Source organism: Paenibacillus sp. FSL R7-0210 (assembly GCF_038009085.1).
GTDB classification, from domain to species: Bacteria; Bacillota; Bacilli; order Paenibacillales; family Paenibacillaceae; genus Paenibacillus_AQ; species Paenibacillus_AQ silagei.
Genome location: NZ_JBBPAR010000001.1, coordinates 2,421,963 through 2,479,633 on the forward strand (window position 1 = coordinate 2,421,963; position 57,671 = coordinate 2,479,633).

General features: G+C 52.7%; 44 protein-coding genes (2 of these 44 cut by a window edge). 1 reads left to right on the plus strand and 43 read right to left on the minus strand.

All coding sequences use genetic code 11. The annotated features are described in order from the left end of the window. From MKY64_RS10595 to MKY64_RS10705, 23 genes are all read right to left on the minus strand, one after another. Positions 1 to 265 carry the 5' portion of a GNAT family N-acetyltransferase gene (locus MKY64_RS10595; RefSeq protein ID WP_340952791.1) on the minus strand. It extends 128 nt beyond the left edge of the window, so the window shows 265 of its 393 coding nt (coding positions 1-265); it begins with the start codon at positions 263 to 265; its stop codon lies beyond the left edge, outside the window. Next, complete coding sequence (locus MKY64_RS10600) at positions 252 to 1,538, minus strand: ABC transporter ATP-binding protein (RefSeq protein ID WP_340952794.1); 1,287 nt, start codon at positions 1,536 to 1,538, stop codon at positions 252 to 254. The genes MKY64_RS10595 and MKY64_RS10600 overlap by 14 nt, the downstream gene beginning before the upstream one ends. Positions 1,539 to 1,549: 11 nt before the next feature. Beyond that, positions 1,550 to 3,274: an ABC transporter permease gene (locus MKY64_RS10605; RefSeq protein WP_340952796.1), complete on the minus strand. Its 1,725-nt coding sequence runs from the start codon at positions 3,272 to 3,274 to the stop codon at positions 1,550 to 1,552. A gap of 112 nt (positions 3,275 to 3,386) precedes the next feature. Then, entirely contained in the window at positions 3,387 to 5,633 is a 2,247-nt protein-coding gene (locus MKY64_RS10610) for a hypothetical protein (RefSeq protein ID WP_340952798.1), read from the minus strand. Between the two features lie 249 nt (positions 5,634 to 5,882). Beyond that, positions 5,883 to 6,632: an ABC transporter permease gene (locus MKY64_RS10615; RefSeq protein WP_340952800.1), complete on the minus strand. Its 750-nt coding sequence runs from the start codon at positions 6,630 to 6,632 to the stop codon at positions 5,883 to 5,885. Beyond that, positions 6,629 to 7,414 carry an ABC transporter permease gene (locus MKY64_RS10620; protein ID WP_340952802.1) on the minus strand — a complete coding sequence of 262 codons (786 nt, stop codon included), beginning with the start codon at positions 7,412 to 7,414 and terminating at the stop codon, positions 6,629 to 6,631. Before MKY64_RS10620 ends, MKY64_RS10615 begins: the two co-directional genes overlap by 4 nt. Further along, positions 7,411 to 8,124, minus strand: coding sequence for an ABC transporter ATP-binding protein (locus tag MKY64_RS10625; protein ID WP_340952804.1), 714 nt, complete (start codon positions 8,122 to 8,124; stop codon positions 7,411 to 7,413). Before MKY64_RS10625 ends, MKY64_RS10620 begins: the two co-directional genes overlap by 4 nt. Positions 8,125 to 8,215: 91 nt before the next feature. Next, a complete protein-coding gene (locus tag MKY64_RS10630; protein ID WP_340952805.1) occupies positions 8,216 to 9,226 on the minus strand; it encodes a sensor histidine kinase in 1,011 nt (336 codons plus the stop codon). Further along, on the minus strand, positions 9,223 to 9,900 hold the full coding sequence (locus MKY64_RS10635) for a response regulator transcription factor (RefSeq protein ID WP_036726867.1): 678 nt from the start codon (positions 9,898 to 9,900) through the stop codon (positions 9,223 to 9,225). The genes MKY64_RS10630 and MKY64_RS10635 overlap by 4 nt, the downstream gene beginning before the upstream one ends. Then, positions 9,875 to 10,090 (minus strand): aspartyl-phosphate phosphatase Spo0E family protein, encoded by a 216-nt coding sequence (locus tag MKY64_RS10640; RefSeq protein ID WP_340952806.1) that lies wholly within the window; start codon positions 10,088 to 10,090, stop codon positions 9,875 to 9,877. Before MKY64_RS10640 ends, MKY64_RS10635 begins: the two co-directional genes overlap by 26 nt. A gap of 180 nt (positions 10,091 to 10,270) precedes the next feature. Next, positions 10,271 to 11,674 (minus strand): helix-turn-helix transcriptional regulator, encoded by a 1,404-nt coding sequence (locus MKY64_RS10645; RefSeq protein WP_340952808.1) that lies wholly within the window; start codon positions 11,672 to 11,674, stop codon positions 10,271 to 10,273. Positions 11,675 to 12,268: 594 nt separating this feature from the next. Further along, positions 12,269 to 13,063, minus strand: coding sequence for a hypothetical protein (locus tag MKY64_RS10650; RefSeq protein ID WP_340952811.1), 795 nt, complete (start codon positions 13,061 to 13,063; stop codon positions 12,269 to 12,271). A gap of 208 nt (positions 13,064 to 13,271) precedes the next feature. Then, positions 13,272 to 14,024: a (S)-benzoin forming benzil reductase gene (locus MKY64_RS10655; RefSeq protein WP_340952812.1), complete on the minus strand. Its 753-nt coding sequence runs from the start codon at positions 14,022 to 14,024 to the stop codon at positions 13,272 to 13,274. A gap of 20 nt (positions 14,025 to 14,044) precedes the next feature. Beyond that, positions 14,045 to 14,668 (minus strand): TetR/AcrR family transcriptional regulator, encoded by a 624-nt coding sequence (locus MKY64_RS10660; protein ID WP_340958056.1) that lies wholly within the window; start codon positions 14,666 to 14,668, stop codon positions 14,045 to 14,047. A gap of 193 nt (positions 14,669 to 14,861) precedes the next feature. Next, positions 14,862 to 16,739, minus strand: coding sequence for a beta-L-arabinofuranosidase domain-containing protein (locus MKY64_RS10665; protein WP_340952814.1), 1,878 nt, complete (start codon positions 16,737 to 16,739; stop codon positions 14,862 to 14,864). Positions 16,740 to 17,017: 278 nt separating this feature from the next. Then, a complete protein-coding gene (locus MKY64_RS10670) occupies positions 17,018 to 18,577 on the minus strand; it encodes a glycoside hydrolase family 3 protein (protein ID WP_340952818.1) in 1,560 nt (519 codons plus the stop codon). A 34-nt stretch (positions 18,578 to 18,611) separates the two neighbouring features. After that, on the minus strand, positions 18,612 to 20,498 hold the full coding sequence (locus MKY64_RS10675; protein ID WP_340952820.1) for a DUF4838 domain-containing protein: 1,887 nt from the start codon (positions 20,496 to 20,498) through the stop codon (positions 18,612 to 18,614). Between the two features lie 736 nt (positions 20,499 to 21,234). Next, a complete protein-coding gene (locus tag MKY64_RS10680) occupies positions 21,235 to 22,398 on the minus strand; it encodes an N-acetylglucosamine-6-phosphate deacetylase (RefSeq protein WP_340952821.1) in 1,164 nt (387 codons plus the stop codon). Then, a complete protein-coding gene (locus MKY64_RS10685; RefSeq protein ID WP_340952823.1) occupies positions 22,395 to 23,171 on the minus strand; it encodes a glucosamine-6-phosphate deaminase in 777 nt (258 codons plus the stop codon). Before MKY64_RS10685 ends, MKY64_RS10680 begins: the two co-directional genes overlap by 4 nt. A gap of 49 nt (positions 23,172 to 23,220) precedes the next feature. Further along, the gene (locus tag MKY64_RS10690; RefSeq protein WP_340952825.1) at positions 23,221 to 26,277 is read right to left on the minus strand and encodes a CBM96 family carbohydrate-binding protein; all 3,057 of its coding nucleotides are present in this window, start codon (positions 26,275 to 26,277) and stop codon (positions 23,221 to 23,223) included. A gap of 85 nt (positions 26,278 to 26,362) precedes the next feature. Then, on the minus strand, positions 26,363 to 27,931 hold the full coding sequence (locus MKY64_RS10695; protein WP_340952827.1) for an extracellular solute-binding protein: 1,569 nt from the start codon (positions 27,929 to 27,931) through the stop codon (positions 26,363 to 26,365). A 42-nt stretch (positions 27,932 to 27,973) separates the two neighbouring features. Further along, a complete protein-coding gene (locus MKY64_RS10700; protein WP_209870928.1) occupies positions 27,974 to 28,843 on the minus strand; it encodes a carbohydrate ABC transporter permease in 870 nt (289 codons plus the stop codon). A gap of 15 nt (positions 28,844 to 28,858) precedes the next feature. Further along, positions 28,859 to 29,785, minus strand: coding sequence for an ABC transporter permease (locus MKY64_RS10705; RefSeq protein ID WP_051478139.1), 927 nt, complete (start codon positions 29,783 to 29,785; stop codon positions 28,859 to 28,861). 303 nt (positions 29,786 to 30,088) lie between these two features. Between MKY64_RS10705 and MKY64_RS10710 the strand changes: the two genes are divergently transcribed. After that, positions 30,089 to 32,380 (plus strand): helix-turn-helix transcriptional regulator, encoded by a 2,292-nt coding sequence (locus MKY64_RS10710; protein ID WP_340952830.1) that lies wholly within the window; start codon positions 30,089 to 30,091, stop codon positions 32,378 to 32,380. Positions 32,381 to 32,392: 12 nt separating this feature from the next. On the opposite strand, the gene MKY64_RS10715 is transcribed toward MKY64_RS10710, so the two are convergent. The 20 genes from MKY64_RS10715 to MKY64_RS10810 all read right to left on the minus strand — a co-directional run. Then, complete coding sequence (locus MKY64_RS10715) at positions 32,393 to 34,063, minus strand: hypothetical protein (RefSeq protein WP_339314326.1); 1,671 nt, start codon at positions 34,061 to 34,063, stop codon at positions 32,393 to 32,395. Positions 34,064 to 34,373: 310 nt separating this feature from the next. Next, the gene (locus MKY64_RS10720) at positions 34,374 to 37,037 is read right to left on the minus strand and encodes an ABC transporter permease (protein WP_339314324.1); all 2,664 of its coding nucleotides are present in this window, start codon (positions 37,035 to 37,037) and stop codon (positions 34,374 to 34,376) included. Continuing rightward, on the minus strand, positions 37,034 to 37,717 hold the full coding sequence (locus tag MKY64_RS10725) for an ABC transporter ATP-binding protein (protein ID WP_036726914.1): 684 nt from the start codon (positions 37,715 to 37,717) through the stop codon (positions 37,034 to 37,036). The genes MKY64_RS10720 and MKY64_RS10725 overlap by 4 nt, the downstream gene beginning before the upstream one ends. An 82-nt stretch (positions 37,718 to 37,799) precedes the next feature. After that, the gene (locus tag MKY64_RS10730) at positions 37,800 to 38,789 is read right to left on the minus strand and encodes a sensor histidine kinase (protein ID WP_340952834.1); all 990 of its coding nucleotides are present in this window, start codon (positions 38,787 to 38,789) and stop codon (positions 37,800 to 37,802) included. Then, positions 38,776 to 39,462, minus strand: a complete 687-nt coding sequence (locus MKY64_RS10735) for a response regulator transcription factor (RefSeq protein WP_339314320.1) — start codon at positions 39,460 to 39,462, stop codon at positions 38,776 to 38,778. The genes MKY64_RS10730 and MKY64_RS10735 overlap by 14 nt, the downstream gene beginning before the upstream one ends. A gap of 77 nt (positions 39,463 to 39,539) precedes the next feature. After that, complete coding sequence (locus tag MKY64_RS10740) at positions 39,540 to 40,787, minus strand: MFS transporter (protein WP_340952836.1); 1,248 nt, start codon at positions 40,785 to 40,787, stop codon at positions 39,540 to 39,542. A gap of 124 nt (positions 40,788 to 40,911) precedes the next feature. Further along, positions 40,912 to 42,381, minus strand: a complete 1,470-nt coding sequence (locus MKY64_RS10745; RefSeq protein ID WP_340952839.1) for an N-acetylmuramoyl-L-alanine amidase — start codon at positions 42,379 to 42,381, stop codon at positions 40,912 to 40,914. Between the two features lie 256 nt (positions 42,382 to 42,637). Continuing rightward, on the minus strand, positions 42,638 to 43,627 hold the full coding sequence (locus MKY64_RS10750) for an alpha/beta fold hydrolase (RefSeq protein ID WP_340952841.1): 990 nt from the start codon (positions 43,625 to 43,627) through the stop codon (positions 42,638 to 42,640). 136 nt (positions 43,628 to 43,763) lie between these two features. Further along, a complete protein-coding gene (locus tag MKY64_RS10755) occupies positions 43,764 to 45,371 on the minus strand; it encodes a bifunctional metallophosphatase/5'-nucleotidase (RefSeq protein ID WP_340952842.1) in 1,608 nt (535 codons plus the stop codon). Positions 45,372 to 45,394: 23 nt separating this feature from the next. Further along, complete coding sequence (locus MKY64_RS10760) at positions 45,395 to 46,222, minus strand: carbohydrate ABC transporter permease (RefSeq protein ID WP_339256865.1); 828 nt, start codon at positions 46,220 to 46,222, stop codon at positions 45,395 to 45,397. A 12-nt stretch (positions 46,223 to 46,234) separates the two neighbouring features. Then, positions 46,235 to 47,119 carry a carbohydrate ABC transporter permease gene (locus MKY64_RS10765; RefSeq protein WP_036690801.1) on the minus strand — a complete coding sequence of 295 codons (885 nt, stop codon included), beginning with the start codon at positions 47,117 to 47,119 and terminating at the stop codon, positions 46,235 to 46,237. A gap of 85 nt (positions 47,120 to 47,204) precedes the next feature. Then, on the minus strand, positions 47,205 to 48,500 hold the full coding sequence (locus MKY64_RS10770) for an ABC transporter substrate-binding protein (protein WP_340952845.1): 1,296 nt from the start codon (positions 48,498 to 48,500) through the stop codon (positions 47,205 to 47,207). Positions 48,501 to 48,755: 255 nt separating this feature from the next. Then, the gene (locus tag MKY64_RS10775) at positions 48,756 to 49,601 is read right to left on the minus strand and encodes a response regulator transcription factor (protein WP_340952848.1); all 846 of its coding nucleotides are present in this window, start codon (positions 49,599 to 49,601) and stop codon (positions 48,756 to 48,758) included. Next, positions 49,598 to 51,397 (minus strand): sensor histidine kinase, encoded by a 1,800-nt coding sequence (locus tag MKY64_RS10780; protein WP_340952850.1) that lies wholly within the window; start codon positions 51,395 to 51,397, stop codon positions 49,598 to 49,600. The genes MKY64_RS10775 and MKY64_RS10780 overlap by 4 nt, the downstream gene beginning before the upstream one ends. Before the next feature lie 165 nt (positions 51,398 to 51,562). Further along, positions 51,563 to 52,528 (minus strand): acyltransferase domain-containing protein, encoded by a 966-nt coding sequence (locus MKY64_RS10785; RefSeq protein ID WP_340952851.1) that lies wholly within the window; start codon positions 52,526 to 52,528, stop codon positions 51,563 to 51,565. Between the two features lie 27 nt (positions 52,529 to 52,555). Beyond that, a complete protein-coding gene (locus tag MKY64_RS10790; protein WP_036726939.1) occupies positions 52,556 to 53,233 on the minus strand; it encodes an MBL fold metallo-hydrolase in 678 nt (225 codons plus the stop codon). A 200-nt stretch (positions 53,234 to 53,433) separates the two neighbouring features. Further along, on the minus strand, positions 53,434 to 54,849 hold the full coding sequence (locus MKY64_RS10795; RefSeq protein WP_340952854.1) for a 6-phospho-beta-glucosidase: 1,416 nt from the start codon (positions 54,847 to 54,849) through the stop codon (positions 53,434 to 53,436). A 12-nt stretch (positions 54,850 to 54,861) separates the two neighbouring features. Next, positions 54,862 to 56,742 carry a glucose PTS transporter subunit IIA gene (locus MKY64_RS10800; RefSeq protein ID WP_340952857.1) on the minus strand — a complete coding sequence of 627 codons (1,881 nt, stop codon included), beginning with the start codon at positions 56,740 to 56,742 and terminating at the stop codon, positions 54,862 to 54,864. A gap of 26 nt (positions 56,743 to 56,768) precedes the next feature. Continuing rightward, positions 56,769 to 57,320 carry a DJ-1 family glyoxalase III gene (locus tag MKY64_RS10805; RefSeq protein ID WP_340952859.1) on the minus strand — a complete coding sequence of 184 codons (552 nt, stop codon included), beginning with the start codon at positions 57,318 to 57,320 and terminating at the stop codon, positions 56,769 to 56,771. Between the two features lie 14 nt (positions 57,321 to 57,334). Next, positions 57,335 to 57,671: the 3' portion of a DJ-1 family glyoxalase III gene (locus MKY64_RS10810; RefSeq protein WP_340952862.1), read on the minus strand. Its footprint extends 221 nt past the window's final position; 337 of the gene's 558 nt are visible here — the last part of the coding sequence; its start codon lies off the right edge, out of view; its stop codon occupies positions 57,335 to 57,337.

Here is a 57,671-nt window from a genome sequence, read left to right on the forward strand (position 1 = left end):
TCAAAAGCTCCTTAACAAGCTGCTGTCCTACTCCGCGCCTCTGATAATCTGGATGGATGATAATGTCCTCCATATACCCGTGCTCCAGACCCGTTCCGGCAACATAGCCAAAAGCGATGAGTCTCCCTCCGGGATCTCTAGCTCCGGCCCAGAAATTGCACCGCTGAAACAGGGCAGGATAGTCAGAGTCTCTTCTTGACCAGCCCACGGCTTCTCTTAAACCGGGAACCTCCTCCGCGCGAATGTCCAAGTTAATCTGAATCATTTTCCAGATACAACACCTTTGCTTTTTTGTCGTAGGCAATCAGTTCCGCGTACCGGCCCCAGTCGATCAGGATATCCAGTTGAAGTGCGGCTTCCTCTGCCTCAAAATGCTTTTCGAAAATCTCCACGAAAAAGGCTCCTTCCATTTTATTATTTGATTTCGATTGCAGAATCCAGATGATTTTCTCCATGATGGGAACATGCTCCAGCACCTGGTCTTTAAAAATTTCCTTCCGGAAGAGAACACTTGCATTGGCAAACTGGCGTCCTGGCTCTGTCAACTCGATATCTCCATGCAGAACCGTAGCAAATTGCAGCATTTCCACCGCCTCGACGATCGGCAGGAAATCTTCCAGTTTCAGACTTAATTGATCGGCCAGCTTGTACAAGTCCACTTGTTGACCCAGATCGTCAATCAGTTCAATGAAGCCTGTGAGGGCGCCTGCCGGAACCGGTGGTATTTTCTCGATGGTATTTTGCTTTTCTTCGGCCGGACCGGCAGGCTTCACTTCCCTTTGGGTCAGTATGGAATAGATTTGGTCCACAAGCGATGTGAACTGCGGATCTTGCTTATCCCGCCAGTGCGGCAGCGCAATGGGAATATCGGAGATCACACGGGCAGGATCTCTGGATAAGACGATCGCCCGGTCTGACATATAGACAGCTTCCTCTATACTGTGGGTGACCATAATAATGCATTTGGTAGGGATTTGCCGCTCCGTCCACAGCTCCAGCAAGTCGCGCTTCAGATTCTCTGCGGTCAATACGTCAAGAGCCGAGAACGGTTCATCCATCAGAAGAATATCCGGCTCCATGACGAGCGCCCGGCCGATGCCCACACGCTGGCGCATCCCTCCTGATAATTCTTTGGGGTATGCCCCTTCAAAGCCGTCCAGACCAACCATATCGATGACAGCGAGTGCTTTACGCATTTTGTCGGCTTCGCGCAGCGGTTTGTTCGCAAGTCCCAGCTTCACATTCTCAAGGACCGTAAGCCAAGGGAATAATGCAAACGATTGGAACACCATCCCGACGCCCGGATTCGTACCGGCAATCTCTTGTCCATTATAGAGCACCGAGCCTTGAGAAGGCGGCACAAGACCTGCGATGATGCGCAGAAGCGTCGATTTCCCCGAGCCTGAAGGTCCCAGGATCGAGACTAACTCACCTTCTTTAATCTGAAGGTTGATATCTTCCAGAATACTCACATTTGCCTGCTTCGGCTGATCATAACGTTTGGTGATTTGCTTTAATTCAATCAATGCTTTGGTCATGTTCTACACCTCTAATCCAAGTGATATTTGTTTTCGGCTAATGCATACAACTTGCGCCACACCAGGCGGTTCACGATGACAACAAGCAGGCACATGACGAGAATGCCCCAGATGATCTCCGGCCAGTTCCCGTTCGTGGTGGCTTGCGCAATGAATGTACCTAACCCGGCTGCCTGCAGATCCTGATCCTTCCACGATACAATTTCGGATACAATACTGGCGTTCCAGGCGCCTCCGCTTGCCGTAATACAGCCGGTTACAAGAAATGGAAAGACGGCGGGGAGAATTAGTTTTTTCCAGGTCTGCCAGCGTGTCAATTTCAAAGTCACCGCAGCTTCCTTAAGATCGGAAGGAATGGCCATCGCACCGGCAATAACATTAAATAATACATACCATTGTGTCCCCAGCATCATCAGCGGAATGGCCCCAATCTCCATCGATATCCCGAACTTCAAGTACAGAATCGTGAATATCGGAAATGCCATGTTCGCCGGAAAAGAAGACAACACCTGCACAACAGGCTGAACAATTCGTGATAGCCGAGGATTCGTTCCAATGAACACACCCACGGGCAGCGTCCAGATCACAGCCAGAAGTGTCGAAACAACAACGCGTAACCCGGTCAGCAGGCCGAGGAATACCACATGAATCAGCTCGCTCCAGCTTAAGCGGGCAATCTCGAGAATCCCCGAATACAAATATCGGAGCATAAGTACAGCGGCCACAAGCAAGATTAGCCATTTGAAGATTGTCTTGACCCGTGATGGGACATGCGGCAATTTCACATGTAAGATTGTGGCTGAGAGCCGCAAGAATCCGTCATGAACGCCGCCGTGCAGCTTACGGTTAAGATCATGAACAAAGCTGGCCCGCTTCAGAAGCTCTAACACCCAGGAGGTTGGCGCTTCGCCTGCTTCAGTCTGTTCATTCTTGAATTTCTGGCTCCAGGCAATAATCGGACGCCAGAAGAATTGGTCCACCATCACAATCAGCACCACCATCGCCAGGATCGCATAGATCAAGGCCTTAATATTACCTTCATCTGCGGCCAAGGCCATGTACGTCCCGATGCCGGGCAGATGCAGATCCTGGTTCAGCACGCTGATCGACTCACTGGCTGCGAGGAAAAACCAGCCTCCGCCAAACGACATCATGCTGTTCCAGACCAGGCCGATCATCGAGAATGGCACTTCCAGCTTCGTGAAACGATGCCATCTGCCCAATTGATTCATTGCGGCAGCCTCCTTCAGATCGCGGGGGATCGTCTTAAGGGAATGATAATAGCTAAGGGTCATATTCCAGACCTGACTGGTGAAAATAGCGAAGATTGAAGCCATTTCCACTCCCAGCAGGCTCCCCGGAAACAATGCCATAAAAGCCAGGACAGTGGCCGAAAGAAATCCAAGCACCGGAACGGATTGTAGGATATCAATGGCGGGAATCATGAATTTCTCGGCTGTCCGGTTATACGCCGCAATGCGGCCGTACACGAAGGTAAATATCAAGGATGCTCCAAAAGCGATAAACATCCGCAAAAGGGAACGCCCTGCATAATAAGGCAGCCACTTAGGGTCCAGACTGAGCGAGGACAGTTCCTCTGGATCTAAAGGCACCTGCATCCCCGAGCCTAACTTTGCCGCGGCATACAGGATGGATAACAACAAGGATATGACGAGAATATCCGCCCAGCCGAAGGTTCTCCGCTGATTCCCTTGATGGAAAAAGTTCATTTGCATAATGTACAACTCCAATCTGACGTAAATAAATAAACTCTCCACTGCCTCAGCAGGGAGAGTTACAAACTCCTTTATTCATAAGAATATCTTCCCGCATCCATATGATAAATGACTAAGTCGCATAATTAACAATAGTGGCTTCCCCGGTGCGCTCATCGTAGGCAATCCATAATTCATCCCCGGCTTCAACGCCATACACCGGTTCTATAGATTGCCTGATCCGGTAGCTCTGTCCACTGCGTTCGACGGTGATCGTGGCAAGCGGCCGGTCGCCGGTCGTTCCCCGGTAGTCGACCGATCGAACGCTGGCACTGCCTTGCTTGCCTTGCAGAAGCCGCGATTGAAGCGCAACCTCCTCCGGCTTCGCAGTTACGGGAACTACTGCGCCTACAGTGACTTCCAGATTCTCCGGGACGAACTGGCTGTTCACCTTGCGCAGACGTTCCTTTCCGTTCACCATCACTATCTCAAGTAGCAGCAGATCCTGGCCGGCGATCTTCACCGGCAACCGCTGAACTCTTGTAATTTCAGCCTCTAAGGTGAGCTGGGTTGCCTGATCACTCCGCTCCGCAGGACCATATCTCAACAAACGGGCGTTGCCGCTTGTGATTATCAGATCTGCCCGTTCTCCGGTACGGTAGACGAAGCCGGAGGGCTGTACCACAGGCACACTGTAGCTTTGGCCTGCTGCCTCAAAATGCAGCAGCAGTGCTTGCCCGCGCTTTAGAGGTCCGCAGGCTTCTATCTGTCTTAAGACCGCATCATGAATGATTCGGGGCGGTGCCTGGTTCTTAAGCTCGCTCTCCCGTACCAGGATCGCCGTATGCTTGCTCCGGTTATAGCTGATCATCACCTGATCGCCTGGGCGGATCGGGTTCAGATAAGAGATGACCTGCCGGATCTGGACCTCCTTGCTCTGGCCCTGGTCCGTGAAACGGACGGTAAGCCGGACCTGTGGTTGTTCGTTGACCAGCATCCCCGTCTCGGCCAGATTGATAACCGTGCCTTGAATCAGAACCCCCTCGGCCAGCTTCTGCCACCGCTTGCGGATTAAAAGCTGTGGCAGCCGGAGTAGTCCCACCACCATCAGTAAAGGAATTGCGAGCCAGATCACCCAGTTCACAACCAGGGCATTCCATGTCAGCACATAGTTCTTGAAGGTCGCTGCAGATAATTGATCCTCCCCGGCAGCCATCTGCCATTGCTGCAGCTCCCCGTTGCTGATCTGTCCGCTAAGCCCCTCCTTGATTAGCAGCCAGCCTCCCAATGAATCCGGACTTGAATAGTACAGTGTATCATTATTCGCTTCTTTATAGAAGCTCAGCTTCGGATCTTGCAGCTTATCGTAGGATAATGTCTCCAGCGCGGCGTTCACATTCGTAAATTCTCCGCTCTGCGCATGATACAAATACCCGCGTAGCTTACCCTTAAGCTCGTCTTCCGCAGTGGACCCGGCAATTAGCGTCTCTTGATCGTTCAGCGGGAAGAGCCTGGCCTGATAGACCGGCTCCGGGGTCTTAACGGTTTCGCCCCATTTACCTGCGGCCTCATTGTAATAGTGAACCTGTTTTGGATATTCGCTGCTTACCCGCAGTAGCCGGGTATTGTCCAGTCCGAGCTGCGCGGCAAACTCCTGTCCTACCCTCTTCTGCGCTTCGGGAGCACTCTCCTGCGCGCCCTTCAGCCCAAGTAGAGGTATGCCGTCCTTGCCGAAGAGGGCAGAAGCATAAGCAGTGCGCCCGTCCTTGAGTCCCACCTCATAGACGGGAAGAGAATGCCCCTCCTGGAAGCTGAAGAAGGCTTCACGAATGGAGACCGGCCGTGCTGGAAGAGCGGCTGAGCCGTTCAGATTCGCGTAGTGGAGCTGAGCCTGGCTGACTTCCGCCACATGGACCGCTGAGCTTTTATCCGCCCCGGCGAACAGTAATCTGCCCCGCCACTCATGCCCGTCGGAGCTCAGAAAGGTCGGGATATTAAAGCTTCCTTGTACCAGCTCTTTCGCGCCCCCCGCCGGATCAATAACATTCACCTGCAGGCCTGCCTTATCCTTGGTTGCGATCACCAGCTTACCGGCCTGATAAGAGACCAGCCGCTGCCGGTGGATGTCTGAGCGCAGCTCCACCTCCTGCTCAGCCTTATGGGTGCCTGCGTCATACAACGTTGCCATTAGCCCGTTGCTGCTGTCCGTGACCGCAAGCACCTTCTTGCCCTGGTCCAGATAGTACAACGCTTTGACCGGGAGCAGGCGGTCCGCTGCACTGCGCACATAACCGGAATAATCGTTCCAGACCAGGATGCTAAGGATCACTGCAGGAATCCAAAATACCAGAGTAAATAAGGACAAATATGATTTTCTCATCGCCTTCTCGCTCCTCTACATGGTTCGGTGTTCACTATAGCCTTCACCTTAAGTCACTTAGATGAATCGGCAAGCGGGAATTCATCATTCATGCGGGATGACCTCTGTCAGGTACTTGGGTGTAATGCGATCTTCCTGGACGCCAAAAAACGGTACATTCTTGTACCGTTCCATGACTTATTGCCTTTATGTTAATATACTTGGCTTCTCTACGTCCAGAAGACCCCCCTCTTCATCCTCTCTCTGGCTTCAAGCATCCCGGATACGGTAGACAACAATCGCTACTGCCACAAGGGATACTGTCCAGATCATTAAAATACCGGCCCCCTGCACAGGCGTAAGGACATTCATTTCGCCAGAGGAAGGCAGGAGGTACATGTATCGTCCAGCCGTATCCGGGAAATAGGCCGGCAGAAGCCCCCGCGACCATGGACTGATAATGAAATAATAGCCAAGCAGGATCACCAGGGCCGGAAGGGTTCTTCTCAATAAAGCTCCTATCGCCGCGCTAAGCAGTGTGGTCAAGGTCAGATAGCCCGTTGCCCCCAGCAATGCTTGTATGACTTCATGAGGTTCAATCCCTGCTGCACGGCCGCCTAGCCTCCAGCCCGCATATAGGACACCGGAGGCCGTAAGGATAAACGCCGCAGGAATCGTAATCAGGGTGAGTGCCAGATGCTTCATCAATAATTGGTGCCCGCGCCAGGGGATTACCGTTAACGTTGTGCGGATCTGTCCGCCCGTATACTCGGAGCAAGCCGCCAAGATCCCCAGAATAATGAACCCTGCCTGAAGATAGCTCATCGAGGCAAGTCCTGTATTCAGGATTCCGGGTGCTGCGGCTCCTTCCTGCAGAGAGGCGGAAGTGAAGGCCGCAGTCAAAAGCAGATGAACAAGAAATGTAACCGTAACTGCGGTCCATATCCATGGCAATGTCATCAGCTTGTCCAGTTCAGCCCTAAGGATTCGTATAGTCTTCCTGCCGGATGAGACATTCATGCTGCAACATCCCTCCTATGGAACACAATAGCTGCAATCCCAAGCAGCACGGCCACCCAGGCAAACATGATCAAGCCGCCGGTAACCGGGGTGTGATAGCTGTCGAACAGACTGCCTGTAACCTCGGTCGAGGCACTGTTCTTAGTGAACATAAACATCTCCATGCCGGCCCGGTCCGGCAAATAGAATGCCAGCTTCGTCACCTTGGCCAGCAGGACACTGAAGGATACCAGCGATGAATTAATCATGAGCACGGTAAGCGGGATCATGCCCTGCTTCGTCAGCAGCGTCAGCCCGAAGGCCAACAGTGCAGTGAAGGTCCAGTAGCAGACGGCACCGGCAAGCCGGGTCCATTCAAGTAGCGGGGCATAGTCACCTAATATATAGCGTGTGGTTGGCACAATCAGAATCACAGCAAGGATACACAGGAGGATGCTGATGACAGATACAGCGCCTGCTTTTGCCAGAAACAACTGAAGCCGCGATGACACAACCATCAGACTTGTGGAAATCTGCTGCCCTCCGGCCCCTTCACTGCTCTCTGTCCGGTACTCGCTGCTGACTGCAAGCACGCCTAGGATAATAACGCCCTGCACACCAAGACCTAATCCGCTGTAGCCCATTTCGGGCAGCCGTGTGCTGACTCCAGCTATAATCGCCTCTTTTTCTGCTATAGCGTCCAAGGCAGCAATGACCGCAGGAGCCAATGCTCCAATAAGCAGGGCGAGCCAAATCCCCGGCAGCGAGAGCAATTTCGAGATTTCTGCATGGAATGCCTTCACCAAGCATCACCTGCCTGTTCAGAGGTCAGGGCGAAGAAGGCATCCTCCAGCGTGGAATGACTGCCGGTTACCTCCTGCAAGGTGCCGTCTGCGACAATTCTTCCCTGCTTAATGATCACCACATCGTCCACCGTTTCGGCCAGCTCGCCCATAAGATGACTGGAGAGCAGCACCGTATTCCCGGCTTCTGCTCGCTTACGCAGAAATGTCCGAATCCAGCGGATGCCTTCCGGGTCGAGCCCGTTCACCGGTTCATCCAGAATCAGAATCTCCGGGTCTGCAAGCAGCGCTGCTGCGATTCCCAGTCTTCTCCCCATGCCGAGCGAATATTGCTTGACTCTAGTGCCCGCTGCCGTGGTAAGACCGACAATATCCAGCACCTCTTCGACCCGTGAGCGGGGCAGACCGGCGGCGCAAGCGATCCAGCGCAGGTGTGCCCGTCCTGTCCGCATCGGATGGGCTCCAGATCCGTCCAGCGCGGCACCTACGGCTGCCAGTGGGTGCTCTAATTCTGCGAAGGGCCTGCCATGAATCAAGGCGCTCCCGGAGGTGGCATGATCCAATCCGAGCAGGATACGGAGTGTAGAGCTTTTGCCGGCCCCGTTGGGTCCCAGGAATCCTGTGACTCTTCCAGGTCTGGCTTCGAAGGTGATCCCGGATAGAATCTCCTGCGTACCGCGGCGTTTGACTAAGTTATTGATGGTAAGCAACCATAACACATCCTTTCGTTATGGTGCTAAGTATACAGATGCAAGGTTACATCCCGGTGGGCAGGCCGTTTACTTCCGGGTTAATTTCAGGTTACATTTTGCCAATGACTACCCTCGTCCCGTGCCCGCTGGAGTTGAAATCAGCCTTCAGGGTCATTGTATTCAGCATGTAATGTACGGTCGATAGCCCTATTCCCGCCCCACCACCGTATGCAGAATGATCCATGCCAGGGCCTTTGTCAGCGACAAGAATCCGTTCCTGCTGCACATCCACAGCGATAGAAGCATATTTGCCGTCCGCTGCATGGCGGATGATATTCTGAAACAGATTATCCAGCACCCTGGTCATCCACCGAGGATCTGCTGTCCAGTGGAAGGTCTCTTCTGCGGGCAGATCAACATCGACCTGAATGCCATGTTCTTCAAAAACCGGATACCACGCAGCAACCGAGGCTCTTACCAGGCGCCCCATGTCTGTGGGAGCAGGCTCGAAGGGATATTTTCCTGAGGTAAGCAAGGTGTATGAGAGCAAATCATCCATCAGTTCTCCGGTCCGGGTAATAGTCTGGTTGATCTCGGCTAAAGAGCTCTGTCCTTCTGGACTCAAAGGTTCTTTGTTCAGCCGGGTGACATGTCCCCGCATGATGGTCAGCGGCGTCCGCAGGTCGTGGGACATGTTGGCAATGAGCCGTTGCCGCAGCCCGGCCTCTTCCTGCTCCCGCCTGCGGCTGTCTTCCAGCTGCCGGATCATCCGGTTGAAGGAACCGCCTAACTGGTCTATTTCATCCATGCGGTCCTTTTGAAGCAGGACAGGCTCAGGCCACGAATCCACATTAGTTGGAGTAGCGGACATAGCTTCTTGTAAGCGGGTCAGACGTTTGCGGAGTCTCCAGAAGAACAGCCAGGATAGAACAACGAACGCGACAATTATACAAGTGAATATAAGCACTGTAATGTAAAACAGGTTCAATGTATTGAATCTTGGCTCTGTCCCGGAAGTGCCAAAGAAGGATGAGAATACCATCAGCACAAGGGGCGGCAGCAAGATGAACAGAAAGTGCAGCTTCAGAAAATGCCGGAACAAGGAACGGGGCTGCTTCATAGCTTCACCCGGTAGCCGATTCCCTTCAGCGTCTCAATAATCTCCGGGGTCTCCGGGTCACGCTCCAGCTTGTGCCGCAGCCGGTGGAGATGAACCAGCAAGGTCTTGTCGCCAGGGATATAGGCTTCCTCCCAGACAGCTTCATAGAGCTGTTCCTTCGGCAGAACCTGATTCGGATGGCGCAGGAAATACATCAGGATCTGATGCTGCTTCCCTGTCAAAATAATCTCTTCTCCTGTACGCTTGTCATAAATGGTCTGAAGCTTCGTGTCCACTTCAATGTGAGTGCCCAGTGTAATGCGGTCCGAAGAGACTCCGCCGCTCCGGCGGATTAATACCTCCAGTCTGGCTACTAATTCATCGGTATGGAAGGGCTTCGTCACATAATCATCCGCGAATTGTAAGCCCTCTACCTTATCGTCGACGGAGGTCCGGGCGGTCAACAGCAGCACTGGAACGGCGGGGGCCGCCTTTTTCAACCGTTTGCCTATAGTGAATCCATCTAAGCCCGGTAACATGATATCCAGAATAACGACATCATATTGCGTAACCTCAGCCTCGGCTCCCTCACCAGATTGCAGCCATTGTACCGAATATCCCCGCTGCTCCAGCTCCTCTTTGACCCAAGTGCCGATTTTCTCATTATCTTCAATATAAAGTATGTTTGTTCTCAAGTGATTTCCTGCTCTCTATTAATCTCTGCTGCTCTCCCTCCATATTATACTGGTTAATCAATTCATCCAATACCATGGATTGCTTAAGGACCGCAGGGTGCTGAAGATCATGATGTTTCTCCGCCAGAATGTGTAGCCGCTTCCGGGCACGTTCAATCCGGACTTGCACGAGCATATTTCTGTTCACCATAGAATCCTCCCTTTATGCTATCTTAGGGTTTTATGACAGATAATAGGATGTCTTTTGCATTGCACAAAATACCTTCAGAACATAACAAAAAAGGCGCCCCCCGAAATGTCAGGAGCACCCCTGTATATTTTCGCGAAAATGATTAAGTTCCCCAACCATGTCCCAGTGTAGTCACCAAGGTTATCGTCGTTGAAATAACAATTGAAACACTACAGGCTGATACACCTCACTTGATAGATTTTTGAATCTTTCCTGCAGTTCCTGATCCGCGAAATCCCTATATTGCTCATAAAGACTCATAAAAACAATGATATTTCGGCTGCTATTGATCCTAATTGATATTTCCAAGCCTTTCATTACCGTGTGCAATGCCTGTTCCTTACTCTTGCTGTGATTGAAAAAATAGACTGCAAGGTCGATGAGGAATTGCGCGTAGCTCTCTTGCAGGATGGCCTGATTGTATTCACCGAACTCTGTCTTGCTGGATTCATAAGGTATGTATGCCGCGAACCGCTCTAAGATACTGTCGATATTAAGCTTAAATACATTCGCCGCTTGAACCATATAACGCACTGCCACAAATATTTCATCCTCTTGAATAGCTATATAGTCTGCGTACTCATGTATTACATCCAAATCTCCGGACATTAACCGGTACAGATAAGTGTTAGCAACGGCCCATTCCGTAAATTGTGCAATGACCTGCCGGGATTCTTCATCGTTCTCCTGAACCCAGCGTTCACCATTTGCATACAATTTCACAAAGGATAATGCCCTCTTGTAGTCGCCGCACTCTTCGCTGGCAGTAGATCTGGCTAAGTATGCGTACAGGATATAATAGTAAAAAGGACGATCAGGACGCTTCACCCTTTCTTCTATTGTGTTAGATCTGCGGCCTTCCAGCTCATATTGAACGGATGCAATCCGGTGCATTTCCTTAGCGAGTTCGTCTACTCTCTTCCACTTGTGTACCAGACCATAAATATGCATTAGCTGTTTCATTGCATCGAGCTGATCGGCTGCGTCTAAGCGGTTGACATACAACTCAAATTGAGTGGCTGCACGTAACCTCTCCTCCAGATCCTGTTGTTCTTCTAATTCAATCTGAAATATACGGTACTGGCATAATGCTAACCGTTCGGAATGCTGATACTTTTCGGCTTCGCTCACACCCTGATACAGTATCCTTGCAGCTTGGCTTTTATTGTCCCCATACAAAAGTTCAGCGAATTCAAACAGTAAAGATGCATAAGACAAATCCTCCAGCAGACGGTTCACAATCTGTTCAAGACAGTCCAGACGTTCTAACTCAGCTGAGCGGAAAATAAAGGGTCGTATCCGCCGCATGGAGACTACAAAAGAAAAGCATTCCTCTATGTAGTCTTCAAAAAAATAGTCCTCCGGCAGCTTCATTCCAGCAGTAATCGCAGCAAGCTGTGCCATAGAGATTGGATGTTTACCTTTTAAGATCCGGCTGAGCGTACCTGAATTGAGACCCGCTAACTCTGCAAAATGGGAATGTATCATTTGATTTCTGTTCATATACGCGAGCAGTTCTTCCCGAATCGAATTGACCGATCCCAAACCAACACACCTCCTCCCATAAAATAGGATTAAAAGCATACGTATAGTTGATACTAAGGCTGAATCAAACGGCGGTCAATATAAAGGGATATTTTACTAATTATCCCGTTTACATCTATTATTATATACCTAAAAACATTATACGCAATATATTTCGTGTATTATAAAGCGTTAAATTAACGGGTCTCCTCCCCTATCATAAAAACATACCGAAAAGTTGAGGGAGATATTGCATTTTGAGGATAAAGGATGCACGGAAAGCCGCAGGGTACACCCAAGAATCCATCGTACATCAGATTAACGACACCATGAAATGCACCTTGCGCAACTACCAGAATATTGAGTACGGTGTGGTACTCCCGAACGTTACATTGGCGCTTCTAATCAGTCACTTGTGTGGTGTTGATCCCCGTGAAGTAGATGAATGGAAATACTCAAATCACCGTGCAGATGCGCAAAAAAATGGCAATTGAATTTCCATTTGACCTACTTTTTGTAGGTGATCATGGCAGGAGTTCGTTTATCAGCAAAAAACCACCGGTTAAGGGAAAGCCCTTCAACGGTGGTTTTTTTATTTTCATATGAATACACGCATTAATCCTTATAAATTCTCCTGTAGCTGTCGCGCAAGCGCATTCCGTCGCCCTCTAACACAGTGACAACATAATCCTCCAGGTCTTCAGAATAATTAAAATGCACATTGGCCCCTGTATCCAGGAAGACGATCATGACATCCAGACTGCGGCATTGCTCTAAGATCTGAATGCCGTGATACCGGGCAAACGCCTGGAAATCTCCCCATGTGCGGAATTCGTTATCCTGTTGCCCTTCCTCTTTCCTATCCTCTCCGTGTTCCCCGATGAATTTCATATTCTCGCCTGTGAACTGCAGCTTCTCATCATAAAAGATCTCCAGCAGCCAACGCTTAAATTGAAATCCCAATATAGTGCCTGTTATACTGCTGTGGCTTTCTTTGGTGGTGCACCGCATGAGTAGATCCGTGAAGCGGCGGTCCTGCTGCCCCGGCAGCTTGAAGAAACCGCCGTGCTTCAGGTATTCGCTGACCGTATAACCCATGCTCTGCATATCCAGGATCATTGGTTCAGCGATAATGCGGTTCAATTTTCTCTGGTTGCCGTAACGGCTGGTGATCTGATCCAGCAGATAATCGCCATGGTCCGCCGAGTATTGGAAAATAACCCGCAATCCGTTGCTTAGCTGCGCTCTAATCCTCTTGCTTTTCTGAGTGAAGTTGACGGTGGTCAACCCAAGCTCTGCCAGGTAATTGGAAAAATCCTGCCATTGGAGCATGTCACTCCCCGTAACTCTTCGTCCTCTGCGGCTGAAGTCAAGCTGCGATCCGAAATAGCCTTTTTTTGCGTAAACCACCGTTAACCTGCATTGCCGGAACTCAAATTCCAGGCTGTGACCGTGCTTGCTTCTGGAGCTGGCTTGACAGTCAAGTAGAAGCTCTTCAGGTGTCCGTCCGCGATTCTCCGGTATTTCCATATACCCGCCGTATGTTATGAAGTCATCAAGCTGGCTGAAGCTGCTTAATTTTCTGGAGGGACTGATGTTAATCACCTCTCTCTCAGCATTAATCGATGGTTTCAATAATAACAGTCTTTCCGAAATCATCATGTACAAGAATTTCAATTAATCTAGACGCTGTGTATTCCGGTGATTGCAGTTTCCCTTCCGCAGAGAGCTGAATGAATTCATTCACATAGGGGAACAGCTCAGTGGTTACAGACCGTATTTCCGATTGCAAGCTTGTATCGATCATGCCGGGATACACTGCTGCTGCTTTTGCCGGATACGTAGCCAGCTTCTGTTCTATGTCTATACACTTGGTAAAAGAGTCTAAACCAGCTTTGGCAGTACTGTAGGCGCTTTGTGAAGGCAGTATGTACTTTGCAGAAGCTGAGGAGATATTCAGGATTCTTTTGTCCACATTCAGATGCTTAGTAAGTCGTAAAAAGTTGGAGGTAATCACCATGGGTGCTAACAGATTCAAGTGGAGGTTCTCTATGATCTGTCCCGTTTCTAACCTATCAATCGGGCTTACAGGCGTCAGCATGGCGGCATTATTGATTAGATAGACGGCTTCCCCGCTGGAATGAAGATCAATTCGGCTGAATATTTCTTCACAAAGCTGATCGAGACCACTGATATCCGTTAAATCATAATTAAAATAATCCATTTGACAATACAGTTGCTTCGCTCGCTCCATGAGTCCTTGGTTAGCCGTTCTGGATATACATATCAGATGGTGGGACGGGTCGATGAATTGATTAGCCAGGGATTCACCGATTCCTCTGGATGTACCTGTAATAATAATATGTTTCAAGTGTATCTGCCCCCTGTAAGTTATTGGTGATCTTCACGAAGTATCATTCTTCGGACAGCCTCTTCCCAAATCAGCTCATATTCGAGATCCATCCTCATCATCTTGCATCTGGATAAATTATCTATAAGCAGAGCAAGAATGGCTGCGTTAACCCCGATGGTTGAAGAAGCAATAAGGCCAAATTCAGCGCCCTTCGACAGAAGTTGAACAAAACCGGTTACAAAATCTTGTTGGATTCTCAAGAATGGAGCTCGAAATTGCTCATCCCGTTCAGCCAGCATGGCAAACTCACTGAGCACCCTTAAAGTGGAGCGATACTCTTCCTCGCTGCTTGGCAGCATGTTTAGACCGCCGCTGATTAGGATTTCTGCAAAATTGTCCTTATTAACGGATTCCGTATCAAAATACGCTGTAAAATGATGATCCCGGAAAATATGCTCAAAGGTCCGGCTGATCAGCTCTTCTTTTGTAGCAAAATGATAATAAATAGAGGATTTGGTGATCCCCACTTTTTTTGAAATTAAACCCAAACTCGTTTTCTCTATTCCATACTCAGCAAAAAGCTCAAATGCTGCCTGGATGATGTAACTGGATGTAATCTCTTTTTTCTTGATAACCCTCAGGCTCCCTTCGATTGAATTAATGTCATTATAAGGATTAAACTAATGAATTGTCAATAATTTAACGACCGATCGTTCAAAAAATATATTTACACATAAAATAACCACCTGCAAGGATGCAGGTGGTTGTTCTGCTAAATAACGCCTATGCTTATTTAAATAGACAAGAATGTATATGTTCCGGGGTCCCCGCAAAGTACCTGAATAGACATCGAAGCTAAAACCCCACTTTGTGGGGGGATTTTACCGGGAAATACACCTGATAAGGCTCATACCCGATATCGCGGATTCTTCTGAGCTGGATGCCGGGGTCCTGACGGGTGGTCTTGAAGAAGTAACGCCAGCTCCCCCATTCCCGTTCGTTCTCCATGATGATCTCACCGGCTGCATCCGCTAACGGGGTGTAGAGGATCCGTTCATTCTCGGTGATGCCAGCCAGTACTTCAGGGCCATAGCGGAACGCGCCGGTCTGCTCGTCGTCGGGCAAAGGGATGAAACGGATGCCTACAGGCAGAATGATGCTGATCCGGTCGCCGTCCTGCCACTCTCGTAGTATCGTATAGAAGGCGGAGTGATCCGCAGACTTCCCGTGCAGCTCCCCGTTCACATAGATCACAGCTTCTGACATGATCCAGTCTGGAATTCGCAGATGGACGGCAAACTCGCTGGCAGAACTGGTATGGACGGTAAAATCATATTTTCTGTAATCCGGCATGTTCTCATGAAGTGCAGTAATCTCATTCAGCTCCTGCTGCCCGGCTGTGTTCGAGGAGTTCAGCATACTTCCGCTCATATGATCCTGGGATTGCTGAATCCGCACGCTCTCTCCGTGAATCTCGGTGGTCAGCTCCGAACGGAAATACTGGCAGACATAGATATCGTTCTGCTCCTGATAATAGATGCCTCTGTTGAGCGCCGCATTGGCCTGGACCATCGTTCCGTGGCAGCAGAAGAAGCTGTCTGTCTCCGTGCTCCAGTCCTTCCGCAGCCCGGCTTTCATCGGCAGGAAGTACGTGAGCAGCCCAGTTGCCGGATCACTGTGCTTGTTGCCGGTCAGATGGTATTCCTGGTAATAGGCCTGCGCCATAATTCCGTTGTACATATTATATTCGATATACTGCGCATAGGCCGGATTCGAGGTGTGCCGGAAAAGAAATTCTGCCAAACGGATCATGTTATACACTGTACAGTGCTCCTGATTCTTATCTCCAAGGCGGGCCTTGATCTTCATTTTCGGCATCCATACTTCACCTGCCGTATTGCCGCCGGTAGCCAGCATCCCCCGCTCAGTGACCGCACATTTCCAGTAGGCCGTGACAATATCCATCCAGCGCTGCTCGCCGGTAACCTCGTAAGCTCTGGCGCAGCCGAGTACCTCGGGAATGGTCGTGTTGGCGTGCATGTTGGTCAGCGGGTCTTTATTTTCGAGTAACGGGCGGAACAATCTGCTGCGGTAATACCGTTCCAGCAAAACAGTGTATTTATCGTTCCCGGTAAGCTCCAGCAGATCAGCCCAAGCTTCCAGCATACCGCCTGTCTCCATATCCAGTATGTCATCGAACTTCTCTCTGGTGAAGGTACTGCTCCAATCGACGAACCAGTCGGCGAATCGGTCTGCGATGTCAAGCGCCTTACGGCTCCCGGTGAAATGATGCATATCGACAAGACCCATAAATAGCTTATGGATGTTATATTGCGGCGCCCAGATCGCCTTGCCTTGGGCCACCCAGTGCAGATATTTCTCGGGAATCGGCGCAGCCCATTGCCCTCCGTTGTCCTTCTGGCATTCAGCCAGCTCGTCCAGGATAAGATCGGCCTTCAGCTTGAGTTCCAGATCCCCGGTCTCATGATAACGGATTGCTGCCGCAGACAGCCAGTGTCCCAGAAAATGTCCGCGGATCTGGCAGACCGGCGTCTCCCAGCCCCCGTGTGCATCCGCTGGAATATCTCTGCCGTCATATCTTCCTGCCTCCACCTTATAGTTAAAGAGGAGATTGTCATTTGTCAGTTTCATCAGATACCGGCGGTTGGCGTCCTCTCTGCGTCTCAAATCATGATCTTGAAGAATGACCTGTTTGCCCTTCAGTTCTCTCATTGCTGCAGCCCCTTAATAGAATGACATTGCTTGCATTGCTTGCACAATGAAATTATAAAGCAGCCCGTCCCGCAAACCAATGATGGATACAACGATAAAATTGATCCATACCGATCAATTCCGGCCGATTGTGCGCTGGATCAGAGATGCTGCAGATCCTCCTCTGTGACGAACACCGTCTTATTTCCCATATATCAACAATAATACTATGTTATTCTATCAACACAAATGAGAGCAGACCCCAAGTATGGCATGAGAGTCTGCTCTTGAGTGAGTTATTAAGCCTGTCTAACCAACACTTCCGCTAGAGCCTGAAGCGAATAATCGGAGGTGGAGCACAGAAGAATGCTTCCGGCGTTCTGCGGCAGGTAAGCATCGTCATACGGGTTACGCAGTACCAGGTTCAGGAGCGGAACGGCCGCCGCAAGCTTCTCGGCAAGTTCGAGCTGGCCCTGGAACAGATGGGCATTCAGTGTCCCCTGAATGACGGTGCGGCCGGCGGCCTTGGCGCACAGGTTCGCAATTTCGGCGGCGTCCGCCTTCATGCTGCAATACTCTGTCTGCACGGACAAGCCCCGGGCTTCCAGCAGCGCGGCAAGGCCGATCTCATTGTCCCCGGAGTTGTCGGCGATGGTCAACTGCTCCTGGCGCGGCAAGATCAGCAGATATGAGCGTTCAGCAGACAACGGCAGCAATTGCTGCGGGTCGCGGCTGACCTTGACCGTCCGGCGCGCATATTGCAGGGCCGCCTCATTCCATCCCTCGCGCGGAATGGGCCGGGCTGCCGCCCGGTATTGCCGGAATTTCGCATAGAGGCGGAGGATGCGGCTGACCGATTCGTCAATTCTGGATTCGGCGATGACGCCGTCCAGAACAGCTTTTCGGATACCCGCGATGACCTGCTCCTGGAATTCCGGCGTATGACACATCAGAATCATGTCGTTGCCGGCCAGCACGGCCAGTACGCCCACCTCATCCGGGTTGAAATTCTTCTTGATCGCGCCCATCTCGATGTCATCGGTGCAGATGATACCCTCAAAGCCCAGCCTGCTGCGCAGTAAGTCTCCGGCAAAGAAGGGACTCAGTGAAGCAGGCAGTCCTGCCGACTCGGGAATGTTAGGAAATACGAGATGTCCCATCATGATTGAATCGGCCCCGGCTTCGATGGCAGCGATAAATGGCAACAGCGGCCCGTTCATTAATTCCTCCAGCGTCAGTTCACACTCGGGGAGGACGACATGGGAATCGCCGCTGACCTGTCCATGGCCGGGGAAATGCTTGGCCGTTACCGCTACACCTGTCTCGTGCATCCCCTGAATATAAGCCTTGCCGAAGGCGGCTACTACTTCAGGGTCTTCGCCGAAAGAGCGCACCCCGACAACCGGATTGTCAATATTCGTATTCACATCCAGCACTGGCGCCCAGTTCATCGGGATGCCCAGCGCGTGGAGCTGGCTGCCGATGATTTCACCCTGGAGATAGGCGGTCTCAGCATCCAGGCTTAATCCGGCAGCACGGTTGCCGGGAATGTAAGGATAGAAGGTCTTGAACTTGGAGAGCGTGCCTCCCTCCTCATCGATCGACACATAGTAAGGCTGCGGAATGCCGGAGTCTCCGGCAATGGCCTGAACCTCCGCCATCAGCTTCAGCGTCTGCTGCTCATCCTTCACATTATGAGGGAACAGGCCAATCCCGCCGAACCGGTTTCCGGACATCCGTTCACGGAACTCCGGCTCTGCCGCTATAGAAGGGGTGCCGACTACGCACATAAGCGCTATTTTGTCCTCCAGGCTCATGGCGGCCGGATCATGCTTTAGATTTGCTTCGTTCAGTTGCATAATTGCTCCATCCTCCTCTCGATATATTGAGTGCTCATTCTCCCTGGGCCAGCCCGATCTCCCGGTAGAGCGTCCGCTCCAGGTAATCATGCAGATAGAAGCGCGATTTCACGAAATGCTCAGCCATATCCCGGGGCTGGTATTGCAGAAGCGCCTCCAGCATCCGGGGCCGGACCGCTTCGCGTCCGTTATGGTTACGGGTGTAATTGTTCAGCAGAGAACGCCATTCCGCGCTGTCGCCCGGGTACAGCTCCCAGCGGTAGGCATACTTGTGAATCGCCCTGGAGCGGTCGGTTGCTACCTCGAAATCATGCATGATCGCGATCAGCTCAGCGTAGCCGTGATTCCGCTGCACCTCCTCCCGCAGCTTCCAGATGATATCGTAGTAATCCTCTAATTGGTAATTTCCCAGCCGCGCATGACCTGTCTCTGGAGTTATACCATGGAACAGCTCCAGGAAGCGGTCGATGAACGTACCAGCATCTGCCCGCCGGTTCCAGGCTAGATCGGCATGAAGCAGCATCGGATACCAGGTGGTCTCGAATACGCCATAAGGAACGCCAAGGCTGAATGGCCCGGTCCAGTTCGTAGCGACCATACAGCGGATATCCAGCTTCTCGGCGGTCTCTGCCCACTGCAGCAGATTGTCGGTCCGGTTGTCAATGACAGGGTAGTTCTGATGCTCCGCCCAGTCGAAGCTGCGGACCGCAGGAGCACCCATCACCTCAATGCCCAGCGCTCTGAACTTATGGGTAAGGGAAGTAACTTCATTTTGTATATTGCGGCCGTTATAGATCCAGATCATCGCTGCGCTTCGCGGATCAAGCTTCGCCAACTCCTCGGGCGGGCATTTGTCCAGCATGTCATGCCAGAAGATCGGCTGCCGTCCCCGGCTGGCTGTGAATTCGATCAGGCGGTTCAGGAAGGAGATGAAGGCCCGTTCCCTCACGCCGCCGAATTCCTTCCGGCACGCTTCACATTCGCACAGGCTGTACACCTCGTCACAACCCAGATGAATATAACGTGATTCAGGATGGGCATCCATCATCTCCGCCAGCAAGCTTGTAATCAGTTCATAGGTCTGCGGATGGGACGGGCAGATCTCGCCAGTAGATTCCTCTGTCTCCCGTAGATGCTTCCAGGTGTCATAGCGCAGCACATACTCCAGATGGCCGAAGCTCTGCTGCAGCGGAATAATCTCGATATAATGCTCCTGGGCCCCAGCCTGGAGCGCCTCCAGCTCTTCCCGGCTAAGCGCGTGCTGCGGATGGGCGAATTCCCCGTGCGTCTGGAATGGGAACTTGTCCTCGTATTCAATGAGCACCGCGTTCGTCTTGTAGCGGGAGAATTCAGCCAGATATTCGATCAGCCGCTCCGGCTTCGAGAAGGTCTGGCGCAGATCGAAATTCATCACCCGAAGCTCCGTATCGGGCCAGTCCGTAATGGACATCGCCGGAATACTGCCGTCCCCGTGCAGGCTCTGCAATTGCAGCAGCGTCTGCAAGCCGTAATAGAGTCCGGGGGCGTCAAGGGCGCGGATTGCTGCACCGCTTGCGCTAACCTCCAGAATGTAGCCTTCCGCCCGGCCCTTCAGTGGGGACAGGTCGGCCTTAGCAGGATCAGCAACCGAAGCCCGGCCGTTAGTCGGTCCCGCTTCTCCAGGCACTGCCTGCGCTGAAGTGCTCTCAGTCTCCTCCGTTCCCTCGATTCTCACAATCTCCTCAATCAGCAGCGAGTATCCCTCGCCTGCTCCCGTGACGGCGGCGGTGACTTCCCTGCCGGGAAAAGCCCGCCGGCAATGAAGCACCAGCCGGGGATCTTCCACTTCCATAGCCAACCGCAGACGGAATTCCCCGCCGGCCTGCCATGGCTCCTTCTCTGTCAACCTTACCTGCTTCGGCTCGGGTATTAAGCTAAGCATCGCTCTCTCCTCCTCTTACAACGTCAGGTTTAAATTTATGGATTGGATCAGTAAGGACGAAACCGCCTATTATTGTGTTCGGTTTTTCGACTACATTGGGCTTACGCGCCGCCCCTGATTCGCAATGTGTTCGGTTTTTCGACTACATTGGGCCTCCGCACCGTCCCCGGTCGCAATGTGATCGGTTTTTCGATTACATTTGGGCCTACGAGCCGCTCCCGGTTTCAATGTGATCGGTTTTTCGACTACATTTGGCCTACTCGCTACCCCCAGTCGCAATGTGATCGGTTTTTCGACTACATTTGGCCTACTCGCTACCCCCAGTCGCAATGTGATCGGTTTTTCGATTACATTTGGCTTACGCGCCGCCCCTGGTCGCAATGTGATCGGTTTTTCGATTACATTTGGCTTACGGGCCGTCCCCGGTCCAAATGTGGTCGGTTTTTCGACTATATTGGGCTCACGTGCCGCTCCTGCTCCGAATGTAATCGGTTTTTCGACTACATTGAGCTCACGTGCCGCTCCTGGTCAGAATGTAATCGGTTTTTCGACTACATTTGGGCCTACGAGCCGCTCCCGGTTTCAATGTGATCGGTTTTTCGACTATATTTGGTCTACGTGCTGCGCCCGGTCGCAATGTGATCGGTTTTTCGACTACATTTGGCCCACGTGCCGCCCCTGGTCGCAATGTGATCGGTTTTTCGACTACATTTGGCTTACGGGCCGCCCTGCTAGACTAATCCTTGTCAGCCGCTGTAATCCGGCCATTCTTCCACACTGCCTGAATGTCCAGGGCTCCGCCGTTCTTGCGGAAGCCGATCAGATCTGCTGGGGCACCGGCGGTAAGTCCGGCAGCCTGCGGGAGCCTCAGCAGCCGGGCCGGGTGAAGCGAAGCGCAGTCGAGCGCCTCCTCCAGCGTTGCCAACCCGGCCCGGGCCAGGTAGGCCACCTGGTCCGCCAGCATCATGGCCGATCCGGCCAGCAGCCGGGGATGGCCAGCCAGATGCAGCCTTCCTTCCGGCGTCAGCACCACGTCGCCGCCGATATGCAGCCGGTAGGCACCCGGCGCCATGCCGCTCAGCGAGACGGCATCGCTGACCAGAATCGCCCGGCTCTGCTTCACCCGCAGGATCACCTTCAGCAGCGCATCCGGCAGATGGCAGCCGTCGGCAATCATGCAGCCATACAGCTCATCGGCAGCCAGTTGCTCCCACAGATAGTGAGGATGGCGCGGCAGAGTAAGATGCGTACCGTTGCCCAGATGAGTAGACATCACCGCCCCTGCGGCCACTGCTTGCCGGATCTGCTCCGGTGAGGCCGCCGTATGTCCGATGGAGACCCTCACGCCGGAAGCGGTGCATCTGGAGATGAAGGCTGCGGCTCCCGGCCATTCGGGCGACACGGTAATGATCCGGATCAGCCCCTCCGCCGCCTCCTGCCAGCGGCAGAAGGCCTCCCAATCGGGCGGGCAGATATGCTCCAGGGGATGCGCCCCGCGCGGACCGTTCTCCGGGGACAGGAAGGGCCCCTCCAGATGAATGCCTGCAATCAGCCCGGCGATATCCGGCTGTGTCCGCACGGCTTCAGCAATCACGGATGCTGCCTGGACGAGCTGGTCCGACCCGTTCGTAATCAGGGTAGGACAATACGAGGTAACTCCCCGGGCCAGCAGGCGGCGCGAGAGTCCAGCCACGGTCTCCGGTGCAAGCGGCAGCGTATTGAAGTCAAGCCCCCAGCCGCCGTTCACCTGCAAATCAACCAGCCCCGGCGCAAGCCAGGGCCAATCGGCCATATGCGGACTTTCGGCCAGGGTATGAACCGCTTCAATGACGCCACCGTTAACGTGGACCTCGAGCGGCAGGCCGGTTCTGTAATGTCTTCCCGAGATCACACCGTTCATGAGCCGAAGGCATCCCGGTCGGTAAATAGTGTAATGGCGGGATGGGTCCGCAGTAGGCTCGCCGGGCACGCAGTGCTGAGCGGGCCATGAAGCGCAGCCTGCAGCGCAGCCCGCTTGGCTTTGCCGGGAACAATGGCGAACAGATGATAACCTGCCATCAAGGCGGGCACGGTCAGCGTCAGCGCATGAGTAGGGACATCGTCCAGCGTGGCGAAGCAGCCGTCATTCACCTGCTGCGTCCGGCAGGCTTCATCCAATTCAACCGCTTTAACAAGCAGCGGATCGGCGAAATCGGCTACAGGCGGATCATTGAACGCAATATGCCCGTTCTCACCGATGCCAAGGCAGACGATATCAATAGGCGCTTCATTCAGCAGCTCCGCGTATCTCCGGCACTCCCCTTCAATATTGCCCGTCCGGCCCAGCAACTCGATCCGTCCGGGATTGACTCTGCTGAACAACCGTTCCTGCAAATAGTTCCCGAAGCGCTGATGGGCCTTCTCCGGCAGGCCGATATATTCATCCATATGAAAAGCGTGCACCCGGGACCAGTCAATCCCCTGCTCCCGGACCAGTCCTTCATACAGCTCATTCTGTGATGGAGCTGCGGCAAATACAATGCGAATCGGAGACTGAGACTTCCCCAGCAAGTCTCTGATGCACTGCCCGACCGCTCCTGCCGCCGCAGCTCCCATCTGGCTGCGCTCGTTATAGACCAGAACGCGCATACGCTCCACTAGATGCTCCGCCGCCGGAGTCAACGTCTCTTCCATGATGAACCCTCTCCTCCTTATTGGGGCGGAAGTGACCGCCCCTTCTCTTTTACAACCCGTCATTAACTAATAGATATGGCTTGTTATCCGAATTCTCTGAACTGGCCAGCGTTACAACGATTCCCGTAGTATTAGGGTCGCTCCACTGAAAGGTCGGCGTAAGTCCAGCCGCCGCTGCCGCGACAACATAAGCGGTCACATCCGCGCTGTACCACCCGGACCCGGTGACCCGGACTGTTCCGAGATTCGTTCCGCCGCTGACAGGGCGGTTATTCCAGGTAATGCCACTCTCGGTCCACTGCGCTCCGGTGTAGCCCTTCAGAGCAAGCGTAACCGGAGAAGCTGGAGCAGCGGTAACATAGACGTTCAGCGTTACGGACTGCACCGCCGTCCCGGAGAGATTCAGCTCTGCCTTCATGAAGGCGATACGGTCGCCTCCGCCCTGTGCATTCGGCAGATCGGCAACCTCCAGCACAGGCTCCTGCCCGAAATTAGCGGAGGGCTGGTGCTCATGGACATAGGCATCCATGGTCACCGGGATCACCGGATCTGCCGGAGCACTTCTCTCGATATGCAGCAGATAGAGATCTGCGGTTCCATCCTCGTGATACACCAGGACCGATACCTCGGCAGGCTCTGATCCGATCGTAACGGACGCGGCTGTTCCCGATGCCACGGGCATTCCGTTTACAAGTACCGCATCCGAGGCCTTGACGGTAACCGGTGTGACTTGTAGCACGGTTACGTTGCTGTTGACTGTAACGGTATAGGCATTGTCACTTGCAGCAAAAGGCTTATCCCACACTCCTGCCGATAACGTTAATCCACTAAGCCCGCCATGCGACAGTAATGCGGAAGTATGCGGCAGGTCATGGGCGCTGGCATAGTAATAACCGGCTGCCTGAACTCTTCTCGGCTCGAATCCGGCTTGACGCCCCGACAGAATAGCCTCTGAAGTGAAGGCAGCCCGCCCATCCGCTCCTGTAACTGCCGCCGCGTAACGGCCCGCCGAATACGTGAAGCGGCCTTCTATAACTGCTCCTTCAAGCACCACCCCGGTAGTATAGTCGCGCACTTTCATGGTAGCGGAAGCCGCAGTCCCGGTGTAGGCTAGCTGCATATCCGTCACAATCATCGGCCTAAGCGCTGTGCTTCCAGTAACAGCTGACACTTCGCTGGAGACCGGCCCGATATTGCCCGCCAGATCACGGGCGGCGATGCGGTAATAATAAGTGGTATCCGGGAGCAGTCCCTTGTCCTGATAATTCAGGCCCCGGGCGAGTCCGGCAATATCCGCAGAGGTTGGCGTGAAGCCGGGTACTGTGCTGCGGTAGATAATGTAGCGGTCTACCTCCAAGTTGTCAGTAGCCATTCCGTAATTCAGCCTTATGCTCTGATAGTCACTGGCAACAGCGGTTGGCGTACCCGCAGGTGCAGATGGTGCTTCATGGTCTTCCGGCGCTGTCCAGAAGACGCCGCCCGGTCCCCAATATGAAGGTAATGCCCGGTAGGAATCATAATGATGGACAGCGATTCCGCCGAAAGCGCTGCTCTGCCCGGAAGCGGCGTAGACCTTGTCCAGCTCTGCTTCCATGTGGCTGCGACCTTCCTCCTGGAAGGTAATGGTCTCCGGGTCACCGCTGTTAGCAATATCCAGCGTCTCTACCCCGATGACTACGGAATTCGGCTTGCCGATCGCCTCGGCATAAGCCAGCTCTCCAGCTGCGCCGGCAATGATGCCCGCTGTGCCGTCTGCGGAATCCCGGTAATCCATGATCGAGATATAATCGGAGATATCCTGGATATGCTCGGACAGCCATTTTGTCGTGCCATTCCACTGGATATTCGCCCCCTGCTCGGAGGAATCATACCATTTAGGGACAGCAGGGCCGAAGGGCAGCTGGATACCGGCTGTATCCCGGCGGTCAATCATTTTTTGGAGACCATCCAGGTACTCCTTTTGCAGGAACTTGCTTGGGTCTTTGAAGTCCGGGGAGATATACGGCTCGATGTCCACATTGATTCCATCGAACTTCTCATCCGCATCCACCGCAAGATTGTAGTTGATAATCTGCTCGATCTCCCGTACAGCATGACTATGGTAGCGCTCATAAGCACCCATATAAGCCGGGGAGGTTCCGCCCGCGACAAGGGCATGGACGCTTAAGTTCCGCTCATGCGCCCAGCGCATGAAGGAGCGTAGCTCATCCTCCTGCTCCTCCAGCGCCCGGTAGCCCGCGTAGTTGCCCACAGCCAGATACAGCGTCGTCACCGGCTCTGATCCGAAGGTTGCGGTGTCCGTAACGAAGGACTCCAGCACCTCCCGCGAACCCGGATTCAGCAGCAGCTTATAGCTCTCCGGCTCCCAGATCCACATGGCCCGGTCCTGATCGGGCAGAGGCACTGCCGCTTCATGTGTGCCCGCACCGACCTGCGCATAGACGGTCGGGCTGTAGCCGTAGCGTCCGGGCGCATTCGTGGCCCGGGCTTCCAGGCTGATCGTGCGGTCACCGATGCCCGCCGTATTCCAGGCATATACATATTCCGTGCCGTTATAAGCGGCCTGCTGCCACGGTCCCCGGTTCACCCGGACCTGCACAGCCGAGACTGGCGTAATCGACTCTGCCTGAACGGTGACCGCCACCTGTCCGGTCACAGCAATCCCTTCGTCCGGTCCGGTAATCGTCACCACTGGCGCAACGCCTGCCGGGTTGTTCACCTCAAGGGTGACGGACGGACTCCACACCCCATAGCGGGTGGTGGTATCCAGCCCGCGGGCCACCAGCTCCACCGAACCGTTGTAACGTGAGGTGTCGAGCGTATAAGACCAGGTGCCGCTGTCATCCCCGTCCGGGTCATCCAGCAGCGCTTCGAACTGGGCCGTCCCGTTCACATATAGCCGGACATCGTACAGTCCGCTATAGGTACCACTGACCTCCACCGGCCCGCCGGAGGAGACATATCCCCCGGGCGGTTCATCCAGTGTAATGGTGCCTGCGGCCCGGGCTGCGCCCGGAACCGCTACTGCTGAGAGTACAAGAATCAGACCTACCACCGATAGAATCCATCCAAGCCGTTTGCCAGAGCCTTGCAGCCATTGCTTCATAAGCGGCGCCTCCTTTAATGGTCACGCGATTACCCTGAATGCCTTGCCTGTGCTTCAGCGGTTCTTCCCTGCGGTCAGTACCCGGTTAGTTGCTGCTCAATTGAATATTCTGAACACGGTCATACGCTTCCTTGTACGTTGCCAGCAGCTTGTCCACGCCCAGATTGTTGATCTCCTCAACATATTTATCCCAGTCCGCCAGCTTACGGGAGCCGGTCACGAATTTGGCAAAGCTCTCATCACGGTGCTTCTTGATCGCCTGTCCGGTGATCGAGATGACTTCATTCTCCTTCTCGGTGAAGGCCGGACGCGGCTGCATGTTGGCCGGATCGTATTTGACGGCTTCTTCATAGGCGTGCTTCAGGTCATCCGAGAACAGGGACAGATGGGCATTGAAGTCAATCCACGTATAGGTTCCGCTGGTCTGAAGTCCCGTTGCTTTCCGCATTTCAATCACATCGGTGAATTCCGGCTTGAACTTGATCGTATCGCCTTCCTTCACATACGTCTCACCTTCCACACCCCAGCTGCTGAGCGTGCGGCCTTCTTCCGAATAGAAAAAGTCCATATAACTCATGATATCTTCGATATTCTTGGAGGTGGAAGCTACCGTCAGACCGCCCTCCATGTAATGGAAGTAAGGATTGAGCTGCTTGCCGCCCTCAAGCCCTGCGGGAGGAGCCATGAACTGCATATTGAATTCAGGGTTCTCCTTGCGCATCGCATTATTGAAGAAGTCCACACGGCTGATATAATCTACGGTTACAAAAGACTTGCCGGTAGACACCATGTCCTGCCACTGCTTGGTCTGCAGCGAGAGGAAGTCCGGCGGAATCAGCCCTTCATCATAGAATTGCTTCCACATGCCGACCATTTCCTTGTAGCTGTCCTCTGTCGGCCCATAGCGCCATTCTTTTGCATCAAAATCGTAGTACGCCCCTTCGCCCGTTCCATAGTTGACCGTCATATTCGTGTTCATCTCATCCGGGATCTGTCCGTAACGGAGCGACAACGGGTAACTGTCCGGGTATTTCGTCTTGAGCGTCTTCAGAGCCGTATGCAGCTCATCATAAGTCTTGGGAGCCTGAATGCCTTCCTTCTCAAAAACATCCTGGCGGTACATCCAGATCATCCGGTTCGTCTCCCCGAAGCCCTGGTTCGGGAACATATACATTTTGCCGTCAGCGGAGAGCGCCGCCTTCGCCTCATCCGGATATTGTTTCATCCAGGCGGTCAGATTCGGCAGCTTGTCCATGTATTCCATCAGGTCCACGAGTGCTCCCTGCTGGCCGAATTTGTTCGATTCCTTGCGGTTGGGCATATACATCAGATCCGGCAGCGCATTAGAGGCCACCGCGAGATTCAGCGCTTCAGCCAGCTTCCCGGAAGGAGTCTGCACCTCCAGCGTGACCCCGGTCTGATCCTTGATCCAGCCCCAGACCGGCCAGTCCTTGGAATAAGGGAAGGTGGCATTGTTGTCCAGCAGTGCGGTGAAGGTGTGGGCCTGCTTCGCTTCCGAAGTGGCCGGAGAAGCTTCTCCTCCAGGTGCAGCCGTAGCCGCAGGCGAAGCGGAATTGTTATTGCCCCCGCTGCAGCCGCTCACCAGTATTGCCGCTGCCGCGAGGGGTAGCATTACAGACTTCCATTTGTTCATTCTTCATCTCTCCCTTAAGTAGTAGTTATGGTTCAGACCGGTTCAGCCCTTCACTGCACCGATCATGGCGCCTTTGACAAAATACTTCTGAACAAACGGATATACCGTGAGTATCGGCAGCGTAGAGACCATAATCGTTGCATATTTGAGCGACTCTTCAACGACCTGGTTGTCTCCCCCGATCCCGGTCACATCCCCCGAGCTTGCGCTTCCCGCCAGCACCAGATTGCGGAGCAGCACCTGGAGCGGGAACAGATCCGGAGTGCGCAGATACAGGAGCGGATAGATGAAGTTATTCCACATGCCCACTGCGTAAAATAAAGCAATAGTGGCGAAGGAAGCCTTCGACAGCGGAATGATGATACGCATGAATATCCCGATATCATTCAACCCGTCGATGCGCCCGGATTCCTCCAGCTCCTTGGGAATGCCCGAGAAGAAAGTACGCATCAGAATCAGATTCCAGGTGCTGACCGCGCCCGGCAGGACCATGCCCCATACGGTATCCACCATATTCAGGGAGCGGACCACGAGGAAGGTCGGGATCATCCCGCCGCTGAAGAACATCGTCACGACGATCAGCATCGTGAAGGTCTTGCGCAGCGCCATATCCCGGCGGGAGAGCGCATAGGCCCCGGTAGACGTAACCACCAGCGAGATCAGCGTGCCGAGCACGGTGTAGATCAGCGTGTTTTTATAGGCCGTCCAGATCTTCGGGTCTCCAAGCACCAGCTCGTACATCTTCACATTGAAGCCCTTGGGCCAGAACGAGACCGTGTTCTTGATGACATTGATATCGCTGCTCAGAGACACCGCCAGCATGTGCAGGAACGGATAGAGCGTAATCACCACAACGATCAGCAGAAAGAACGTGCTGACAATATTAAACAAGGATATTCTCGGTGATCTCATCACCACACCTCTTCTCTACCATAGACTTGTCTCACTGACACGGCGGCTGATGTAATTGGCGCTATAGATGAAGATCAGGCTGATGATGCCCATGAACAGGTCGATGGACGCACCATAGCTGAAGTTCCCCTGTTCCATCCCGACCCGGTACACATACGTGCTGATGATGTCAGCTGTATCATAGATCGCCGGGTTCTGCATCAGGAATACCTTCTCGAAGCCAATCTCCAGCACCTTGCCGATATTCAGAATCAGCGTGATGACAATCGCCGGTGAGATGCCGGGCAGCGTAACATGCCAGATTTTGCGCATCCGGCTGGCCCCGTCCATGTCGGCTGCTTCATAGAGTTGGGGATCAATCGCCGTTAATGCCGCCAGATAGATGATGGTCTCCCAGCCGATATGCTGCCAGATCTCCGAGAGAACATAGATCCCCCGGAACATCCCCGGCTCATTCATGAAGTTAATCGGTCCGATTCCGAACGTGCCCAGCAGATTGTTAATCAGGCCTCCTGTCGGCGACAGGAACATAATCACCATGCTCGCCACAATGACATTCGAGATGAAATGCGGCAGATAGCTGACCGTCTGCACGAATTTTTTGAACGCAGCCTTACGGACTTCATTCAGCAGAATCGCCAGGATCACCGGAGCAGGGAAACCGAACACCAGCTTGTACAGACCCAGGAGCAGGGTGTTCTTCATCAGCGGCCAAAAGTCAGGATTCTCAAAAAACATCCGGTAATACTTCAGCCCCACCCAGTCGCTGGCCCAGATTCCTTTAAACAGATTATAATCCTTAAACGTAATGACGAGGCCGAACATTGGCGCATACCGGAAAATCAGATAGTACAGCAGGCACGGCAGGAACAGCAGCCATAGTGTTTTGTTATGGTTCCAGGTCCGCAGCAGACGCCCTTGACGCCGGTAAGGATCTTTCATTTCCTTTCGCAAGTTGTCTTGTACTACACTCGTTTGAGCCATAGGCATTCCCCTCTTGTTCTTAATGATGCAGCTCGCTGAATGTCAGCTAACTTCCCCTCTGTTTCCGGGGTTTGTCTCCGAATTATAGCGGCAAGTCTTTGGGAAGCGCTATCAGCATGTTATATATCTTTTCGCCCTATTTGCGTATTTCCCTAGAATAGCGTATAAATCAGCAAAAGTGCATATTGTGCGTGTCAGCTTTGTGCCGCTATGATAGGATAAAACGATAACCAAGCGGCTGCACCTGAAGGGGGAATACATATGAAGAGACCGCTTACCAGCCAATTTGCCCTTAGCGGCCTGTTCGTCAAGCTCATGCTCAGCTTCCTGAGCGTCATCCTGCTTCTGGCTTCATTCAATCTGTTCTCTCATCTATATCTTAGCGGGAAGGTCTATCAGGAGGTGGTCCGGCAGAACGAGCAGAGTCTAAAGCAGACGGTGGAAGGGTACGAGAATCACTTCCGGCTGACGCAGAATATGATTCTGGCGCTGACCCAGTCAGATACGTGGACAGCCAACCTGGGCATTCTCAGCCATCTGAAGGAGAACCGGCGGTATGATATTCTCAGCGAGGTCAAGTCGGATCTGATGACGCTGTACGGGAATCCTTTTATGCATATTGAGAATTTCATTCTGTACTTCAAGGCGGAGGACTATGTTCTTGAGAAAGAGGGACTGAGTAGCGCGGCCGACATGTTCGGCAAATATTATTACAGCGGGGAGTATCCGGCGGATTTCTGGAGCGCCCAGACCATGGACAACCAGTATCTGAAGGTCCTCCCTGCCGCCTCTTTTACGGAAACAACAATGAGCTCCACGCGTGCGCTCGGGCGGCTGATGCCGGTTATGATCAAGGCTATTCCTTATGAAGAGGTCTACGGCATTGTGATGCTGAATCCGCAGCGGCTGGAGCAGGCGTACGGGGATGCCGGGAAGAATCCCTTCTATATAATGGATGCGCAGGACCGGCTGCTCTTCTCCACCGCAGAGACGGAGCTGCCGGCGCTGGAGTATGCCGTTACTACAAGCTCGCATGAGCGAATCGGGGATAACTATTATTTCTATCAAAAAGGGGCGCAGACCGGCTTCACCTACGTCCGGGTCACCGAGGTTGCCGCCATCGCGAGCGGGCTGCGCGGCATGCGGCTGCTGCTCGCAGTTCTGCTCGCTGCTGCGGTGCTGGTCAGCCTTCTGTTCTCGCTCCTGTTCAGCTACCGGCTGAACCAGCCGCTCCAGCGCCTGATCGCCGCGTTCGACCGCAAATCGGGCAGCGTCCCCGGCAAGGTGAGCAGCGTCAAGGAGTTCGCCATTATCGGCGACCGCCTAAGCTCCATCCTGGAGAACAACCGGTTCATCCAGAACGATCTGGCGCACAAGAATTCGCTGGTCCGCCAGTATGCTTATACTCATAAGGTGAAAAATATTCCGCTGAACGCAAGTCTGAATGAGCTGGAGGATGCCCTGCATTCCGAACGCCCGTATGCCTCCATCCTGTTCAAGCTCAGCTTCACCCGCCTGCCGGAGGAGCCTGAGAAGCATACGCTGGCGTTATGGCAGCTGATTCAGCGCCTCTTCACCGGGGAGGAATCCGAGAACGTCGCCTTGCAGCCGGAGCAGGATCTGCTCTTGCTGCTGCTCTTCGATCCCGGTCCGCAGAGCGCCATTCTTCAGGTGCTGGGCACTTTGCAGGAGCTGCTGGCAGAGGAGCATTCCCTCTACCTCACGATAGCGGTCAGCCCGGTGTATTCGGGGGAAACCCCGTTTACCGATGCTTACCACAACCTGTCCGAGCTGCTGAAGGAACGCAGACTGAACGGGGAGACACAGATCATCGTGGAGCCGCGGGCCTCGTCGGCTAAGGCGTTTCATCTGAAGGTCACCCATGGGGAAGAGCTGCATAACCTGCTGCAGTCCGGCAGCGAAGAGGCGGTGTTCGGGTGGCTGGACCGCCAGCTGGAGCAGCTGCAGAATAAGGATGCCGCTGCGGAGGATTTCCGGGCTTTTGCTGCGGGAGTGGCAGAACAGACAAGCAAGACCGTCATGAAGCTGAATCTGCCGGAGCTTGAAATGGGGCTGGTCGCGGCCCTGTCCGGTGAGCCGTTCGCCGCCTTCTATTCCACGCAGCAGTATAGTGAATGGCTCCGGGAGCTGGTGACTCCTGTGCTTGCGGCGGTCCGCAGCGGCTCGGAGACCCGGGACCCGGTCATCAGCTTCGTGCTGGAGTATCTGGAGAAGCATTACGGGGAAGACATCAATCTCAATATCGTAGCCGACAAGCTGAATCTGACCTCCGGCTATCTGTCGAGCATCTTCAAGGAGAAGACCGGCATCAACTTCAGCGAATACCTGAACACGCTGCGCATTGAGCGGGCCAAGGAGCTGCTGGTGAATATCGACCTGCGCATCCAGGATATCGCGCTTCAGGTCGGCTACCAGAATGTGAACTCGTTCATCCGTATGTTCAAGCGTGCCTCTGGCCTGACTCCGGGCGAGTACCGGAAGCGGGTTGGCGGGGATAATCAGGGGCTGGGTTCGGTGGCCGGGGAGGAATGAGGAGGGAGAATCTCAGTTCCTGTCTTTATAAATTATCTCCGTATTACTAACAATAATGTTTCCGTTATTCCCCGTGCCTACGGCTTCACGATCTGAAATAACCGTTGTATCAGGCGGTATAGAATTAGAAGAGCTTCCCTTCTTCTTGTTGTTTTTTACATCATAGAGAAAGTAAGAAGTATCCTTCGCCTTCGGCGCTGAATAGCCCGTGGGCGAAGGCTCTAAAGTATAGGATTTAATCACTGCAATATTAGCATCCCTCCATCCTGTAACCTCCACTGCCGAATCATCATTGCTATCTTGCGCTTGAATGGAAGCAATAAGAAGCCCGTCCTTATCGTAGAAGTGTATGACCTGCGGAGCTATTTTTAAATAATCAATATCGATATCCAGGATTCGCTTGCGGTCATCCAAGGATTGATCCATCCAGGCAATGGTCCCCGCCGGGTTCCACTTTATTTTCTCAGATGGCACATATTGATTCGCCGGCAATGCTACCATGCGTAACGGAACGCCTTTATTATTGTAGAATGTCAATTGTCCGCTCTCATCATCATGGACAAACCGCTCCAACGTTGGAGCAAGAAAGAGAGAAGGCGCTCCACTCGTCGAATGAGGGATGACAGGATATTTCAATAGATGCACATCATCCTTGCCTGTTTTCAGATCAAAGATCCATACATTGCCAAGGTAGCTTTGCAGGAATAGCTTTTGCTCATCCGCTCTCCATTCTTGCTTATAGATATAATCGTAATCAGGTGTAAGCGGCCAAAAGTCTTCGCGGAGACGTTCAATAGCTCCCGTGGTTACATTGTAAGCGGACAAGTGGTATTGTCCTGCCTTCTCCGTCAGCTCCGATTCCAGAAACAACAGATGGTCTTCATCCATTGGAAATAGCATATTGTAACTGCTCATAAATGAATTATTCCAGCGATTGTCTGATGAGTTCAATGTATCGCTCCATCTTACACCTACTTCATCCGTAGAAGGATCATGAGATATTAATGCGTTGATTGCGTTATGGTCTCCGTAAAAGAGATGCACGGTATTATATTTTATCCCCTGTAATTCAACGGCAGGGCCTCCGCTTAGCGAATAGTTATTTTCCGGCAGACCGATCGGCCTGGCCACAAGATCTCCGGCAGAGTTCCTCACGGCTCTGAACGTCAGATCTTCCAAGCTTGATTCTGCGAACACCTTCTTCTTCAATTCAGCCGTAGCTTCCTTAGTCAGCGTATATCCGGTATGCGTATCTCTCATATCCATAATCATGGCTTGTTCGCTCTCCTCGTTGATCCATAGCTGAAACGCATATTTCTTCTTTGCGGATTCCATAAAGATATCGTAGTTGGCATCAGTCACATTTAGAACCCCTGGTAAGGGGGCTGCACTTTGGATCGCGCGGGTAATCACTTCTATAGATTCTTGATCTGTGTATTCCATGGGATCTTGAGGATTCTCCGGTGCCATGTTGAGTAATTTGGTGACCGTGATTTTCTTGACTGACTCAAAGTCGTAGTTTGTTAGGGTCTGCGTACTGCTGTCGTCATTGGGGCTGGACACGGGATGAACAGAGTTGTTACCTTGTAGGGCTTGGTCATTGTTATCCCCGCCGGTACAGCCCGCCAACGATAGAATAAAAGAAATAGCTACTGCTGGGACTACAAGTTTTCGCTTTATCACATTGAAACCTCCTTCTTTCTTCTATAATTATAGGACGACAAAAATGGGAGATAGTTGCATATTTCCCTGTGTAATAAAAAGAGACCTGCACTAATCCCTAGACATTAGACAGGTCTCTTTTAAAATTGCAATCCCGCAAGGGCGCGGCTATACCGTCCTGCGCCGAAACCGGCTGAATTGGCTCAGCTATCCGAGCTCGCCAAGATTCATTCGTATATCAGCAAGTGTACAAAATCCAACTGTTTGCCGCTAAGTGTAACGACACGCGCCCATGTCCCTACCCATGCGTGAAGTTCTAACCTACTTGCTATCAAGTCATATCATCCCGCAGCGCATCAATGATATTCTCCCGCTTGATTGTGCTGACCGAATACAGCATGGTGACGAATACGATCAGGAGCACGCTGAACACGCTGATTCCGATGCTGACCCAAGGGAAGACATAGTCAATCTGGTCCGCCCCGCCGATGAGCATGCCCCGGTAGATCAGCCAGGAGAAGGCCAGCCCGGCGGGAAGCCCGAACAAGAGCGCCCTCATGCCATAGAAGGCACACTCGAAATTCATCATCTTCTGGAAATTGCGGTCGGACATCCCCACTGAGCGGAGCATCGCCAGCTCCCGGCGGCGCAGCTTAATGTTCGTCGAGATCGTGTTGAACACATTGGCAATCGCGATCAGTGAGATCATGATAATGAAGGTATAGGCGAACACGTTGATGATGAATATCGTATTGCGGCTCTCATCCATCATCGCATACACATTGTACAGCTTATACTCATCCGTAATTTGCGCACCTTGGATCGTCTTCTCCATCTCCGCGACCGACTGTGCCGGATGCTTGGAACGAAAGGTCAGGCCCTTCACTGCCGGCGGACTGTCCGCCGTCTCAAACTTGCCGATGAGTGAATAAGGAGCGATTATCCGGAAGAAGAACGGTTGACTAGAGGCGGGGCTTCCTGTAACCGGCAGGGTATCCGGCGGTACAGTCTCTACGAACGTAACCGTTACGTCATGCCCCTGCCCAGTCTTCGACCCTCCCTCTGATTCAGGGGCAATGGTCAGGGTAGAGGATGAACGCTTGAACAAATTAAGGAACTCGTCAAACTCCTTCAGCCGCTTATCGTCGGCAGGACTCATCGATTTGGCAAAGGCGAGGAACTTGGCGTCCGGACCTGTATATTCCGCTGCGGACAAGCCCAGCCCTTCGAGAATCTTCAGATAGGCCTTGTCATCCAGAAACTGCAGATCTACGGGCAGCGTTGCCTGCTCATCCGACCGGCCCGGCGAAGGAGCATCTGTTTTTCCTGCATTTCCTGCTTTTCCATCATTGACTGCTTTCCCCGAGTCCCCCTCTGTGCCCCAATAGGCATCCGAGAGCTCGCTTGCCTGGGTTGTCCCCGTCACTTTCAGCAGCGTCTGGTAAGAGCTCTCATAGATGCCGCCTGCGGTTCTGAGCTTGTCGTAGAGCGCCAGCATTTCACTGTCTTTCATCGTTGGTGTGGCGAAGCCGATATCATAGGTGGTGAACGCTACTGCCTGTTCCGACATCTGCTTCAAATCAGTGACAAAAGCGCTGGCCGATATAAACAGCACGACGCTTAACATGAGCGACAGCACAATGCTGCGGTAGCGTTTCTTGTTTCTTTTGAAATTCTTAAGTGCAAGGGTGCCTTCGAGACCGTAGATACGCTGCGCCCGGCTGGACGTCTTCAAGGCCTTGGCTTCAACCTTGACCTCGTTCGTCTGGCGGATACTCTCCATCACGGGAGTGCCTGCCGCCTTCCTGGCCGGAATGTAGGCCGAGATCAGAATCGTAACCATACTTAGTGCTGCCGCACACGTAATGGCCGGAACAGACACCTTCAAGCTCAGAGGTACGCCGGAATAGAGAATATTCCCGAAGTTCCTGGATACGGCCATTAGCACAAGTCCCATGCTGCCTATTCCCAAGAGAATGCCAGCCGGTATTCCGGCCGCACCAATACACAGACCTTCGAACAGCACAGAGTTACGCAGCTGCTTCGCTGTGGCTCCCACCGATGAGAGAATGCCAAACTGGCGTGTGCGCTCATTCAGGGAGATGGTGAAGGCGTTGTAGATCATGAAGATCGAACCGGTCACAATAATAAAAGCGACGATCCCACCAACCGTGTACAGTAGAGCAGTTAGCAACCCGCTGCTTGAGACGCCCATGAAGCGCAGCACATTATCGTTGTAGATGTAAGTATGGCCTGAAGCGGTGCTGCTTGCGTAAGCCTTCACTTCACGCGGATGCTTCAGGGTAACATATAAGCTGAAGCTGTCCACCCGCTCTGACGGATCGGCTCTGGTAATCAGGGTATAGCCTGGTGCAGCGGATTCCTCAAAAGCAGGCCTTGCGCAGATTCCGACGACCTTGTAGGTTCGCTCTGCACGGGGCACCAAAGCTTCAGCGGCCTTATCCGCCTGATAGGCATCATGCTGGTTCAGCCGCTGGTTGCCGTTCATCCGGTCTCCCACACCCAGTGTGAGCGTGTCGCCCTCCGCGAACTTGATCCCGCCGTTCGCCGCCAGATGTGACGGGACTAGAATCTCACTGCTGTTATCCGGCATTCGGCCGGAGACCAGAGTGACGGGCAAGGTACCAGGGGAAGCTTCGTCTTCACTTACGCCAGCAATGAACAGATAAGGCTTATCCGGGTTCTTGCCGCCGCTAAGTGCTGCATAGCCAATATTTTCGAAGGATGCTGTACGGGCTACGGCCTGATCGTGTGTCCGTTCCTGCAGGAAGGAGGAATCCACAGCCGGGAACCCGATGTGCCAGCCGCCGTATTTGGCAATGGAGCCCTTGATCATATAGCTCTGCAAGGATACGGCGAAGGTGGAGACAGCAGTGATCATAGCGGTGGATAGGATTACTCCGATAATCGTTACAATGGTCCGCGTGCGGCTTTTTTTGAGGCTCTGGAGGGTAACCTTATTGAAAATATTCATGGCCGTACCCGTTCGTCCCGCACAACCCGGCCGTCCGAGATGCCGATAATCCGGTCTGCCTGGAGGGCAATATTCTCGTCATGCGTAACGATGAGCAGGGTCTGCCTATACTTCTGATTACTTAATTTCAGCAAATTAATAATCTCATGTCCATTCCGGCTGTCGAGGCTGCCTGTGGGTTCATCCGCCAGCATGACCGCCGGGGCATTCATCAGTGCGCGTCCGATGGATACCCGCTGCTGCTGTCCGCCCGAGAGCTGATTCGGCAGATGCGTTCTCCGGTCCGTCAGCCCCAGCAGCTCAAGCAAATCGTTGAGCCGCTCCTCGTTGACCTTGCGTTTGTCCATCAGAATCGGCAAGGTGATATTCTCGACCACATCCAGCGTGGGAATCAGATTGTGGAACTGGTAGATCAGCCCGACCTGCCGCCTGCGGAAGATCGCCAGCTTGTCATTGCTCTGCGCATATACATCCTGTCCGTCCAGATAAACATTGCCGCTTGTCGGCACATCAACTCCGCCGATGATGTGAAGCAAGGTAGACTTCCCGGAGCCGGAGGAGCCGATGATCGCCGTGAACTCCCCCTTCTCAATCGTCAGAGACACCTCGTCCAGCGCTGTAACCCGGTTATCTCCCTTCCCGTAGACCTTGCTCAGCTTGTCAATTCTCAAAAACTCCATGCTGCAATTCTCCCTTCACCTGATCTGTCCCTATCATAGAGCCGCAAGCTTACATCTCTGTGACTTTCAGGTGAGAGATCCGTCACTTAGGGAAACGAAGCCTGAAGAGCGCACCGCCTTGCGGATGATTATGTGCGGTAACGGTTCCTCCCTGCCGGGTGATAATCATTTTGCAGAGGGCGAGGCCGATTCCGTACCCTGCATGCTTAGGGTTACTGCCGCGATAGTAGCGATCGAACAGCCGGGGGATTTCTTCCTTGCTGAAGCCCGGGCCGTTGTCATGTACTATCAGCTCGGTATACAGCGGATTGTCTGTGCAGACCAGCTCAATCTTCCCATTCTCCCCTGCGCTTTCCAGGCAATTCTTCAGGATATTCTGGATCGCTTCCGGAAGCCAGGCCGGATCGCCTTGGATCACTACTCCTGAAGGGCAATCGATCCTTAAGTCTACATTGCGCAGCTCCATCTGGATCAGGAACGGACGAGCAGCGGTGCGGAGCAGGTCGTTAACGGCGATAGGCCCGCTTTGAAATACAACAATACCCGCATCCAGGCGGGATAGCCTGAGCAGAGAGGTAATCAGCCAATCCATCTGCATCAGCAGCTCCTCGGTCTCCCGTATAAAAGCTTTCCGCTCGTCTTCCGCAGGACTATTCGCAAGCAGCGTCATAATCAGGTTCACCGAGGTGAGCGGGGTACGGAGCTGGTGGGCGATATCAGCCAGGGAATCGGCAAGATGACCCTTTTCCTTGATCAGCTCGCGGTTCTGATCGCGGATGCGCTGCGTCATTTTGGTAATCTCGCTATGTAAGATGGATAACTCGCCCTCTTCCGAATTAGCGATGAACAGATGGTCCGCATTATGCAGCACCCGGTCAATTTCATCGGACAATCTCGCCAGGCTCCTGTATCTGGCCCGGGTAAATCCAACGAACGCTATGCCAAAAGCAGCAGCGCAGCCTATGGCCAGGACGCCCGCTGCCGTGTTCATGACGAATCCAGCCGTTACAGCGGCGGCGGCGAGGAGGACGAACACCACGGCAAACTGCCGGACCTCTCTATTGCGCAGCATCGCTGCCCCCCAGCCGGTATCCCGTCCCCCGCACCGTCAGGATGATCTTCGGGCTTGCCGGATCGCACTCGATCTTCTCCCGCAAGCGCTTGATATAAACAGTCAGCGTATTGTCATTGACGAACTCGCCGGCCGCGTCCCACAATTCATCCAGCAGTCTGCCCCGTGTAATAATGGTTCTGGGATTGTTCACAAATACGAGCAGCAGCCGGTATTCCAGCGCGGAGAGGAATACCTCCCGGCCGTTTTTTTTCACAACTCCGCTGGCCGGATCAACATGCAGCCCGCCGAGATCAAAAGCGGACCCGGAGCGCCCGCTTTTTCGCAGAGCCGTGCCCATCCGCGCGATTAGCTCCCGTGGCCGGAACGGCTTGGTGATGTAGTCGTCCGCCCCCATATTCAGCCCGGTCACCACACTCGCCTCGTCGCCCGAAGCCGTCAGGAAGATGACGGGAATGTCCTGCTCCTCCTTGATCTCCGTGCATACCGTAAAGCCATTGCCGTCCGGCAATGAGATATCAATCAGCGCCAGGTCAAACGTATGTCCGTCAAGCGCAGCCGCTGCTTCCTTGCGCGTAGGCGCGTGCGTGACGGTGAACCCCTCCGAGTGAAGCAGCAGCACCAGGTTGCGCGCAATGGCCGGATCGTCTTCAACCAGCAATATTTGTGTCATATTTAAGGGCCTCCGTTGTAGCCTGTTATGTATAAAAAGGTACTCTTATTAAGAGTACCTGTAAAGAAATCATTAAATTAATACTGGGCAGCCTGCGCCTGATCCGGCGCCTTATGCTTCATGATCGGTAACATCATAAGTGCACCCAGGAGGAACAGGAGTCCGGCTCCGCTGTAAATGGTACTAAGCGGCAAAGCGCTCTTCAGCGCACCCGACAGCGACATGGACACCACCATCATCCCGACGAACATCGGATTCAGCACCCCGTTGACCCGGCCGACAATGGAGCTATTAGACCATCTCAGAATCATCGTACTGATCCCGATATGAATACAAGGGAACATCAGCCCGTTCAGGAACTGGATGGTCAGCGTGAGCGGAATGCTTGTCGAGAACCCGACAATGGTCGTACATACGGCACCTGCCAGCATCCCCATGGCGAGCAGCAGCTGGGGCGGAACTTTTTTGGCGAAGGCGGCTACGAGCCCTCCCCCGATCAGCATGGCTGCACCGTTGACCATAAGCATGTATTGCAGGAACTCCTTGCTTCGGCCAAGCCGCTCTGTAACGATGAACAGATTCAGTGCCTGGGCTGCGCCCACGGCAAGTCCCGCCAGTACAAACGCAAGTCCGAGCATCCGCAGCACCTGGCTCTGCCAGACATACCGGAAGCCTTCGGTGAAGTCCTTACGGAATTGCCCTTTCGCCGCAACTGTCCCGGCTTCCATATGATCCTCCGGCAGACGAATAAGCACGAGCGCCGACAGCAGAAAAGCAACGCCCATTACGGCAATGGAGATCTCAAGGCCGAAGGTGCTGTATACGAAAGTGCCTAACATCGGTCCGAGAACCATGAAGATGGCCATCAGCGATTGGAAGAGCGCCATCCCCTGCTGCAGCTGTTCCTCTGGTACATGGAACTTAAATAACCGCATACTGGAAGGCTGGGAGAACTGCGACAGAATGGCCGAGATGAAGGCGACCAGATACACGGATTCCCACGAACCGAAGTGAATGCTGAGCAGAACGGCGAACACCGATACCGCAGACAGGGAATCGCACCAGATCATCGTCCGCTTCGGGCGCCACCGGTCCGCAAAGGTTCCTCCAATGAAGGAAAAAACAAAGATAGGCGCAAATTCAGCTACGCTGATCAGCGAAATGGCGTAGGGATCATTATTGGTCCGCTCCGCAACATAGAGCAGAATGGCGAAATTACGCACCCAGATCCCGATCTGCAGCAGCACACTGGATAATAAAATCGTCTGCAGAAAGCGATTACGGAACAGGCTTGGCGGATTTGCGCTTTGGTCATGCTGATTCAACGTTTAACCCCCTATTTATCGATAAAATACGCTCAGCTTCTTAAGGCGGGGTTCTCCTTTCACTCTCTATATTATAAGGAGCGGACCGCGATCTTGAAAGCTATAAATGCAGGAACAGACGGGGTCAAGCGATCCCGAAATATTCCTTCAGCCCCGCTACGATAGCAGCCGCTACCCGGTTCTGGAAATCGTCGGAGAACAGGATGGCTTCCTCGGCGGCATTGGACAAGAAACCAACCTCCAGCAGCGTAGCGGGCATGTTGGAATATTTCAATACGATATATTTATTGTATTTAACCTTGCGGTCCGGAAAGCCGGTGGTCCCTTGCAGATGTCGATGCATGATATCGGCGAAGGCTTTACTCTCCTGGCTGTAATAATAGGTTTCGGTTCCCCGCACCTTGGGCGACCCTGTGACAGAATTGCCATGGATGGAGACGAAGGCATCGGCCTGCAGCTCATTGGCCATCTCTGCCCGCTGCTTGTTGGGCGGATAGGTATCCTCACGGCGTGTCATCACAACATTGAACGCCGGCTCCTGCAGCAGCAGGCGCTCCACCTTCAAGGCGACGCTAAGGTTGAAATCTTTCTCCAGCTTCTTCGTAATGCCGATCGTTCCCGGGTCCGCACCCCCATGGCCGGCATCAATAACAACGGTCTTCTTCCCGTTGCCCGGCTGGACCGGCACTGCCGGAGGCAATTCGGCTGTGGCAGAGCTCAGATCGACGACCAGGAGCCGGGAGGCGGCATCCTCCTCGATGTAACTGGTATACTTCGTATCCGCAGAGAGCGCAATCACAATCCGCAAGGTGGCGGCGTCCGGTTCGAATAGCCCGTAATACAGCTTGTTGACATTGGGAACGCCGGTAACGGTCTGCTCGCCGGATTGGGTGCGGCTATCCCACGATACCGTCTGTAAGAAATCTGCGGAAAAGTTCGTCCGGGGCAGCTCCACTACAATCTGCAGCGGTTCGTTTCCGGTATGTACAGACGGCTGGACATCGCCGGTAAAAGCAAGCATCAGGCGGTCATCACTGAAGCTGAGACTATGGACGGTGGAAGTCGCCGCGGCTGCGGCGGGCAGGGGCACCGGCTGGTCCGGGACTTCAGGGCTTGCCGGAGCAGGAGTGATGGCCGGCTGCTCCGGCGGAAGCGGGGCTGAAGTCAAGCCCACCACCTTGAGACTGTTGTCCCAGCTCACCTGGACACCCATGGCTTCGCTGATGAACCTTAGCGGAACCAGCGTGGTTCCGTTACGATTCCGGGGAGCGGTGGCCAGCGAATGGGAGGCCCCATCGATCAGGGCTTTCTTTTGGCCGATCGTCAGCACTATACTGCCGGATTCCTTCGGGATGGTTACGGTTCCAACCTGTTGATTCCAGAGAACCCCCATTCCCATATTCTCCGCAATGATCCGCAAGGGAACCATCACACTGCCGTTGATCAATTCGACTTTGTCTTTCTTTTGCATAGGGATTGCTTGCCCGTCCAGTATTATGGTCGGACTTGTCTTCACAGCGGCACTGGCCCGCCCGTTGAGCGGGAAGCATAAGAATAGGACAGCCAACAGGAGGAACCAACTACATTTTTTCATACGTGCATCTCATCCATTTCATCTAATTTGTAGAATTGCTGATTCTTAAATTAGACTCCAATAATTGGAATAGGTTGCGAAATTGAGCATTTATAATTAGTTATATCAAGTGGAAACGGCTTTGCCATCCTTTTAAAGGACGGTACCGTTTCAGCGAGAAATAGAAGGATAATTATAGCGCGAAGCATATAAATTCTTATCTTTCTACGAAAAAACGGCACCCCGAGGGGCGCCGCACTATAGTATTCCATTCTCCCTACTGGGCTTGCTTCAATTGAACGGTCTTCATGTATTCCTTGAATTCCTCGACGATTTCTTTGTACTTCGTATGGTGCAGGTAATGGGAGCCTACCATTGGGATCAATTTACCCTGTGAAGACTGCTTCGCCTGCTCCTCATGCAGCGGAATCCACTGCTTGTTGTTCTCGTTATTGGATTGTGCGAACAGCAAGACCGGCAAATCCTGCGGGTATTTCAGCTTTGAGCCGTTTTTGAAATTGGAACCAAGGTGGCTAAGCTCATTCATCAGTGTGGAGTTATTGCCGTGTACATTGGTGATCAGTTTCATCTGCTCTTTGGTATGCTCATCATAGTCAAGCGATTTAAACGAATCTCCGCTGAGCTTCGTTAGCAGCCGCATCACACCTGAATCCTTGGCAAACTTCATGGCCTTCAGCGGCAATTTCACATCCATGCCTGGCTGATTGGGCACACTACTGTCAATTCCTACGAAGGCTTGAACTTCATCCGGATAAGCATTTACATATGATACAGCATAGAGTCCTGTAATGGAATGTCCCATCAGAATGTAACGCTTCAGACCGAGCTGCTCCACAGCCTCATGAATTTCACTGATGATATTCTCTGTCGTTCTTTCTTTATCCGTCCCATCGCTCAGGCCATAGCCGAAAGGCTCGATGGCTACGACTTTGTACGAAGGCGTCAATTGATCTATCAGCGGCTTGAAATCAAGCACAGGCGAAGCGGTTCCTTGCCCCGGCAAGAGAACTATGGTCTGTTCCCCGCTGCCTTGAATCAGCACATTCATCTTTTTCCCTTCTACATTGACGTATTGCCCGTACGATTCGATCTTCTTCTTCTCTATCCCGTTACTGATGACATTAACGATAAAGGTGATGCCTATGAACAGCACGAGCACTCCGATAATTCCACCTAATATTTTCAACCATAATCTCCGTTTCTTGCGTCCCTTTTCAGGTTTATTTATTTCAGCGGTTCCTGCCATGTCCATCTTCTCCTGTCCTTCTATCTGTAGATTCGCCTTAGCGGTATATGCACAGTGTATCTGCTTAAGATGTCCTCAACATGACGGCATTATGAACGGAGTATGAACTCGGCTATTTTAATTCAATCATTCGGGATCAATCCATCCCCACAATCGACCAGTTATGATCTACCTCCGGTATGATCGTCTGGCGCTCCCTGATGTAATGAACCAGCAACTCGCGGACGCTGCAGTCCGACTCCCAGTGCTTGACGGCGCTGACCAGTCCAGAGGCTTTCAACAGGCTGCTGTAGCGGTAATTGTTAACGGCAAGCTGAAGCTCGTCCGTATCGGCAAGCGGTCTGCCCCGGTAGGCCAGATGGATGATCCGCCGGCCTACCGGCTGGGAGATATCGATCTGATAATTAATCCCGGCAAACATATCGTAGAGGTAGCTCGGCACCTCGGGATCAGCGGCAATCTCCGTGTCCCCCTGCTGCCACTGCCGGAAATGGGCAGCCGAAGCTTCCATATAAGCCTTCAGCTCCTTGCCGGTGACCCTAACGACATACAGTACATTGTCAAAAGGATAAATGCGGTAGACATCTGCATACGTCAGCGGTCCCTGCTTCAGATCCGCCTTGTCGTTGAACAGGCTTGTAGCGGCAACATCTGCTCCGCTGGCCTCCAGCATGGCGCGTTGGATCAAGGTAATGACCGCACTATCCTGTACTCGTCCCGCCGGAAGGCCGGCAGTCTCTTCAGGCTGGAAATCGGCGGCCGCATAGCCCAAAATGCCGCCCTCCCCCTCTATCGAAGAGCCTCCGCCGCCTCCGGCGATGAACCGGAGGGTCTCTTCATGCGCCTCGGCAACCAGATTGTGCAATTCCGGGTCCGGCTCCCAGCCGCTCATATTTACCACCGTGACCTCGCGGCTCACAACCTTAGGCGGGCCGCCGTCCAGCTCCAGCGTCAGGTCGAAGCGTACAACTTCCCGTCCCCGGTCCCGCGGTCCTCCAATGACCGTACTCCCAATCCTCTGGTTCACGGTAATATGCATATGGCCGACCAGCAGCACATCTGCTTCAGGAACAAGCTCCGCAATCCGTCCGGCGGCATCCGAGCCGCCCTCTTCATCGAATTCTGCAACCATGCCCGCATGGGCACTGATCACAATCAGGTCCGCCTTCCCTTCCGCGCGGAGGGAGGCGGCAATTGCCTGCGCAGTCTCGGCCATATGTCCGAACCTTAGGCCCTCCACCTTGCTTCCATCCCAGCGCGGAACGTTGGGGTTCGTTAGTCCGATGACCGCAATCCGGATGCCTTGCTGCTCAAGGACCACATACGGCTCTGCAAACGGTCTGCCTTCCGTATCCCAGACATTCGCAGCGAGCACCGGGAAGCTCAGCTCCTGCCTGATTCGCTCGATCAGGCTAAGGCCGAAGTTAAACTCATGATTGCCCAGCGTCAGCGCGGCATAGCCCATGGCATTAAGTGCCGCCGCAACCGGATGCCTCTCATCCGGCCGCTTATTGTAGACATCGTCAGTCAGCATATTCCCCTGGAAGATGTCTCCGTTATCGATCAGCAAAATCTCCGTCCCGCTCTCTCTAAGTTCACGGACGTAAGCGGCTACTCTGGCGAGCCCGTCATTTACGGTATCGAGTCCGTCTTCGTAACGGTAGCCCCACAGATTGCCATGAACATCCGAGGTAGCGATAATCACGATCTTGCGCAGGTTACGGCTTGCTGCCGGTTCCATCATCTCTTTTCACCCTTCTCTTTTCTCTATTTCAGAATTGCACCTGCGGTGAAGCTCTTCTCCATCTGATCGCTGAACAGCACATAGGCGAGCAGAATCGGCAGCGTAGAGATCACCATCGCTGCGGCCAGCGGTCCCCAGCTAATACTATACTGGCCGCTGAAGTTCATCAGCCCGAGTGGCAGCGTCCGCAGCGATTCCTTTTGGATGAAGGTTGCCGCCATCAGCAGCTCATTCCATACCGCGAGGAACACGAAGATGGCAACCGAGGCAAGCGGCGGCTTCAGCAGCGGTAGCACAACCTTGAAGAAGGACTTCACTACTCCGCAGCCGTCGATGAACGCAGCCTCCTCCAGCTCCTTCGGCATGCTCCGCAGGAACGCCGACAGCATATAGACGCCAATTGGCAGATTCACAGCAATGTACGGCAGGATAATCGACAGCCGTGAGCTGAGAAGGCCGAGATTCTTCAGGATCATGAACAGCGGAATCAGCGTAGCATGAATCGGTACCATGACCCCCATGAGCAGAATGAACAGAATCAATCCGTTATATTTGAATCTCATCCGTGTCAGCGCGTAGGCCATCATCGAAGCGAACAGCAGCACGAAAAAGAGGGTAATCAGCGTAACTGACACACTATTGAAAAAGTATTGATTCACCTTGGCGCTTACCCAGGCTTCTGAGAAATTGCTGAACCGCCATTCTGTAGGGAGCGCCCAGACTACTCCACCGATAATCTCCGAATTATCCTTAAATGCACTGACCACAAGCCAGTAGAGCGGGAACAACTGGAGGACGGCAATGAGGCCCATCAGTAGATAGAGGCCTGTGTTTTTAGTACTCTTCAGCATGTCCGGTCCTCCTTAATATTCAATTTTTTCACGGGTAAGCACTTTATTGAGCACCCAGGCGATGATCAGACACTCCAGCACCATGAACACAGCAAGTGCGCTGCCGTAACCGAAGTTCTGCTTTAGGAACGCTTCCTGGAACATTTTCAGAGCAATCATGGTTGTGGAATGCAGCGGTCCGCCATTCGTCATAACATACACACTTTCAAAGGTCTTGAGCGCATAAATCACGTTCAGCACGACACAGATCCGCAGCACATCAGACAATAACGGAAGCGTGATATAACGGACGGCCTTCCAGCCGACGGCTCCGTCCAGCTTCGCGGCCTCATAGTACTGCTCTGAGATACCCTGGATACCGGCAAACAGGATCAGCATGTTATAGCCTACATAATGCCAGGTCGTTACGATCAGGACAGACAAGAGTGCCGTCTTGGTATCTCCAAGCCAGGCCTGTGCCCAACTGCCGAGGTGAGCGGCTTCCAGCAGCGTGTTCAGCATCCCGATGTTCGGATCGTAGATTTTGACCCACAGCAGACTGACCATCGTCGTTGACATGACCACCGGGAAAAAGTAAATATTGCGGAACCATTTGCGTCCCTTCATCTTTCGGGAGACCAGCAACGCCAGGCCGAATGAGAGCGGAAGCTGGACGAACACGCCTGTCAGCAGGAAGGCCACACTGTTCCATACCGCCTTCCAGAAGCTTTTATCTGCGGTGAACATCTTGGTGTAATTGTCCAGGCCCACGAAGGCCATAGGGTTAATCCCGTCCCACTCCTGGAAGCTGTAATACGCCGTCATAAGAATCGGCACGAAATAGAAGACCAGAAATACGGTTAAACCGGGCACTAGAAACAAAGCGATTAATTTCTTATCCGAGAGCGCTCTTTCCATCACTATCCACCTATCAGAGTGCAGAAAAGCGATGCGGTCCAAGAGACTGCATCGCCTTTCCCCTATTATATTTGTAAAACCTGTCTTATTCTGCCGAACGGAGCAATGTTTCCAGCTGTGCTGTGTATTCCTCAGGCGTCAGATTGCCGCCATAGAGCTGCTGCGTCATATCGCGGTATTCCTGACCAGTATCTGCCGACAGCAGGCCGAACCACATCGCCTGGGTTTTGGCTGTTTTGCTGATATCCGTAGCATAAGCGGAGAGCTGCTCATTCTGCGACTCCGACTTCACTTCGCTGGCGGCATAGCCCGGCAGGCCTTTGCGTACGAATTCATCATTGAGCTTGAGGGACAGCTTAATAGCGAATTCCTTGGCTTTGCCCACGTGCTTAGAGCTGTTGTTTACAAACAAGGAGTATGGTGCCGCCGAGTTCTGGAAGCCGATCGTTGCACTGTAGACATCCTCTGCACCAGTCTTAGGGAATGCGATATATCCGAGATTATCGCCCATGGCCTTCGACAGCGCGCCGAAGTTGAAGCTGCCGTCAATCCAGATCAGCGCCTTATCGTTCTTGAACAGCTCCTGGGCATCCAGGTAAGCCGAGCCGAGGAAGCCCTTCTGGAAGGCATTGCTGCTTACCAGGGTGGCTACCTGCTTCGCTGCATCTACAAATGGAGCATCTGTAAACTTCGCATCGCCCTTAATCGCATTGTCGAAGGCGTTAACGTCCTGACGCGCTACGAGCATGTTGTACAGCAGATCGCCCTGCCATCTTTCCTTGCCGCCGAGGGCGATAGGGATGATCCCTTTACCTTCCGCCTTGGTTACAAGCGCCTGAAGATCGTCCCAGGTTGCCGGAGGCGTAGCGCCCAGATCGCTCATCAGCTTTTTGTTATAGTAGAAGACCAGGGTTGTACTGATGTTGGAAGGAACGGAATAGATATTGCCGTCTTCCTCCTTTACCAGCTGGTTGTCCAGAAATTTCGCGCCAAGTCCCGTGGAATCCAGGGTATCGTTCAGCGGGGCTACCGTTTTCGATTGCAGTACAGGGGTCCGGTAGGACTTCCCGGCATGCTGCTGGAAGACATCCGGCAGCTCATTGGCAGCCAGTGCAACACTGATTTTAGTCTTGTAGGTCTCGTCTTGTATGTACTCATAGTTCAAATCCACGCCGACTTCCGCTGCGGTAGCCTCGGCAGCAGCCTGATACATCGGATCTGCATCGAACATCCATAAGGAGACAGATTCCTTGCCTTCCGCCGGTTTCGCATCCTGATTCTGAGTTGCCCCTTCGTTACCATTGGCTCCTCCGCAAGCACTAAGCACTACACTGCTGAGCGCGATGGATGCTGCAACTACCCCAAGCTTTTTTCCGAACATTTGTGTTGGACCACCTTTCAATATTTCGGGTTTTGACTTACAGGTATCATCTTAACAAGTGAACCGCCGTGCACGAATGGAGATATATTGGTTCTAACAGTAAAATTTTTAGGTATGTCAGATTACTTTACACTCAATTTACGGGGCGTTCCCATGTTAACGGCAGCTTTACATAGGGTTAACTTTAATCAGCGAAAGTGTAATCAAATGAAAAAGCCCGGCTGCAAAACACCGGACTCTGAGTATAGCTGCTCTTTATGTATCGGAATAGGAACCGCTGTATACGGTATTCGGGGTCATTCCGTAACGTTTCTTGAAGCATTTGCTGAAATAGAACGGGTCTTTATAGCCCACCTGCCGGGCAATCGTCGCAATCTTGGGAGCCGGTGCTTCCTCCCCGGAGCTCCCCTGGCTGAGCAGCTTCATAGCCTCGCCAAGACGGACATTCGTCACATATTCCACAAAAGACTCGCCAGTCTCCTTCTTGAACGCATGGCTTAAATAGCTCGGGTTCACAAACAGGGCGCTGGCCGTACTCTGGAGTGACAATGTATCCTCAGCGTAATGTGCCGTCACATAGGCGATGGTCTTGCTGATTAAGGCAGTGCCACTGCTCTGCCGTTTCTGCGCACGGGCATCGCCTGCCTGCGGCTCCTGCACATCCCCGGCTTTGATTCTGAGCCGGTTGATGTAGCGCTCTGCCTCCCACTTCTCCGTCAGCTGCGTCCGGATCGTGCGGAGGGCCTGTTCGACAGCATCCTCATCGACGGGCTTCAGCAGATAATGGTCCGCTCCAAGCGAAATGGCCTGCTGGGCATAAGAGAAATTATCGTAGCTGGTGATGAAAATCAGCTTGGCCGCCGAATTCAGCTTACGGACTTCTCCAATGAATTCAAGCCCGTTCATATTCGGCATCTCAATATCCGTAATGATGAGATCGATTGGCTGCTCCCCGATGATCTGCAATGCGGCCGAGCCGTCATCGGCTTCTGCGGCCACCTCGAACCCGGCGGCCTCCCAGTCCACCAGACGGATCAGCAGCTGCCTGAAATAATATTCGTCATCCACAATCAGGACGCGGGCTACCGGTGCTGTACTCATAGTCTGACTGTCCCCTCTTCCTGTTCGTTCGTCTGCAGAAGCAGCGGCAAGCGCAGCTTCACTTCTACGCCCTTGCCCGGCTCAGAGGTCAGAGAGATTCCGTAGACCCCGCCGAACCGCAGGCGGATGCGGTCCTGAATGTTTCGGAGTCCGAAGCTGTACCTCTCCGCACTGTCATGCCCGGACCAGATCAGCCGCTGCTGCTCTTCGCTCATCCCTTTGCCGTTGTCGCGGATGGTGAAGCAGAGCCGGCTCTGTCCATTCGTGGTCTCCGCTTCGCAGGTAATTTCACACCAGCCTCCGTCCGCCATCCCTCTAATGCCATGGTGGATCGCATTCTCGACCAGCGGCTGAAGCAGCATGGTCGGCACTAGGCAGGACTCCAGCCCCGGCTCGATCCATAGCCGGTAGTTCAGCTTAGGGAAACGGATCTGCTGAATATACAGGTAGCTCTCCAGATGCTTCTGCTCCTGGGCCACCGTAATCAGCTCCTGTCCGTTGCTAAGCGATATCCGGTAGAACTCACCCAGTGCCTTCAGCATCTTGCTAATGTCCTTCGCCCCCGACATCACAGCCATCGCCCGGATTGTGTCGAGTGTATTGTACAGGAAATGCGGCTTGATCTGCGAATAGAGCAACCGCAGCTCCAGCATCCGTTTGGTCCTCTCTTCCGTCTCCACCTGGACCATCAAGCCCTGGATGCGCTCCACCATTTCATTGAAGGTAGCTCCGAGCCGCCCGACCTCGTCCTCAGAATCGGCGGCGGCGCGCCGTTCCAGATTCCCGCTGCCCACTTCGACAATCACCTCACTAAGCTGGCTGAGCGGCCGGGTCAGCCGGCGGGCGAACAGAATAGACAGAAGCACGGCCGACAGGATGCTGATCAGGCCAAACCCGGCCAGCAGCAGAGCGATTTTCCAGTACCCGTAGGTTAGCTCCGATATCGTCACCAGCTGGACTACCTTCCAGTCATAGGGAGCAAGACTCTGCATGGATACTAAATAACGGTCTCCGGCGACCTCCTGGGTCCGGGTCCCTTGAGAGACTGACTTGACCCAATTCGTGAGGGATTCCTCCGGGGCCGGCTGGTTCACCCTTGTGGCTTCATTCGCAGAGATGATTCTTCCATACCGGTTAATGACCAGCGTAGCGCTCTCCGGGTTCTGTTCATTATGATAGAGGCGGGCAAGCGTACGCTCGTCAATGTTGACATAGATATAGCCAAGCGGGGTGCCGCTCTCCAGGCTCTTAATGACCCTGCCTACACTGATCATATTCTTATGCTTCATCCCGGACAGAAAGGCAGGCGTAAGCGAATCGGCCCAGACCGCGCCGCCTCTGGCTGCATCGATCTCTGCTCTGGGGTAGATGCCAAGACGCTCCCGGGTCACGCCTGTCAGATTGGAGGTGTAATAGAGGTCGCCGCTCAAGGATTCAATAATTACGGAATCGATATTCGGCTCGGTTACTAGCATCGCTGCAAGTGTATTGTAGATCGACTTCAATGCAGCAACATCATTGCCGGTACCGGTATCGCTGCTGAGCAGCTTCTGGGTGTCCTGATTGATCAGCACGAACTTGGTGAAATTCTGGACCGACTGGAACACCGTCTCCATCGACTGCTTGACCAGCCTCACTTCCTGCTGTGAGCTTGCCGTGGTTCTCTCCAGGGTCTGATTGAAGACAATCCGCTGAATGCTGACCATGAAAATCACCAGTGCCAGCAGGACAATCAGGAGGTTGCTTAGCAGAATCTTTCGCCGCAGCGGCATACTTCCGCTGAATAGAAAGGGCATATACGCCCTTAACCTCTTCGAGAGGGATGGATATGGCATGAACCGCTTCATCGTTCCCTCCGTTACATGTATGGTTGTACATGTATTATACACAAATTACAACAACAGAAAAGCAGCGGCTCTCCATAACTTAGAGAAAACGCTGCTTGAAGGGATTGGGCTTAATCAGACTTCTAAGGTATCATTCACAATCTCATTCAGCTTCTTCAGCTCGCTGGCCATCGGTGTAATCACTGACCGGACCTTATGGGCCAGCGGCTTGCCGAGAATATACTTGCTGAAGTTCTCCAGTGTACCCGACGGGCTCAGATCGAGCAGCAACCGCGGCCCGCCGGCACTCAGACCCTCCAGGGCTGTGCGGAAATTCATCGGCTTCCTCACCACATCCCACAGGAGGGATTCATCCACCTTCTGCACACTTCCCCCTGCCATGGCCGATACCAGTGTCATTCCCGGGGCAGGAGCCTTGTATTCGATCTTCTTCATATATGTACGGTAAGGCTTCTCCAGTTCATCGATGAATGAGGAATGGAAGGCGTAGTTCACAGGCAGCTTCAGACTGGCCACACCCTGTGCTCTGAGGAACTGCTGGATTTCGCCGGTATGCCCGCTTCTGCAGGCGATAGTGAAGTGCTTGTCGAAATTCACAGCGATCAGTTCGGAGCGGGTGTTCAGCTCGGCGTTCCGGTGATAGAGCTGCACATGATCCAGAACAGCAATCATCGCGCCGTTGTCGCAGGTATCCTCTAGCAGCCGTACTTGCGTCACAATCAGCTCCAGCACCTGTTCAGGCGTCAGTACTTTAGTCACCGCCAGCGCCACATACTCCCCGAGACTGACTCCCAGCGTGTAGCGTGGGGTGATTCCCTCAGCTTCCAGAGTCTCCGCCAGCGCGTATTGCACCATGAAGATTGCAGGATGGGAAAAGACAATATTTTCGAAGCTGGCACCCTTACCTCGTGAGTTCTGATACAGCTCTTCGATCACGCTCTTGCCGGTCAGCTGATGAACAATCCGGTCCAGGCGTTCCATCGATTGCCAGAATACCGGCTGCTTCCCGAACAATTCAAGCCCCATTTTATTATATTGCGAGCCTTGCCCGGAGAACATAAATACGATTTCGCTGTGCATTTCCGTCCCCCCTGATTGTAGAGCGGCTTATTTGAAATCAAGCAGTCTGGCATTATTCTTACGGTTCCTGAATTTCACAAAATGATTGATATCATCAATCTGGAAATACAGATTATTTTTGTAGAGATAGCTCATCTCTTTGCCTGGCGGATCGCCGAAGGAATGTCCCGGGTATACCCGGGTGCTGGGAGGAATCAGCCGGATGAGCCGGTGGATGCTATTGAACATATCCTCAGCCGAGCCTCCGCTGCTGTCGCATAAGCCGCAGCCTTCAATAAATACCGTATCCCCGGAGAACAGATGGTCCTGCCCCCAGTAACAGACACTTCCCTGCGTATGGCCGGGCGTCACAAGACAGGTAATCCGTGAATCACCGATACGAATGAGGTCCATGTCCTCGACGGTCCGGAGCCGGTTGCAGCGGTATTTATAGTAATCTGCCTCGGTTTTGGAGATGTAGACAGTAGGACGGTAGAGCAGCTCAAGCTTCTTCACCATATTGGTATGATCAAAATGAGAGTGGGTCAGCAGAACAGCCGTGACTGTGGCCTCATGCGAATCCAGAATACGGATCATCTGCGATACATCCCAGGATGGATCAACTACAAAAGCTTTGCGGGAAGTCTTGTCAATACCGAGATATGCGTAGTTCAGGAAATTCATGCAATGCGTTTTAATCGTAAACAGATCATAGGTTGCTTCCATGCCCGCCTCCTTGAAGATTTGATAGATCTGATTTCCATTATTTATAGGATGAATCTACTAAATTATCATCTACTTTTTCACGAACTGTCAATGAATGTTATTGCTTCCATAGCAAAAAGCCTGCAACCTAGCATTGCAGACTTTTCCACATAAAAACGTATATTTCTTTTTTGTTGCAAATAATGCCGAATGATTGTTGCCTACAAATTCTCCCCATGGCTGGCGATACATTCCTTGTACCAGTGGAATGAATCCTTTCTCACCCTTCTTAAGGTGCCGTTGCCATCATTGTCTTTATCAACGTAGATCAGGCCGTATCTCTTCTTCATTTCTCCTGTTCCTGCACTGACAAGATCAATGCAACCCCAAGGGGTATAGCCCATCACTTCTACCCCATCTTCCAGGATGGCTTTTTTCATCTCTTCCACATGCCGTCTAAGATAGTCAATTCGATAAGGATCATGCACTTTATCATCCTGCTCCAGTGTATCTACGGCACCAAGACCATTCTCTACGATGAAAAGTGGAATTTGGTACTTGTCATACAGCCAGTTGAGCGTAATTCTGAGTCCGACCGGATCAATCTGCCAACCCCATTCACTGGCCGGCAGGAGCGGATTCTTGTATCCGCTGATCTCATTCCCCTCGCTCTTATCCTGGTCTGTGGGATTAGCCATAACAACAGAGCTGGAATAATAGCTGAAGCCGATATAGTCTACCGTTCCCTCGGTTAGAATTCTTGCGTCCTCAGGCGCTGTTTGGATCTCCAGGTCGTGCTGCTTCAGAAAGGCATAGTACGCGGCCGGGTACTTCCCTCTGACATGAACATCGAGCAGAAAGTAGGCTTGTTGAAGTTTTTTGACATGGGCCAGCACATCATTAGGATCACAGGTTGCTGCATAAGACGTTGGATGAAGGAACATTCCGCCGATTACGAACCCGGGATTGATTGCTTTACCCAGCTTGACTGCCCTTGCACTGGCTACCAGCATATAATGTGCTGCCTGATACATCGTTTGCAGCTTGTTCTCCCCTTCAGCCCACTTGATACCTCCTGGCTTCCAGGGCTTTCGTACAATCATGTTGATTTCATTAAAAGTCATCCAATACTTGACCTTGGTCCGGTATCTGGTATAGATGGCTTCGCAGTAGTTCATGTAGAAATCAATCAATTTGCGGTTGCGCCATCCTCCGTATTCTGTCACCAGATGATAAGGCATCTCGAAGTGCGAGATAGTAACTACCGGCTGAATTCCGTAGGCCAGGCAGGTATCGAACAGATCATCATAGAATTTCAGCCCTTCCTCATTCGGCTCTGCCTCATCCCCGTTCGGGAAGATCCGGGTCCAGGCGATACTGGTTCTAAAGCATTTGAACCCCATCTCATGAAACAACTTGATATCTTCCTTGTAGCGGGCATACAAATCACTTGCCTCATGGCTGGGATAATACACATTCTCTTCAATTCCATCGGTGATTCTCCGCTCTACACCATGCGCAGCAGCTGTCATCACATCTGCAACACTGACACCCTTGCCGCGCCGGTTCCAGCCCCCTTCAACCTGATTGGCTGCTACAGCGCCTCCCCACAGGAAGTCTTCTGCTAACTTGCTCATGATGACCCCTCCTCAGACTTGTATACGCAGCAGGTGCTCAGTCGGGGCCACACGACCGGCAGCAACCTGTTCTACACCTTGATAATCAAATGTATTGGAGATAATAATTGGAACGACGGTATCATATCCGGCTGCCCGGATCGCTTCAACATCATATTCCAGCAGCACATCACCTTGCCGGATAATCTGATCCTGCTGCACATGTGCAGTAAAGTGCTTGCCTTTTAGCTTGACCGTATTGATTCCGACATGTACCAGCATCTCAACACCTTCATCGGACATCAGACCGATCGCATGACGGGTTGGAAATAAGGATACAACCTTTCCGTTAAACGGGGCATATACCTTTCCATCCACGGATTCAACGGCTGCCCCGCTGCCCAGAGCAAAGATCGGATCATCAATTGCAGTGATATCTTTGATTGTTCCATTAATAGGGGAGCAGATCATAAGGGGTCCTGCCGGACGGGCAGCTCCGCTGGTCACAGGGCTAACCGGTGTGGCAGGAGCATCTCCGGAAGCAGCATTAGCGGTTGCCGGAATATCCTCTTCGATGCCCCAGATTAGCACAGCTCCCATAGCCAGCGTGATGCTGATTGTGATACCAATAATGATGTGAATATAGCTGTCTGCGATATACGTTGGCAATGCCAGGATGCCCGGCAAGATTAAGGCTGTAGCACCGCCGCCCCAGAAGTTAATATAAGCAGCCCCAATACCGCCGGCTAACATGGCACAGATAAAAGGTCTTTTGTACTTCAGATTGAATCCGAAGATCGCCGGCTCTGTGATACCGAACAATGCGGTTACACCGCTGGATAATGCACTTGACTTGCTGGCTTTATGCTTCAACAAGAAGAATACGCCCAGACAAGCGCCGGCTTGCGCCAGATTTCCGGTCAGGTTGGCCGGAGAAATGACGGAATAGCCATATTCCGCAATCAGTTGGCTGTTGATAGGTGTAATCGCATAGTGCATGCCGAAGATAATCAGAATCGGTCTGAAGGTTCCGAACAGGAAGGAGCCAATGACGCCGTTCACGGTATACAGATACGTGACGATTTCTGCCACCCCCTTGCCGAAGTACGTTCCAATGGGTCCGAATGCAATTAATCCCAGCGGAACCATGATGAACAGCACCAGCATCGGAACGAACAGGATTTTGAACATATCCGGGATGCGTCTGTCCACGAAGCGGTATACATAACTCATCACCCATACGGAGATGATGATCGGAATAATTGTGGATTTATAGTTCACCAGCAGCAACGGAAGGCCGAAAAAGCTTAAGCTGGTAACGCCTGTCTCTGCTGCTTTTGCCGCACCCTCCATAATGGTAGGATACATATATGCTCCTGCGAGGGCGATAGCCAAATACTCGTTGGTCTTGAATTTCTTGGCTGCACTAACCGCAAGGAAGAAGGGGAAGAAATAGAAGATCAGATCACTAATCAGGTTAAAGGTTACATATGCGCCGCTTGTAGTCTCCAAAAGCTTCGTTGTAGTCAGAATAGCCAGTACAGACTTGACCATACCGCATCCGATCAATACGGGGATTACAGGCCCGAATATACCTGCAATTGTCTCTACAACCCGTGATATCACATTCTTTTTCTGCTTCACACTTTTGACTTCAATATCTGAATTCTCCAGATCGAGTCGTTCACTCACTGCATCGAATACGATTTTTACTTTGGCACCAATGATGATCTGCAGCTGTCCGCTGTTGAACTGGGCTCGGAGCACACCTTCTAACCGATCAAGCGCTTTCAAATTGACCTGAGATTCATCTTTCACATTGAATCTCAATCTTGTTGCACAATGGGTGGCATACGTAATATTATCCTGACCAATGTTGGCAATAATCTCTTTTGCCAAATCCTCTGTTTTCATAAGTTCCCCCGCCTTCTTAGCTGTCTTTACTTGCCCCCGGCCATATTGTATAACATCTTCTCACGCAGAGCTGAAGTATCCTTGCCGAAGATTTCTGCAATCTTATAAGCGAACGGATATGGCGTTGCCGGCCCCTGGCTTGTAACAAGATTCTGATCTGCTACAACAACCTGGTCTTTGAAAATACCGCCAATCAGCTTTTCCGCATAGCCTACATATCCCGTTACCTCTTTGCCTTCAATAACTTTAGCATCGGATAAGACAACGGTTCCCGAGCACATTGCAGCGATGTATTTATTGTTCCGGTTGAAGTATTGCACCATTGCAATAACGTCCGGATTCTCTTTCAGATTCTGTCCGCCTGGACGGCCGCCCGGCAGAACAACCATGTCGTAGGCTTTAACTTCTTCGCCAAAAGGCTTGTCACCCTCCACATAAATGCCATGCATGCCCTTAACCAGCTTGTCGCCGAAATAGAATGTATCACAGGTCAGTCCGGCTCTTCTCAAGATATCTACAATGGTTAATGTTTCGCCTTCTTCGTAACCCTCTGCCATCAGTACTGCTATTTTACTCATAATGTGTATTCCTCCTATTCAGCATCAAATGCGTTGAAATATACCATTCGCTTCTTGACAGCCATACTATCTCCACCTAGTGCATCCACCAATGCGTAAGCGAACGCATAAGAGGTTGCCGGTCCCCGGCTTGTAATGAGATTGCCGTCAATGACAACAACATCTTCCTTAAAGGAACCGCTCGTTTCAATCTTGTCCTCATAACCGACATAAGCGGTGAAATTCTTATTCTCCAGCACCCCTGCTCTGCCTAGTGCAAGAGGAGCTGCACACATGGCTCCAACAAATTTCCCCGCTTCATTCATCTCTTGAAGCAGTCTGATGACCCGGTTGTCATCACGAAGATTAGCC

Excerpts from the sequence above, each read along its gene's own strand:
- MKY64_RS10750 (WP_340952841.1), bottom strand. The coding sequence starts at position 43,627 with ATGGCAGGAACCGCTGAAATAAATAAACCTGAAAAGGGACGCAAGAAA.
- MKY64_RS10705 (WP_051478139.1), bottom strand. The coding sequence starts at position 29,785 with ATGAAAGATCCTTACCGGCGTCAAGGGCGTCTGCTGCGGACCTGGAAC.
- MKY64_RS10775 (WP_340952848.1), bottom strand. The coding sequence starts at position 49,601 with ATGAGTACAGCACCGGTAGCCCGCGTCCTGATTGTGGATGACGAATAT.
- MKY64_RS10805 (WP_340952859.1), bottom strand. The coding sequence starts at position 57,320 with ATGAGTAAAATAGCAGTACTGATGGCAGAGGGTTACGAAGAAGGCGAA.
- MKY64_RS10765 (WP_036690801.1), bottom strand. The coding sequence starts at position 47,119 with ATGGAAAGAGCGCTCTCGGATAAGAAATTAATCGCTTTGTTTCTAGTG.
- MKY64_RS10710 (WP_340952830.1), top strand. The coding sequence starts at position 30,089 with ATGAAGAGACCGCTTACCAGCCAATTTGCCCTTAGCGGCCTGTTCGTC.
- MKY64_RS10690 (WP_340952825.1), bottom strand. The coding sequence starts at position 26,277 with ATGAAGCAATGGCTGCAAGGCTCTGGCAAACGGCTTGGATGGATTCTA.
- MKY64_RS10665 (WP_340952814.1), bottom strand. The coding sequence starts at position 16,739 with ATGAGAGAACTGAAGGGCAAACAGGTCATTCTTCAAGATCATGATTTG.
- MKY64_RS10600 (WP_340952794.1), bottom strand. The coding sequence starts at position 1,538 with ATGACCAAAGCATTGATTGAATTAAAGCAAATCACCAAACGTTATGAT.
- MKY64_RS10720 (WP_339314324.1), bottom strand. The coding sequence starts at position 37,037 with ATGAATATTTTCAATAAGGTTACCCTCCAGAGCCTCAAAAAAAGCCGC.
- MKY64_RS10670 (WP_340952818.1), bottom strand. The coding sequence starts at position 18,577 with ATGCAACTGAACGAAGCAAATCTAAAGCATGATCCGGCCGCCATGAGC.
- MKY64_RS10770 (WP_340952845.1), bottom strand. The coding sequence starts at position 48,500 with ATGTTCGGAAAAAAGCTTGGGGTAGTTGCAGCATCCATCGCGCTCAGC.
- MKY64_RS10605 (WP_340952796.1), bottom strand. The coding sequence starts at position 3,274 with ATGCAAATGAACTTTTTCCATCAAGGGAATCAGCGGAGAACCTTCGGC.
- MKY64_RS10760 (WP_339256865.1), bottom strand. The coding sequence starts at position 46,222 with ATGCTGAAGAGTACTAAAAACACAGGCCTCTATCTACTGATGGGCCTC.
- MKY64_RS10680 (WP_340952821.1), bottom strand. The coding sequence starts at position 22,398 with ATGAACGGTGTGATCTCGGGAAGACATTACAGAACCGGCCTGCCGCTC.
- MKY64_RS10675 (WP_340952820.1), bottom strand. The coding sequence starts at position 20,498 with ATGCTTAGCTTAATACCCGAGCCGAAGCAGGTAAGGTTGACAGAGAAG.
- MKY64_RS10780 (WP_340952850.1), bottom strand. The coding sequence starts at position 51,397 with ATGCCCTTTCTATTCAGCGGAAGTATGCCGCTGCGGCGAAAGATTCTG.
- MKY64_RS10735 (WP_339314320.1), bottom strand. The coding sequence starts at position 39,462 with ATGACACAAATATTGCTGGTTGAAGACGATCCGGCCATTGCGCGCAAC.
- MKY64_RS10700 (WP_209870928.1), bottom strand. The coding sequence starts at position 28,843 with ATGAGATCACCGAGAATATCCTTGTTTAATATTGTCAGCACGTTCTTT.
- MKY64_RS10745 (WP_340952839.1), bottom strand. The coding sequence starts at position 42,381 with ATGAAAAAATGTAGTTGGTTCCTCCTGTTGGCTGTCCTATTCTTATGC.
- MKY64_RS10790 (WP_036726939.1), bottom strand. The coding sequence starts at position 53,233 with ATGGAAGCAACCTATGATCTGTTTACGATTAAAACGCATTGCATGAAT.
- MKY64_RS10640 (WP_340952806.1), bottom strand. The coding sequence starts at position 10,090 with ATGGTGAACAGAAATATGCTCGTGCAAGTCCGGATTGAACGTGCCCGG.
- MKY64_RS10725 (WP_036726914.1), bottom strand. The coding sequence starts at position 37,717 with ATGGAGTTTTTGAGAATTGACAAGCTGAGCAAGGTCTACGGGAAGGGA.
- MKY64_RS10755 (WP_340952842.1), bottom strand. The coding sequence starts at position 45,371 with ATGATGGAACCGGCAGCAAGCCGTAACCTGCGCAAGATCGTGATTATC.
- MKY64_RS10630 (WP_340952805.1), bottom strand. The coding sequence starts at position 9,226 with ATGAAGCAGCCCCGTTCCTTGTTCCGGCATTTTCTGAAGCTGCACTTT.
- MKY64_RS10610 (WP_340952798.1), bottom strand. The coding sequence starts at position 5,633 with ATGAGAAAATCATATTTGTCCTTATTTACTCTGGTATTTTGGATTCCT.
- MKY64_RS10795 (WP_340952854.1), bottom strand. The coding sequence starts at position 54,849 with ATGAGCAAGTTAGCAGAAGACTTCCTGTGGGGAGGCGCTGTAGCAGCC.
- MKY64_RS10800 (WP_340952857.1), bottom strand. The coding sequence starts at position 56,742 with ATGAAAACAGAGGATTTGGCAAAAGAGATTATTGCCAACATTGGTCAG.
- MKY64_RS10615 (WP_340952800.1), bottom strand. The coding sequence starts at position 6,632 with ATGAATGTCTCATCCGGCAGGAAGACTATACGAATCCTTAGGGCTGAA.
- MKY64_RS10695 (WP_340952827.1), bottom strand. The coding sequence starts at position 27,931 with ATGAACAAATGGAAGTCTGTAATGCTACCCCTCGCGGCAGCGGCAATA.
- MKY64_RS10685 (WP_340952823.1), bottom strand. The coding sequence starts at position 23,171 with ATGGAAGAGACGTTGACTCCGGCGGCGGAGCATCTAGTGGAGCGTATG.
- MKY64_RS10730 (WP_340952834.1), bottom strand. The coding sequence starts at position 38,789 with ATGCTGCGCAATAGAGAGGTCCGGCAGTTTGCCGTGGTGTTCGTCCTC.
- MKY64_RS10785 (WP_340952851.1), bottom strand. The coding sequence starts at position 52,528 with ATGCACAGCGAAATCGTATTTATGTTCTCCGGGCAAGGCTCGCAATAT.